The organism is Shinella zoogloeoides (genome assembly GCF_022682305.1).
GTDB lineage: Bacteria > Pseudomonadota > Alphaproteobacteria > Rhizobiales > Rhizobiaceae > Shinella > Shinella zoogloeoides_B.
In genome coordinates this window covers 113365-170733 of record NZ_CP093528.1, presented here as the reverse complement: position 1 = coordinate 170733, position 57369 = coordinate 113365, and the positions used below count along the sequence as shown (strand labels likewise).

Below are 57369 nucleotides of genomic sequence, written 5' to 3'. Positions count from 1 at the left end.
CCAAACGCGCCTGCCAGGGTTACTCCCTTGCGGGTGGAGTGTTCGGCAGAAGCCGATTCGCATCGACGGTAGCCTGCACCGATCCCGCCCGAACGGCCGAAAAGGCCAGGAAGGGACGATACGATGGACGATCGCAACGAACGAATCCGCAAACGGGCTCACGAAATCTGGGAAGAGGAAGGCCGTCCGGAAGGGCGCGAATATTCGCATTGGCTGCGCGCGAGGGCCGAAATCGACGCGGAGGACGATGAAAGGCCGAACCGGTCGGAAACGGGACCGCTCGATCTTCTCGGCCTCACGATCCTCCGCCGCGCACAGCCGGCCTGAATTGGCTCGGCAGCGAAGGGCCGGAGATCAGCTCCGGCCCGCCCCGGAAAACTGCCGGTCCGCCAGCGCCGGCAGGCGTAGCGCAAAGAATATCCCCCGAAACACCAGGAACAGATTCAGCGCGAGCCACAGCCCGTGATTGCCGAGGAGCGGCACGAAGAGGGCGAGCGCCGCGATATAGCCCACGAAGGCCGCCAGCATCATGTTGCGCATGGCCGAAGACCAGGTCGCGCCGATGAACACACCGTCCATCTGGAAGGCGAGTGCCCCGCTGATCGCCGTTAGCGCCGCCCAGGGCAGATATTTCGCCGCCTCGACCCGTACGCTCTCCGTCGTCGTCAGCAGGGCGATCACATCCGTTCCGAAAAGGAGCAGGAGCACCGTCGTTGCCGCGCCGAGGCCGAAGGACCAGATCACGGTCAGCTTCACCGCCCGGTCGAAGGCGGGGCGGAAACCGGCACCGAAGGCGCGGCCGACGAGCTGCTCGGCGGCATTGGCAAGACCGTCGAGATAGTAGCCGGCGACAAGGAAGAGGTTCATCAGCACCGCATTGGCAGCCAGAACGAGCGGCCCCATCGACGAGCCGATGCGCGTCATGATGGCGAAGGAGCCGATCAGCACGAAGGTGCGGATCATGATGTCCCGGTTCAGCGAAAAGAGCGCCCGCATGCGCTCGCGCGCAAAGATTTCCACGCGCGTCGGCCGATGGGCGCGATCGAAGCGCGACACGACGATGAGGAAGCCTGCCAGCAGGCCGACCGTCTCGCCGGCGAAGGTGCCCCAGGCGATGCCGGCGATCCCCCAGCCCAATCCAAGGCCGAGGCCGATCGACAGCACGATGTTGATGCCGTTGATGATGGCCTGCAGCAGCAGCCCCGTCATACCCTGCCCGCGCCCGAGCACGAAGCCGAGCAGCGTGTAGTTGGCGAGCGCCATCGGAGCGGACAGCACGCGGATCATGAAATAGGTCGAGGTCACCTCCGCAACTGCCGGCGACGGCGCCATCAGGAAAAGCCCGGCGGAGAGCAGCAATGGCGAGAGGAGCGCGATTATCAGTCCCGCGCAAAGCGCGATCGTGAGCGAGCGCCAGCAGACGGCCTGCTCCTCGCGCCGGTCGCCACGCCCATAGGCCTGTGCGACGAGGCCGGTGGTGGAGGCGCGCAGGAAATTGAAGCTGCCCAGCAGGAGATCGAAGATCACCGCGCCCACGGCAAGCCCCGCCAGCGCATCGGCCGAGCCGAGCCGCCCGGCCACCGCCGTATCGGTCAGGCCGAGCAGCGGCGTCGTCAGGAAGCCGAGCGTCATGGGAATGGCGATGGACAGCACGAGCCGGTGCGTCACTTCGAAAGGACCTGCCCCGTCGTTCCCTTCTATCGTCGCCGCGCTCATGGCCCCTCCCCCGGGTTCCCCTTCAGCCGTTCAGTTCGAAAGCACCATCGCCCAGTAGCGCCGGCCGCCCGAGGCCGGGTTCGAAACCGCCGCGACACCGAGGCCGCGATAATTGCCGAGCATGTTGGCGAGATGCTTCGGCGAGCGATACCACGCATCGAAGGCCTCGGTCGCGCTGTCCTGCCCCGCCGCAATGTTCTCGGCCGCCGGCAGGACGACCTCCATGCCCTTCATGCGTTTGCCGAAATTCGCGCCGAGGCCGATATTGTGCTCCATCTTGCCGGCCGCCGCCATGCGGCTCGCCTGGTCCATCGCCGCGCGCTGCGCCGCCTTGTCCATCGTCAGCGCCGGCAGTCCGCGCCCGGCCCTCAGCTTGTTGACGAGGCCGAGGGATGCGGCCGTCTGGTCGCTGCCCTTGCCGGCGGAAGGCGCCGGCGGGCGCGTGGTGGAGCAGCCGGCGGCAAGCGCGGCGAGGGCCGCCGCGGAGGCGGCGAGGAAGGCGCGACGGGAAGAGATCATCAGCGGCGGTAGCTCAGGAGACGGATGAGGACGAAGACCGGAATGACGATGACCGCACCCAGCAGCAGGTAGTCGCCAAGCTTGCCCAGCGTCTTGAAGCCCTTGTTCCAGAGGTCGATGACGAAATCGCGCGCGGCGAAGAGGATGTCGTCGGGATAGAGCCCGAAGATCGACATCAGGAAGCCCACGGCCACCGACAGGATCAGGAGCTTGATGATCACGCGCACCGGTGTGTCGCCGAGGAAGCCGTTCACGCCGTTCGACATGGGCTGATTCTCCAAAAGTTCATGCCCCTCCCAGATAAGCCGTCCCCGCCCTCGCGGCAAGAAGCGCGCGGGAAAGGCGGAAATGGGGCAAAGGGGAAAGATCGCGGAGGAACGACTTCTAATGAAAAACGCCCCGGCTCAGGCGGCGGGCCTGAACCGGGGCGTTGGGAGGGCGGCTCAGGCCGCCTTCTTGGCGTCCGGCGCGAAGCGGCCGTAGAAGGTCTCGCCCTTGGCGGCCATGTCCTTCAGGAGGGCCGTCGGCTGGAAGTGGCTTCCATACTTCGCAGCCAGCTTCTCGCAGAGCGCGACGAAGGTCTTAACGCCCATGCCGTCGATGTAGGAGAGCGTGCCGCCCGTGTAGGGGGCGAAGCCGAAGCCGAGGATGGAGCCGACATCGGCCTCGCGCGGATCGGTGACGATGCCCTCTTCCATGGTGCGGGCCGCTTCCAGAGCGATGGTGACGAGCAGGCGCTCCTTGATCACCTTGATATCGACATCGTCGGGCTTCTGCTGCGGATAGAGGTCCTTCAGGCCCGGCCACAGCTTCTTCTTCGCCGGCTTCGGCGGGTAGTCGTAGAAGCCCTTGCCGGCCTTGCGGCCGAGGCGGCCTTCGCCTTCCACCAGCTTCGTGACCAGCTCCATATGGCGCGGATCGACGGATTCGGCGCCGAGATCGGCGATGGAGGCCTTGAAGATCTTGTAGGACAGATCGACGGCGACCTCATCGTTGAGCGACAGCGGGCCGACCGGCATGCCAGCCATCTTGGCGGCATTCTCGATCATCGCCGCCGGCACGCCTTCGATCAGCATGTCATAGGCTTCGGCCATGTAGCGGAAGACGCAGCGGTTGACGTAGAAGCCGCGCGTGTCGTTGACGACGATCGGCGTCTTCTTGATCGCCGCGACGTAGTCGAGCGCGGTGGCCAGCGCCTTGTCGCCCGTCTCCTTGCCGAGGATCACTTCCACCAGCATCATCTTGTCGACCGGCGAGAAGAAGTGGATGCCGATGAACTGGTTCGGGCGCTTGGAATTCTTGGCAAGGCCGGTGATCGGCAGGGTCGAGGTGTTGGAGGCGAAGATCGCGTCCTCGCGCAGCACGGCCTCGATCTTTTCGGTAACTTCCTTCTTGACGTTGCGATCCTCGAAGACGGCCTCGATGACGAGGTCGGCGTCCGCAAGGCTCGCATAGTCAGGCGTCGGGGTGATGAGGGACAGCAGCTTCTCGCCGTCTTCCTTCGACATGCGGCCCTTGCCGATGGCGCCGGTGACGAGGCCTTCGGAATGCGCCTTGCCCTTGTCGGCGGCTTCCTGGTCGCGGTCGATCAGCACGACCGGGATGCCGGCGGCAGCGGTGACATAGGCGATGGAAGCGCCCATGAAGCCGGCACCGACGACGGCGACCTTCTTGAACTCCGCCTTCGGCACGCCGGCCGGGCGGCGCGCGCCCTTGCCGAGTTCCTGCATGGAGATGAACAGCGACCGGATCATCGAGAAGGCTTCGGTCGTCTGGAGGATATAGGTGAAGTAGCGCTGTTCGATCTTCAGGCCCGTTTCGAAGGGAACCTGCAGGCCTTCATAGACGCACTTCAGGATGGCGAGCGCGCCCGGATAATTGCCCGCGGTCTCGCGGCGCAGGATCGCGGGGGCGGCCGGCCAGAGCTGGGCGGAAGCCGGCGTCCAGATGCCGCCGCCGGGAGCCTTGAAGCCCTTCTCGTCCCAAGGCTGCACGGGCTTGAGGCCGTCCTTGATCATCTGCTTTGCGGCAGGGATGAGCTGGTCCGGCTCGACGACCTGATGCACGAGGTTCATCGCCTTGGCGCGCGCGCCCGTCAGCGAGGAGCCGGTCGTCATCATCTGCAGGGCGTCCTGCGCATTGGCAAGGCGCGGCACGCGCTGGGTGCCGCCGGCACCGGGGAAGATGCCGACCTTGACTTCAGGCAGCGCGATCTTGACCGACTTGGCATTGGAGGCGACGCGGCCGTGGCAGGCGAGCGACATTTCGAAGGCGCCGCCCATGCAGGTGCCGTTGATGGCGGAGACCCACGGCTTGCCCGAGGTCTCCAGCTTGCGGAACAGCCAGGTCATGCGGCCGGTGGCATCGAACAGCTTCTGCACGGCAGTTGCCGGATCGGTCGCCTCGGCGTCCTTCAGGAGATCGAAGCTCGCCTTGATCATCGAAAGATCGGCGCCGCCCGAGAAGGAGGACTTGCCCGACGTGATGACCGCGCCCTTGATGGCAGCATCGGCCACGACCTGGTCGATGATCCTGTCGAGTTCGTCCATCACCTCGACGGTGAAGACGTTCATCGACTTTTCAGGCATGTCCCAGGTGACCAGCGCAATGCCGTCAGCGTCGGTCTCGATGGTGAAGTTCTTGTATGCGCTCATGGTTTTCTCCCCCTCAGTAGAGAATGGGTTCGATCTGCAGCGAGGACTTGCCCCGGCCGCTATATCCCTGTTTCGTCGTGTTGGTGGCGATGAGGCGGCCGTGCCGTTCGAGACGGACGGTAAAGCCCGGATCGACCGCCCTGCGCAGCGCCGAACGCTTCACCCGCATCGAAAAGCGGATGGAATGCCGGTCGCCCTTGCTGACGACCGTCGTCTCGGCGATGCGCCGGGCCGGCGCATCCATGATGCCCTGCTCCTCCAGCCGGATCGTCAGCCGGCCGGGCGGAATCGCGCCCTTTGCTGCATAGGTGACAGTGCCCGACAGCACGAAGCTGTCGCCCGCCTCGGCCGAGGAGGCGATGAGACCGGCCCCGATGAGGGTCAGAAAGCTGCGCCGCGTCGGGCTCGTCATGGGCGGATCCTTTCGGTGATGAAATTGTCTGTCACGATGGATTCCTCTTTCCAGAAATTTCTTACCAGAGGTAGGCGATGGCCAGGCCTGCGAGACCGATGAACAGGAAGCAGAAGAGCAACTCGCCGCGGAGGCCGGCGCGCACTGTGCAGGCCTCCTCCTTGGTCTTGACCTTGGTAAAGGCCGCGTAGTCGTCTTTCATGTCCTTCTCGCGATGGAGGTGAGCGAATTCCTGCTGCACCTCGTTTCGCACCCGTTCATACAAGTCCCGGTCCGGCCGGCCGTCCCCCATCTCAGACCCGTTCGACGATCGTCGCCGTACCCATGCCCGCGCCAATGCAGAGCGTAACGAGGGCAACGTTGAGATCGCGGCGTTCCAGTTCGTCGAGCACGGTGCCGAGGATCATCGCGCCGGTCGCGCCGAGCGGGTGGCCCATGGCGATGGCGCCGCCGTTGACGTTCATCTTGTCGTGCGGGATGTCGAAGGCCTGCATGTGACGCAGGACCACGGCAGCGAAGGCTTCGTTCAGCTCGAAGAGGTCGATGTCGGAGAGCTTCATGCCGGTGCGGGCGAGCAGCTTTTCCGTGACGTCAACCGGGCCGGTCAGCATCAGCGCCGGGTCCGAGCCGATATTGGCGAAGGCCTTGATGCGCCCGCGCGGCTTCTTGCCGAGGATGTTGCCGCCTTCCTTCGAGCCGAGCAGCACGGCGGCCGCGCCGTCGACGATGCCCGAGGAATTGCCGGCATGGTGCACGTAGTTGATGCCTTCGATTTCCGGATGCGCCTGGATGGCGACGGCTTCGAAGCCGCCCATCTCGCCGGGCATCTGGAAGGAAGGCTGGAGCTGGGCGAGCGCCTGCATGTCCGTGCCCGGGCGCATGTGCTCGTCATGGGCGAGAATCGTCAGGCCGTTGATGTCCTTCACCGGCACGACGGAATTCTTGAAGTAGCCGTTCTGCCAGGCATGGGCGGCACGCTTCTGGCTCTCGACGGCATAGGCGTCGACGTCGTCGCGGGAGAAACCGTATTTGGTGGCGATCAGGTCGGCCGAAACGCCCTGAGGCATGAAATAGGCCGGGAAGTTGACCGAGGGGTCCATGAACCAGGCGCCACCCGACATGCCGAGGCCGACGCGGGACATGCTCTCCACACCGCCGGCGATGACGATGTCGTCGGCGCCCTGTGCGATCTTGGCCGCACCGAAGTTCACGGCATCGAGGCCGGAGGCGCAGAAGCGCGAGATCTGCATGCCCGGCGCGCGGTTCGAATAGCCGGCCTCGAAGGCGGCGGCCTTCGGGATGACGGCGCCGGCATCCATGACGGGATCGACGCAGCCCATGACGATGTCGTCGACCTTGTTGGTATCCAGCCCGTTGCGGTCGCGCACCGCTTCCAGCACCTTGGCGGCGAGGCGGACGGACGGCACTTCGTGCAGCGAACCGTCCTTCTTGCCGCGCCCGCGCGGGGTGCGCACGTGATCGTAGATGAAGACGTCGGTCATTGGTCTCTTCTCCCTGCGGCGCGTCGCGCCCTAGAATTCATGGCTCGCGGCTTGCGACTGTAGCCCCTCGCCCCGCATTCGGGGAGAGGGGTGGAAAGCGTCAGAACGCCTCGGCGGCAAGTTCCATCGTCGTGTCCGCGCCGGCCTCGATGCGGGTCTTGCGCAGGCCCGTTTCCGGCATCAGGCGTTCCATGAAGAACCTTGCCGTGATCAGCTTGTTCTTCAGGAAGTCTTCGCGCTCGCCCGCGCCGTTCGCAAGCCCCTCTTCCGCGGCCTTGGCGATCTTCGCCCACATGTAGCCGATGACGACGAGGCCGAAGAGGTGCATGTAGTCGGTCGAGCCGGCGCCGGCATTGTCGGGCTTGGCCATGGCATTCTGCATGAACCACATGGTTCCGGCCTGAAGGTCGTTCAAGCCCTTCTTGAGCGCCTTGGTGAAGGGGGCGAGCTTCTCGTCACCACGGTTCTCCTCGCAGAAATCACCGATTTCCTTGAACAGGGCCATGACGGCACGGCCGCCATTCATGCCGAGCTTGCGGCCGACGAGGTCGAGCGCCTGGATGCCGTTGGCGCCCTCGTAGATCATGGCGATGCGCGCGTCGCGCACATACTGGCTCATGCCGTGCTCTTCGATATAGCCGTGACCGCCGAAGACCTGCTGGGCCATGACGGCATGGTCGAAGCCCTTGTCGGTCAGCACGCCCTTGAGGATCGGCGTCATCAGGCCGAGGATGTCGTCGGCGGACTGGCGTTCCGTCTCGTCGGCGGAGCGGTGGGCGATGTCGGACTTCAGCGCCGTCCAGAGCGTGAAGGCGCGGCCGCCCTCCGTCCAGGCCTTGATGGTCATCAGCGCGCGGCGGATGTCGGGGTGTACGATCAGCGGATCGGCCTTGCCATCGGGGTTCTTGACGCCTGACAGCGAGCGGCCCTGCAGGCGCTCGCGGGCATAGTTGGCGGCGTTCTGGTAGGCGACTTCGGCAATCGAAAGCCCCTGCAGGCCGACGCCGAGGCGCGCTTCGTTCATCATCACGAACATGGCGTTGAGGCCCTTGTTCTCCGTGCCGATGAGGAAGCCCTTCGCCTCGTCATAGTTCATGACGCAGGTCGAATTGCCGTGGATGCCCATCTTGTGCTCGATGGCGCCGCAGGAGACCGTGTTGCGTGTTCCCGGCGTGCCGTCGTCCTTGAGGACGTATTTCGGCACGATGAAGAGCGAGATGCCCTTCACGCCTTCCGGCGCGCCCTCGATGCGGGCAAGGACGAGGTGCACGATGTTCTCCGACATGTCGTGCTCACCGGCGGAGATGAAGATCTTCTGGCCGGAAATCTTGTAGGAGCCGTCGGCCTGCGGCACGGCCTTGGAGCGCAGGAGACCGAGGTCGGTGCCGCAATGGGGCTCCGTCAGGTTCATCGTGCCGGTCCAGGTTCCCTCGACCATCTTCGGCAGGTAGGCGGCCTTCTGCTCGTCGGAACCGTGCACGAGGATCGCGGCGATCGCGCCCTGCGTCAGGCCCGGATACATGGTCAGCGCCATATTGGCCGAGGACATGTATTCGCCGACGGCGGTGTGCAGCACATAGGGAAGGCCCTGGCCGCCGAATTCCTCCGGCACGGCAAGGCCCATCCAGCCGCCCTGGCGGTAGAGGTCGAAGGCCTGCTTGTAGCCCTTCGGCGTTACCACCGTGGCGTCATCGTTGCGCCTGCAGCCTTCCTGGTCGCCCGAAAGATTGACCGGGAACAGCACTTCCTCGGCGAGCTTCGCCGCCTCGCCGGCAATCGCTTCCAGCATGTCGCCGGTCGCGTCGGAGAAACCGGGCAGGTTGTTGTAGCGCTCCAGCGACAGGACGTCGTTCAGGATGAAAAGCGTGTCATTCACGGGGGCCTTGTAGATCGGCATTTCTCGCGTTCCTCACCTATGCCACGGACAAGCGTCCGGTCCTTGGGGAGGGAGTGTATAAAACTTTGACGTTTGCGTAAACGTCAAAACGTACGGGGCGACGAATTTTTCGCCCGGAGGGTGCGGCCTCCCCCAAGGGAGCCGCCTCGGAATGGGCCCGCGTGTCCCGCGATCGCCCATCTTCCCCGCTTCGGCGCAGTCTATGAGCAAATCGTTAAAAAATTTACGGGTGAGTTAACCCCTTGTTTACCACGTTTCGGGAATTGTGGCGCTTGAGGGCGTGGGATCGGGAATCAATTCGGTGTCTCCCTGCAAAACCCGGACGGACGGTCCGGGCAAAGCCGGGACGACACGGATTTCCGCCACAACGCCGAAAGAGCGCCGCCGGGCGGGCAGCGCTTTCAAGGGTATCTCCCGGCAGGCCGACGGCCGCCAAAGCGAGGCGAAGATGAACGGATCGCGAAACCCGCAACGTCATGGCGAACGGTCTTCGCTCGACGCGCTCAATCGCACCATCGAGGGGCTGGAAGCGCGCATCGAGGGCCTGATGGCGAACGGCCGGGATGCCCGCGGACGCGGCGAGGAGCGCTTTGCCCCGCGCGCCGAGCAAGCCCGCTACGAGCAGCCGCCGCGCACCGTTCCTCGGCGCGAGGACCCCATGTCCGAGATCATGCAGCGCCAGCGCGCCATCGAGGGCGACCGGGAGCGTATCGGCCAGCGCCCCGAACGCCGTGCCCCTTCCCCCGATCATCACGCCGCCGCCCAGCAGGCGCACACCGCCTATGGCTTCGCGCCCGTCCGCGCGGAAGGCTCGGTCGAGGATATCGCCAAGGCGCTCGTCTCCCTGCGGCAGGATCTCAAGCGCGACATCGCCGACGGGCTGGAGCGCGAGATGCAGTCGCTGCGTTCCGAAATCCGCGGCATCCGCCAGATGGCCGAGGGCCGTGGCGCCAATGACGACGTGCGCGCAGAACTGGCGCGCCTTTCCACCGGCATCAACCAGCTCGGCCGCCAGTCGGGCCAGACGGAGGGCCTGCGCGTCGAGTTCGACGAACTGCGCTCGGTGCTCGACGGCCTTGCCCGCGAGGACTCCGTGCGCCGTATGGAAGACCGCTGGACCGGCGTCGAGCAGAAGCTTTCCATCTTCGACCAGTCGCGCGACGACGAGCTTGTCGCGCTCGCCTACCGGCTCGATGAGCTGAAGGCGCAGATCAGCACGATGAGCGCGACGCCCGCTATCCGCGCGCTGGAAGACAAGATCGAATCCGTCGCCCATGCCGTCGACATGCTCGGCCGGCAGAACGAGCCGGACAGCGGCCGCGTCGTCTCCGCCGTCGCCTCACAATTCGCCGGCCTCGACACGCGCCTCGACGAGATCAGCCGGGCGATCGCCGCCGCCGGCCGCATGCAGCAGTCGCCATCCGCCGACCATTCCATGATGCAGCGCCTCGAAGGCCGCATCGCCGACCTCGCGGACCAGCTTGACAGCATGGCGCAGCGCCCCGCACCGGAGGACCACGGCCTCGGCATGCGCATCGAGGCGCTGGCGAGCCGGATCGAGGACCTGTCGAACGAACGCGCGACGCTGCGCCTCGAAGAGCGCATCGAGCAGCTTTCGCAGATGCTGGAGCAGAGCCAGCAGGCCGCGCCCGCCGCTCTTCCCGTCGGCGACGAGCTTGCCTATTACCTCTCGGACATTTCCCGCAAGATCGACGCACTCGACCAGGGCAGCGTCAACAACGAGCTGGCCGACCGGCTGGACGCGCTTGCCCGCCGCATCGACAATCTCGACACGCCCGTCGGCAGCCCCTTCCAGGAAGACCGCTTCTCGCATCTCGAAGGCCGCCTTTCGGCGATTGCCGACCGGCTCGACGCCACCAGCACAGCACCGGCCGGCGACCATGAGGCGCTACGCGGCCTCGAGGCGCAGATCGCCCACCTGTCCACGCTGATCAGCACACCGGCACCGTCCTCCTTCGCCGCGATGCCGCCGGATGTCGAGAACCGCCTTGCGACCATCGAGGACTATATGGCGACCAATGACGATTATATCGTCGAGGCCGCCCGCCAGGCGGCGGAAGCCGTGATGGAAGCCTATCGCCATGCCGCCCCTGCCGCCGCCGCGAACACGGACATGGCCGCGATCGCCGGCCTTGCCGGCGACCTGCGCGCCCTGGAGGAGCTGACGCGCTCCAGCGAGGACCGCACGGCGCGTACATTCGATGCCCTGCACGACACGCTGGTGCAGATCGCCGGCCGCCTCGAACAGCTCGACACCCCGCGCGAAACCTTCGGCCGCCGCGAGGCCGCCATGCCGCGCGCCGAGATGCCGGCCATGGATTTCGGCCGTGACACTGCGACGGCTCAAAGCCTTGCCGGCAACGACTACCCGTTCGAGGACGACGGTTTCGGCGCGGCGCCGCACAGGCTGGAGACGGAGGAGCCGCAGGAGGAAAGCCGCTTCGCCGAGATCGAGGTAGAGCATATCGACATTCCGGCACGACCCGAACCGCTGGAAGAACCCGTCGCCTTTGCCGGCGAGGCGCAGGAACAGCCGAAGGGCGGCCTTCTCGCCGGCCTGAAGCGCCGCTTCAAGCCGGCCGGCAAGGCCGTGGCCGTCAAGGCCGAGCGCCAACAGATCGACCCGGCGCCGTCCATCGACGCCGCCGATGAGCTTGCGCCGGAAGAAGCCAACCAGCTTCTGGAGCCGGGTTCCGGCGTGCCGGACGTCCGCCGCATCCTGGAGCGCGTGCGCGCCGGCCAGGCCTCCGGCAACCGCGCCGGCAGCGAAGGCGAGAAGGCCGATTTCATCGCCGCCGCCCGCCGCGCCGCCAAGCTCGCCGCCGAGGAAGCCGACACGATCTCCCGCGTCGCCCCCGCGAAGAAATCCGAAAAGCCGGCCAAGGGCGAAAAGCCCGCCTCTGCGCTTTCGCGCCATCGCCGGCCGATCCTGCTCGCCGTCGGCGCGGTGCTGCTCGCCATCATGTCCTATCCGCTGGTCAACACGCTGATCCGCGGCGACGACGCGCCCGTCGTCGTCGAGCAGACGGCCGAGACCCGCACGGACGCCAGGCCCGCCAAAACGGCAACGGCGAAGACGGTCGAAACCCCGGCCATAGAGAAGAAGGCCGTCGCCAAGCCCGCCGAGACGGAACGCGGCCTTACCGGAACCGACAAGGGCGCGTCCATCGAGGCGACGCCCAGACAGACCTCCGCCGGCGGCGCGGATATGCTTGCGGCCCCCACGATCACGGACGGCAACGCCACCGCCGGCTTCGAGCCGGTGACGACGCCGGACGCCGGGCCACTGACCGGCAAGGATGCCAAGGCCTCCACCGAGACAGCCCCGGTCGATCAGGTCCAGACGGCGGCCATCGTGGTGCCGGATGCCATCGCTCCCGCCTCGCTCGCCAAGGCGGCCGGCGAGGGTGACCCGCTGGCGCTGTTCGAGATCGGCGCGCGCTACACCGAAGGCCGCGGCGTTGCCGCCGACCTCAAGGAAGCCGCCCGCTGGTACGAGCTTGCCGCCGCCCGTGGTTTCGCGCCCGCCGAATACCGCCTCGCCAACCTCTACGAAAAGGGCCAGGGCGTCGCGCCCGACATCGACCGCGCCCGCAAGCTCTACGAGACCGCCGCCGCCAAGGGCAATGCGAGCGCCATGCACAACCTCGCCGTCCTGCTGGCGACCGGCCTCGGCTCGGACGGCCCGGATTTCGACGCGGCGGCAAAGTGGTTCCAGAAGGCCTCGGAACTGGGCGTCCGCGACAGCCAGTTCAATCTCGCCATCCTCTATGCGCGTGGCAACGGCGTGAAGCCGGACATCGAGGAGTCCTACAAGTGGTTCGCCATCGCCGCCCGCGACGGCGACCAGGACGCCGCGCAGAAGCGCGACGAGGTGGCCAACGCCATGAAGCCGGAACAGCTCGCAAGCGCCAAGGCGAAGATGGAGCTGTGGAAGCCGCAGCCGCTCGACGAGAAGGCCAATTCGGCGGACCTGCCCGATGAATGGGTCGGCAACGCGACGAAGACCGCCAGCGTCGACATGAAGAAGGCCATCCGCAACATCCAGGCCATCCTCAACAACAACGGCTTCAACGCCGGCACGCCGGACGGCGAGATGGGCAAGAAGACCGTCACCGCCATCAAGGCCTTCCAGAAGTCGGTGGGCCAGAAGGAGACCGGCGAGATCGACGACGCGCTCGTCACCGAACTCCTGAAGCGCAACAAGCAGCCGGGCTGACCGGCGAATACCGGAGGGGCCGCCGAAGGGGCGTCTCCGGTTGACTTGTGCAGACCCCGAGGGCATGACGCCCACCACCGCGCCGCACGCCGATCACGATGTGCGACAAGCGCCGGGGCATTTTGATCCCTTGCATCGCCTCATCCTTAAATCGGCCCCGATTTGGGAAGTATGCAATAGAAAATTCATGTCCCTCCAAGATGATAACGCCGAAGACAAACGTCATCATCCGTGAGGGCGCCAGGGCGCGCGCCTGTGGCCGCGCCCCATGACCGATCCTTGCGGAAAGCAGGGCGCGACCAGCCGATGGAGGGGTATTCCTTCCGCGGCGGGACGCTTCCTTTATTTTCTGCCTGCCGAAGAGGAGCCGCGGCGGGCAAGAGGGATGAACGCGGCTGCCTAATTGCTGAAGTCTCCGCAACGGCGGAGGAATTGCCGATCGGGGTATCGTTGTGACTGTCTACCTGCCCATCGCAGAGCTTTCGGTGAATATCTTCATCATTCTCGGCATGGGCGCGGCCGTCGGCTTCCTTTCCGGCATGTTCGGCGTCGGCGGCGGCTTCCTCATCACGCCGCTGCTGATCTTCTACAACATCCCCCCGGTCGTCGCGGTCGCCACGGGCGCCAACCAGGTCGTCGCCTCTTCGGTTTCCGGCGCGCTTTCGCATTTCCGGCGCGGCACGCTGGACGTGAAGCTCGGCACGGTGCTGCTCTTCGGCGGCCTTGCCGGTGCGACGGTGGGTATCTGGATCTTCGCGATGCTGCGCAGCATCGGCCAGCTCGATCTCGTCATCTCGCTGCTCTATGTCGTGCTGCTCGGCACCGTCGGCACGCTGATGATGCTGGAAAGCATCCGCGCCATGCGCCGCTCGGCCAAGAACCAGCCGGTTTCCCTGCGCCGTCCCGGCCAGCATAGCTGGATACACCGCCTGCCGCTGAAGATGCGCTTCAAGAAGTCGAAGATCTATCTCTCGGTCATCCCGGTGGTCGGCCTCGGCTTCGGCATCGGCATCCTTACCTCCGTCATGGGCGTCGGCGGCGGCTTCATCATGGTGCCGGCCATGATCTACCTGCTGCGCATCCCGACCAACGTGGTCGTCGGCACCTCGCTGTTCCAGATCATCTTCGTCACCGCCTACACGACCATCGTGCAGGCCACGACCAACTATTCCGTCGATATCGTGCTCGCCTTCATCCTCATGGTGGCGGGCGTCATCGGCGCGCAATATGGCGTGCGTGTCGGCCAGAAGCTGCGCGGCGAGCAGTTGCGCGCGCTGCTGGCGCTTCTCGTGCTGGCCGTCGGCGCACGCCTTGCCGTCGACCTCGTCATCGCACCCGACGATATCTATTCCATCGTCAGCGAGGGGGTCTATCGATGAGAAGGATCGCCGCCGCCCTGCTGCTCGCCCTCGGACTCGCCCTTCCCGCCGGCGCGCAGGTGCTGGAAGACAAGCCCGTCGATTTTCCCGAACGGCTCGAAATCGGCATTTCCACCGACGAGATCGCCATCTCCTCGGATTTCCGCGGCGCGGACCTGACGATCTTCGGCGCGATCGAGGGATACGACCCCGATCTTCTCGCCCAGGGCAAGTACGATATCGTGGTGGCGCTGGAAGGGCCGAAGGACAACAATACGGTGCGCGTCAAGGAGCGCGTCTTCGGCATCTGGGTCAACCGCCGCTCGATGACCTTCGAGCTGGTGCCGGAATCCTATTCGCTGTCGAGCACGCGCGACCTGGAGACCATCGCCGAGCCGGCCATGCTCAACGGCGTCGGCGTCGGCATCCAGCATATCCGCCTCTCGCCCATCGGCTATGTCGGCGACGGCAGCACGATCGGCGAATTCCGCGAGGCGTTTCGCCGGCTGAAGGAAAGCGGCGGCTTCTACCAGCGCGATCCGGGCGGCGTGCAGTTCATCAGCGCGAGCCTGTTCAAGGCGACGGTCCGCCTGCCGGCGAACGTGCCGAACGGCACCCATGTGGTGCGCGCGCATCTTTTCCGCGACGGCGTCTTCATCGCCGAGAAGGCCCTGCCGCTGCGCGTGATGAAGACCGGCCTCGAGCAGATGATCTCGAGCGCCGCGCACAACAACGCGCTCGCCTATGGCGGGCTTTCAGTGCTCCTCGCACTCCTTACCGGATGGCTGGCGAGCGTTGTCTTCCGCAAGGACTGACCGTCAGGACCGGTAGACCAGCACCGGAACGGTCGCATGGCCGAGCACCTTGGTCGTGACGCTGCCCATCAAGAAGGCGCTGACGCCACGCCGGCCGTGCGAAGCCATGACGATGAGATCGCAGCCGCGTTCCTTCGCCGTATCGACGATCGCCTGCCAGGCATCGCCCGCCGCCACCTGCAGCGTTTCCACCGGCACGCCGGCCGCAGCCGCCCTGGCCTCCACCGCGCCAAGGATGCGCACGCCGCTCTCCTTCAGATGCGCTTCATATTCCGCGCGCAGGTTTATGGTCGCGCCGGGCGTGATGGGCAGGAAATGCAGCGGCTCGGCCACCGTGAGCGCCGTCACCTTCGCGCCCAGCACCTTCGCGAGCTGCAACGCGTGGTCGATAGCGGCGGAGGAAAGGTCCGATCCATCCGTGGGAACGAGGATATGCCTATACATGCTTCAGCCTCCTTTTTTATCAACCTAGACGCGGCTGCGCCTATCGCGTTGATGGAAATCAACCACCGCACCTTCGTCAAGCAATTGCTGCGGCCCGTTTCGCGACGGTTGCCTCGTAGGCCGCCTGCAACTCTCCGAAAACCGAGCGGACAGGCCGCGGCCCACCAAGATGAATGGCGCGCAGTTCCTCCATGAACGCCTCCCACATACCTGCTCCTCCCATCTCCAGAAGTTCGGCGCGGATGGAAAGCGTTTCCGTCACCGGCAGGAAGCGCCGGCCCCAGGCCCCCATCATGGCGAAGACCGGGACCAGCGCTATGCCCATTTCCGTGAGACTGTAGAGCGCCTTCTGCTTGTGGCTCGGGTCGTCCGCCTTGCTGATAAGCCCCTCCTCGACGAGCCGGCGCAGCCGGTCGGCCAGGATGTTCGAGGCGATGCCCTCCTCCGATTTCGTCAGCAGCTCGCGGAAGTGGCGGCGATTGCCGAACATCATGTCGCGCAGCACGATCAGGCTCCAGCGGTCTCCGAGGATTTCCAGCGTCAGGTTGATCGGGCAGCCGGAACGGCGGGCGTCTTTCATCGGGGCCTCCAAACTGCTTGCATCGTAAAAGCAGTTTCGCCGTTCATCAACCGGAGGGTCAGCCCCTGAGATTGGCGAAGCGCACCGAATAGATACGGTCACGGCCGAGCATGTGGGCGACGAGGCTCTGCCGGTCGAAAAGGCCGGCCATCGCTTTATGACGCAGGTCGAGGCCGCCGGTCATGATGCCGAAGGCAGGCATCAGCAGGCGCTTTCCATCGGTCGCGAAGCAGGGCCGGCGCACCGCCTTCTCGCGGCGGATGACGGTGGCGGCCGGATGCAGGTGCCCGGCGATCTCGCCGGCGGGCGCCAGAAGCGACGGCTCGTGGCGGAAGGCAAGGCCGGCATAATGCAATTCGTCGGCCGACTGGCCGGGAAGGTCCACGGTGCCGTCAGGATCGTGGTTGCCGTTGATCCAGATCCAGTCGCGCCCGCGCGCCAGCTCCGCGATCTTCGTGCGGAAAATGTCGGGTAGATGGACCGAGCCGACGCGGTCGTGGAAATTGTCGCCGAGGCTGACGACGATGGCCGGGTCGTGCCTGTTGATGACGGCCTCCAGCACTTTCAGCGTCGCCAGCGTATCGTAGGGCGGCAGCATCATTCCGCGGCGGGCGAAGGCCGCGCCTTTTTCCAGATGCAGGTCCGAGACGACGAGCAGGCGGGTTTCCGGCAGGTAGAGCGCGCCGAGCGGATCGCACACGGCCTCGACGCCGGCAACGACGGTGCGGGCCGAAACCGCGCCGAAATCCTGAATGTCCATCGATGCCAGAGCCAGTCTCTGCATGCCCGTTGCTTTTCCTAAATGCCGGCCTCGCCCATCGCCTCGGCGATCAGGTCCTCGGCGGCTTCCGCCAGAAGCGAATCCTGCGCCTCGCCCGCCACCGGCTCCTTGCCGATTTCCAGCATGATCGGCACGGCGAGCGGCGAGATGCGGTCGAGCCGCCGGTGGGTGATATGCCCTTTGATTCGGGTCAGCATATCGCCCAATCGCTGAATATCCAAAAGCCCTGCCGCCGCATCGTTGCGCGTCGCCTCCAGCAGGATATGGTCCGGCTCGTGGCTGCGCAGCACGTCGTAGATGAGGTCGGCGGAAACCGTGACCTGCCGCCCGGTCTTTTCCTTGCCCGGATGGCGCTGCTCGATAAGACCGGCAATCACGGCACAATTGCGGAAGGTGCGCTTCAGCATGAAGCTCTCGTCCAGCCATGCCTCCAGGTCGTCGCCCAGCATGTCCTCGTCGAAGAGGTTTTCGAGCGAGGGGCGCTCGACGGCGAAGCTGTAGCCGAGATCGTCCAGCGCCCAGACGGCGAGCGAATAGTCCGTCGCCACGAAACCGAGCGGCTGCCGCCCGGCGCGCTCCAGCCGGCGCGTCAGCAGCATGCCGAGCGTCTGGTGCGCCAGCCGCCCCTCGAAGGGATAGGCGACCATGTAGTGCCGGCTGCCGCGCGGAAAGGTCTCGATGAGCAGTTCGTCGCGCTTCGGCAGGCTGGAGACGTCGCGTTGCAGGGCGAGCCAGTCGCGTACCTGCTCGGGCAGTTCGCCCCAGCGATGCGGGTCATCGAGCATGCCGCGCACCTGGTCGGCGAGATAGGTGGAGAGCGGGAACTTGCCGCCTGCGTAAGCCGGCACTTTCGGATCGAGCGAAAAGGCCTGGGAAACGAGGCACTCGTTCTCGCGGATGCCCTCGAAGCGCAGCACCTTGCCGGAGAAGAGGAACGTATCGCCGGGCGAGAGCATTTCGAGGAAATATTCCTCCACCTTGCCGAGCGAGGCCCCGCCGCGCCCGACAGCGCCTTTCGCGCCGCGCTTGACCATGCGCACGTTCAGCATCGGCATCTCGACGATGGTGCCGAGGTTCAGGCGATATTGCTGCGCGACCTGCGGGTTGGAGACGCGCCAGAGGCCGTCGACGGTCTTGCGGATGCGGGCATAGCGCTCGTAGGTCTTCAGCGCATAACCGCCCGTCGCGACGAACTGCACGATGCGCCCGAATTTTTCGCGGGGAAGCCCGGTATAGGGCGAAGCGGAGGTGATTTCGGCAAAGAGCGCGTCCTCGTCGAAGGGCGCGGCGCAGGCCATGCCCAGCACATGCTGGGCCAGCACGTCCAGCGTGCCCTCCCCCACCGGCGGCGTATCCTGCGCGCCGAGATAATTGGCGTCGAGCGCCGCCTGGCACTCCATCACCTCGAAGCGGTTGGCCGGCACGAGGATGGCGCGGCTCGGCTCGTCCATGCGGTGATTGGCGCGGCCGATGCGCTGGGCGAGCCGCGAAGCCCCCTTCGGAGCGCCGACATGGATGACGAGATCGACATCGCCCCAGTCGATACCGAGGTCGAGCGTCGAGGTGGCGACGACCGCGCGCAGGCGGTTCTCCGCCATGGCCTGCTCCACCTTGCGCCGCTGGCCGACATCGAGCGAGCCGTGATGCAGCGCGATCGGCAGCGTGTCCTCGTTGATGTTCCAGAGTTCCTGGAAGAGGATTTCCGCCTGGCTGCGCGTGTTGACGAAGAGCAGTGACGTCCTGTGGTCGCGGATCGCCGCATAGACCTCCGGCATCGCATATTTCGCGGAATGCCCCGACCACGGCACCCGCTCCTCGCTTTTCAGGATGGTGATGATCGGCTTCGCCCCGCCCGGCGCGGTGACGAGCCCGGCATGGTTTTCCACCTCCGGCGCCTGCTCCACCAGCCAGCGGCGCAGGTCCATCGGCTCGGCGACCGTGGCCGAAAGGCCGATGGTGCGCAGCCCCGGCGCAAGCCGGCGAAGGCGCGCAAGGCCGAGCGACAGCAGGTGCCCGCGCTTGGAGGTGACGAGCGAATGCAGCTCGTCGAAGATCACATATTTCAGGTCCTTGAAGAAGCGCGGTGCTTCGCCATTGGCGATCAGCAGCGCCACCTGTTCCGGCGTCGTCAGCAGGATATCGGGCGGATTGAGGCGCTGGCGCTGGCGTTTTGCCTGCGGCGTGTCGCCGGTGCGCGTCTCGATGGTGATGGGCAGGCCCATTTCGGAGACGGGCTTCATCAGGTTGCGCTCGATATCGACGGCGAGCGCCTTCAAGGGCGAAATGTAGAGCGTATGGATGCCGGTAAAGGCGGAGCCGGGCGGGATTTTCCCGCGATGCGCAAGGTCCGTCAGCGCCGGCAGGAAACCGGCGAGCGTCTTGCCCGCTCCGGTGGGCGCGATCAGCAGCAGGCTCTCGCCACCCGCAGCGCGTGCCAGAAGCTCCATCTGGTGCGCGCGCGGCTGCCAGTCCTTGGCCGCGAACCAGTCGGCGAAGGATTTGGGTAGGAGGGAGAGGCCGGCGGCAGAATCGATGATGCTCACGCGCCTAAGCTAGTTACGGGCAACCGAATGTGAAGCGGCCGCGCGAAAAATAGGCTCACATCGCGATGTAGCGGTCGGCCCGGTGGTTGATGGTGAGGAAGAGATTGAGCACCACGGCGCCGACCACCGAGCAGAGCACGATGAAGGGCGCGGCGACGAAGAAGGCTGCCGCCAGCACGAAGAGGTCGAAGGCGAGCTGCACGAGGCCGGCGCGAATGCCGAAGCGCTCCTGCAGGTAGACCGCCAGCACCCCGACGCCGCCGAGGCTTGCGCGGTGGCGATAGAGGCCGAGCAGGCCGAAGCCGAGCAGGATGCCGGCCAGCACCGCCGTCCACATCGGGTCGATGCTCTCGATGCGCACGAAATGCGGCTGAAGCTCGGTGATGAGCGAGGTGAGCGAGACGGCGATGACCGTCTTGATCGTGAAGCCCCAGCCGAGCCGCTTGAGGGCGAGGATATAGAAGGGGATGTTCACGACGGTATAGTAGAGACCGAAGCTGATCCCCGTCAGGTAATGCAGGATGAAGGCGACGCCGGCCGTGCCGCTCGCCACCAGCCCCGCGCTGCTCATCAGCGCAAGGCCGAGCGCGGCGATCATGCTGCTGGCGAAGAGGCCCTGCGCATCTTCCAGCGGCGTATGGCGGGTGGGTGTGGGATTCCAGAAGCCGTAACGCCGCTTGTCGCCGTCCATGGCCGATCTCCAGTGGGTTTTCGTTGTTGTAGCGGGTGCAATGCGCCGCGCAAGCCTATCCCTGCCGGCGGGCGAGGAAGAGCAGGCCATGCACCGGCTGGCCGGCATCCTGGCGGATCACGCTCTCTTCCATCGCGACAAGGTCGAAGCCGTTTTCCGCCAGCCGGCGGTCGATGAAGGCGCGCGGATGGGCATAACGCAGCGACGGGCGCAGCAGCGGCACATCTCCCTGCCCGCCATCCTCGACGGAGAAGGCGAAGAGGCCGCCGGATTTGACCAGCCGCGCAGCGCTCGGGAAGACTTCGGCGAGATCGCCGAGATACATCAGCACATCCGCCGCGCTGACGAGATCGGCGCGCCCTTCCGGACCATCGGCAAAAAGGCCGCTCGTTTCGGCGGGCAGCGAGAGATCGGCCTGGGCGAGATGGTCGTAGACCGCCTTCTCCTCCGCCTTTGCCAGCATGCCGGCCGAAAGGTCGAAACCCTCCAGCCGCCCGGCATTGGCGCGGAACTCCACGCCGAAGAGGCCGGTGCCGCAGCCGATATCGGCAACGAGGCCGAAATGCGCATCCGCCCCCGCATGCCGGCGCACCAGCCGGGCGAGCGTTCCGGGAACGGTATAGTCCAGCTTCTCCACCAGCGCGGTGTCGAAGCGGTCGGCATAGTCGTCGAAAAGGCGCTCGACATAAGAGGTGGGCGGGGCGACGGGCGTTGCCACCGCGCCGAGAACGGCAAGCTGCAGGCCGGCGCCGAAGACGTCGGTCGGATCGAGCACCACGACCCTTTCGAGCGCCGCGGTCGCTGCCGCATTCTGGCCCGCCTTCTGCGCATATTCGGCAAGCCGGAACCAGCCGGCCGCCCATCCCGGCACCTGTTCCAGCGCCTGCTCCATGACTTCCGCGGCCTCCGCGAACGCGCCCGATTCCGCGAACATGCGGGCATAGTCGGCACGGCGATCGGCGATAAGATCGCCGGAGGAGAAATGCGGGCTCGTCATGGGCACCTTTGGGAGCGGAAAACTGGCGCAGCTACATGGCAGGGCCGCGGCAAAAGGCAAGCGATTTTTCCGAGGGCCGGCGGTTACGCCGTGCGCGGCGCGTCGGCCATGCGCACCGTCAGCTCGGCGCGCGTGCCCAGCACACGGGCCGCATAGTCAAGCCTCGTGCCGAGGCTGATGGCCATGGCACCGATGATCTTGGAGCCGAGGCCGGTGCCGCGCACCGGGCCCTCCCCGTTCCAGCCGATGCCGTCGTCCTCCACGAAGAGCACGGCGTTTTCCGGGTCGAGCCGGGTGAAGCCGACACGCACCTCGCCGCCCGCCTCGCCATAGGCATATTTGAACGCGTTGGTGACGAGTTCCGTTACGATCACGCCGAGCGAGACGGCACGGTCGGTCGGCACGTCGAGCGGCTCCAGGATGCGGCTGAGGCGGACGTTGCGCCCCTGCCCCTTCATCGAGGTGTCAAGCTCGGAAAGCAATGTTCCGAGATAGGCGCCCATATCGACATGGCGCACGTCCTCGGACGTATAGAGGCGACGATGGATGCCGGCGATGGCGGTAATGCGGGCCTGTGTCTCGGACAGAGCCTCCTTCACCGCCTCGTCGGCCGCGCTCGACATCTGCAGGCGAATGAGGGCGGCGGCGAGCGCCAGCGAATTGCCGACGCGGTGGTTCACCTCGGCCAGCAGGATTTCGGCGCGCTCCTTGGCAAGGCGGATTTCCATCTCGGCCCTCAGCTTGGCGCGCTTCAGCTCCGCATTTTCCAGCGCCTGGCCGATCGCATTGGCAAGCAGCGACATGAAGTCGTCGCCGACGGACTTGATGACATAGTCGGCGGCCCCCGCCTTCAGCGCCTCGACGGCGACCTGCGCGTCGTTGGAGCCGGTCACATAGACGACCGGCACCGCGCCGGGCGCATCGACCAGCTCCTTCAGCAGCGAAAGCCCGGTGCCCGATTGCAGGAAGTGATCGAGCACCACCGCATCGAAGCCGCCCTCGGCAAGGCGCTCGCGGCCGCGTTCCACATCCTCGGCATGCTGCACCGCATAGCCGAGCCGCCCGAGCACGCGCTCGGCGAGCCGGGCGAGGATCGGATCGTCGTCGATATAGAGGACGCGGACGGGGCCTTCGTTCATCTACTGCGTCTCGGGGATCTGGATCACGGAGAAGAACAGGCCGAGCTGGCGGATCGCATGGGCGAAGCTCTCGTATTCCACCGGCTTGGTGATGTAGACGTTCGCACCGAGATCGTAGCAGCGCTGGATCTCGCGCTCGTCATCCGTCGTGGTGAGGATGACGACCGGCAGGCGCTTGGTATGGACGTTGGTCTTGATCTTCTGCAGGATATCGATGCCCGACATGTCCGGCAGGTTGAGGTCGAGCAGGATCAGCAGGAAGCGGCCGGCGCTGGCGAGGCCCGAACGGTCCTTGCCGAGCACGAAATCGAGCGCATCCGTGCCGTTGGTGAAGGGCACGACCTCGTTGTGCACGCCGGCGCGGCGGATGTTCTTCTCGATGAGGCGCGCATGGCCCTCGTCGTCCTCGATCATGACGATGGTGACTTCCTTGCCCAGTCCGTTCATGCCTGCATACTCCTGACAACTTTGCTGAGGTCGGGCGGGAGGCGAAGCACGAAGGTCGTCCCCTGCCCGAGTTCGGATCGAACGACGATATCACCGCCGAGATTGCGCATGAGTGAACGCACATGTGCAAGGCCGATGCCCTCGCCGGGCTTGTCCTGCGCGCCGGAGCGGCGGAAGAGCTCGAAGACGCGCTCGTGGTCCTCCGGCGCGATGCCGCGGCCATTGTCGGTGAATTCGATGACGAAGCCGGCCCGCCCGCCACCGCGCGACGTGACGGAAATCCTGAGCGGGCGGCCCGGCGCGCGATACTTGATCGCATTGTCGAAAAGGTTGCCGAACACCTGCTCCAGCGAAAGGCGGTCGGAAACGACGGTCGGCAGGCTGTCGCCGATGGCGACCTCGCCGTCCGCCTCGCTGACCTGATGCCCCACGGCCGCCGCTCCCGTGGCAACGAGCGCCTTGATGTCCACCCGCTCGATCTTCAGCTCCCGACGCCCGTCGCGCGAGATCTTCAGGATGGCGTTGATGAGACCGTCCATCTTCTTGGTGGAGGAGCGGATGAAACCGATCGCCTCCGGCAGGTCCTCGGATGCCGCACGGCGGGCTTCCAGGATATCCGCCTCGCTCGGCGCCTTGCCGTCGGCCAGCACATAGGCCTGGATGGAGGAGAGCGAGGCCTGCAATTCGCTGGTGAAGCCCATGATATTGACGAGCGGAGCGCGCAGGTCATGCGTCACGATATAGGCGAAGCGCTGCACTTCCTGGTTGGCGCGGATCAGTTCCTCGGTGCGCTCGTCCACCCGCTTTTCCAGGGTGGTGTTCAGCGTCTCCACCTCGCGGCGGGCGGCGACGAGGTCGCGGGTATATTGCGCGATCACGACGACGGCGCCGCCGAGCACGCCGATGATGGCGATAGCGCCGATCATCGTCGTCCATTGCAGCGCGCCCGCAGACCAGAGCGTATCGGTAACGCCTTCCTCCAGTTCCCTGTCGGCATCCGCCATGATGCCACCGAGCCGCTGCCGAAGCTCGTCCATGAGGAACCGACCACGGTCGGTCTTGACCTGCTCGACCGCATCGGCGGACTTGCCCTGCTCGACGGCCTCGACCGTCTCGGCAAGCTCCACCAGCTTGCGCGCGACGAGATCGTTTATGCCCGCGATCCGCTCGCCATAACGATGGAACAGCGCCGCCTTCTCGCCCAGTGTCGCCTGGCGCTCCGCCACAGCCTTCAGCGCGTCGTCATAGGGGCGGCGGAACGCCGTCTCGCCGGTGATGACAAAGCCGCGCTGGCCGGTTTCCGCATCCTTCAGGGTCGACAAGAGGTCGGCGGCGGCGCTGCGCACCTCGCGCACTTCGATGAAGCCGGTGAAATAGTCCTGCACCTTGTGGACGAGCCAGAGCGATGTGCCGACAATGCCGAGCAGCGAGAGCATGCCCGCGATGAGCAGGATAACAGTCGAGCGCACGAAGGCGGCGTTCGATATCGGCATTCCGGCTCCCGGCTGACGTTACGTTTGGACCGCGACAATATCGTTCTGCCGCTCACTTGCAACCGATCTGCGCCCGCCGGAGCGGGAATTCTTTCGACTGTCCTACGATTTGGCGCGTCACGTTCGAAGGCGGAAACGGCCGCCGAGCCGCTCGCTGGCGATGATGATCATGCCCGCGGAAAAGATCAGCGCCGCACCGACGAAGACGCTCGGTCCCGGCACGTCGCTCCAGATGAGATAGCCGAGCGCGAAAGCCCAGACGAGCGAGGTATATTCGAAGGGTGCGAGCACGGAGACGGGGGCGCGGCGCATGCCCTCGAACATGGCGAACTGGCCGATGCCGGCGAAAACGCCGGTGCCCGCCATGAGCGCGAGGTCGAAGGCGGATATCGGCTGCCAGACGAAGGGCATGGCGAAGGCCGTGAACAGCAGAAAGAAGCCGCTGGATATGGCCATCTGCACCTGCGTGCGCTCGTGCAGCGCGGTCTTGCGCAGGAGCACCGTCGCAATGGCCCAGAAGACGGCGGCCTGCAGGGCGAGATAGACGGGTAGCGACAGCGTGAGGCCCTTTGCCGCGATGCCGCAGGCGACGACCACGCCCATGAAGCCGACGGCGACGGCCAGCCAGCGATAGCCCGGCACCTTCTCGCCGAGGATCGGCACGGAGAGGATCGTCATGACGATGGGCGAGGCGTAATAGAGCGTCGTCAGTTCCGCAAGGCCAAGGTCGCGCGCGGCGTTGTAATAGCAGAGCCAGGCGGCCAGCAGCAGGATGTTGCGCAGAAAGAGCGGCTTCAGCACCGGTGAGTGGCGTGCGGCGCGGACAAGCGGGCGCCCGCCAAAGGCAAGGCACAGCGCGAAGATCGTCACGGAGCGCACGAACAGGATCTGCCAGACCGGCAGGGCCACGACGAGCCATTTGACCGACGCATCCTGCAGCGAGAACAGGAAATAGGCGAAGGACGTCAGCAGGATGCCGGAAGAGACGGTCTTTTGCACGGAGGAACCTCGAAACGCGCGGGAAACCCGGCGCACCGCCCTTGATAGCGCGCCCTTCGCCCCGGCGAAAGTGGCTGGAAATCGCGGGGAGGAAAATTCTCCTCCCCGCCCACCATGGAATGGCGACCGCCGTCCCGCAGGGAACCGTGGAAGCCGGGCTCGCAAGCGGTGAAGGCCAAAACGCCGCAGGAATATAATCCTTTTTCCTTTACTCGGAAATCGTCCTTGGATATGCTTCCGCCAATCGGACCGGCACCGGCCAGTCCGTTGGCCTGGGCAGGGTTTTTCAGCATGTTCTCCCACGACCGGATATGGGCGGCGATCGACGCCCTCGCCGAGCGCCACCGGCTTTCCCCGTCCGGCCTTGCCCGCCGCGCCGGTCTCGATCCCACGTCCTTCAACAAATCCAAGCGGCAGGGCGTCGACGGCCGCCAGCGCTGGCCCTCGACGGAATCCATCGCCAAGGTGCTCGACGCAACCGGCGCGTCGATCGACGAGTTCTTCACCCTGTCGGATTCCACCCGCGACGCCGGCCTGCCGCAGGGCGCCTTTCCGCCGCAGGCGGGCACCATCCCCCTGCTCGGTTTCGCCCAGGCGGGCGCCGGCGGCTTCTTCGACGACGGCGGCTTTCCCGCCGGCCAGGGCTGGGACGTGGTGGAGTTTCCCGCCCCACCCGACCGCAGGGCCGGCGTCTACGCGCTCGAAGTGCAGGGCGACAGCATGCTGCCGCTCTACCGCGACGGCGACGTCCTGATCGTCGAGCCGGGCGCGCCGGTGCGCCGCGGCGACCGCGTCGTCGTCAAGACGCGGGAGGGCGAGGTCATGGCCAAGGTGCTGCACCGCCAGCGGCCGCGCGCGATCGAGCTTGTCTCGCTCAATCCTGAGCACCCCAACCGCAATTTCGATATCGACGAAATCGACTGGATCGCCCGCATAATCTGGGCAAGTCAGTAAGCATATACTTACCTATATCAGCCGCCGTAAAGATTGACCGGGAAGTAGCGCAGGTAAATCTCCTGGAGGCGACCGTTGCGCGAAAGCGCCAGGAGCGCATGGTCGATGGCCCCGGCCAGCACGGCATCCTCCTTGCGCAGCATGATCGTCATGCCTTCACCGAGGAACCGCTCCGAAAGGTAAGGACCGTCGAACAGGCGGCAGCAGCCGGCCGATTCGGATCCGCTGGTCCAGAAGGCGAGCTGCATGCCATCGCCGAAGATCGCCGCCACCTTGCCATCCTTCAGCGCGGCAAGCAGCGCCGCCCGGTCCGCGAAGGCCTCCGCCCGCACACGTGGGAAGAAGGCCTTCAGCATCGCCTCATGGGCGCTTGCCGCAACGACGCCCACCGTCTTGCCGTCGAGCGCCGCCGCCGTCTCGCCGGCAGGCGCGGCCTTCTTCGCCACCGCGAACCGGGCCGGCAGACGCATGAAGGGACGCGAGAAGGCAAAGCGCTGGCGCAGCTCCGTCGTAACCGCGACGCCGGCGGCGACCGCCTCGCCATTGCCGTCGGTGAGCGCCTTTTCCAGCTCCGGGAAGGTGACGGCCTGGATCTGGCATTTTTCCGTCAGCGCTAGCTCACGGCAGATCTCGCGCACGAGATCGACATGGAAGCCGGCGAGCTTGCCTGTCTGGTCGATGAAATTGAACGGCGGGAAATCCACCGTCGTCAGGAAGCGCAGGCGCACGATGCCGGCAAGGTCGGGCTTGGCGATACGCTCGCGCGTATCGAAGAGAATGGGCAGGTCAACCGCCTTGCGATCCTGCGCCACGGCGGCAGGAGCAGTAGCCCCGGCCATGAGCAGGAGGAGCGCGAGAAGCCCGCGGAATTTCAGGGGTGCAATTCTGCTATGCCGCATTATCATCAAATCGGGGCTTCCATGGGGGCGCCGCCGTTGAACCGGCGGCGGGATTGCGTGCGACTGGCAGAATATCCCGACGACATCGCTTTCGCCACTGCAATCGGCATTGCACAAGTGCCGCCGCCCTTGTCCGCGGAGGCGGATCGGGTCCCCGAAGGGCTGATGCGGGAAGCACAGCTCTTCCGCCGCCTCGGCCTTTCCAAGCCGCTCATTTCCGCCATGCTGGTGCGCGCCGGACGGAACGGCACATCGCTGGAAACGGAACTGCTCACCAGCGGCGCGCTCTCGCCCGACATCTATTACGAGGCGCTCGCGGAGCTGCTCGGCCTGCCCTTTGCCGCCGAACTCGATCCGGCGGAGCTGGAGGATCTTCCCGGGGTCGACACACAGCTCGCCGCGCCGACGGCCGTCCGGCTGCGTCCGCACGGCCGCGCGCCACTGGCGGCCATCGTACCGCGCGCGGATCGGCTCGACGAGATCGGTGAGCGACTGCGCCTCTCTCCCTCGCTCAGCACCACAATGGTCGTGACAACGCCCGCGGCCATGCGCGCCGCGCTGTGGCAGGCGGGCCACGACCGGCGGCTGCGCGAGGCGGTCGACCAGCTTTTCAGCACCGCACCCGAGGCCAGCGCCCGCATCACCCTCTGGGGACGGCAAGGCTTCTATCTCGGCACCGCTCTCACGCTCGTCTTCATGCTGCTCGTGACGGTGCCGTGGATCATCCTGCGCATCCTGCACGTCACCTTCGGCCTGTTTTTCTTCGCGACAGTGGCGGTGCGCATCTATGCGCTGCTGACAAAATGGCGGGAGAAGCGACGGCCTCGCCCGATGCTGCCGGTCGGACGGCGGCCGGTCTATTCGGTCTTCGTCGCGCTTTACCGCGAGGCCGCGGTGGTGCCGCAGCTTGTTGCCACGCTGGATCGGCTCGAATGGCCGGCGGCCTGCCTCGATATCAAGCTGATCTGCGAGGCGGACGACCAGGAAACCCTCGATGCGCTGGCAGCCGCCCCGCTCGGCCCGCAATATGAAGTGATCCGCGTTCCACCCGCCCAGCCGCGCACCAAGCCGAAGGCATTGACCTATGCGCTCGGCGCAGCCCGGGGCGAATACCTGGTGATCTACGATGCGGAGGACCGGATCGACCCCATGCAGCTTGAAGAGGCCTGGCGGACATTCGAATCCGGGCCGGCCGATCTCGCCTGCCTGCAAGCGCCGCTGATCGTCACCAATGCCCGGGAAGGCTGGCTGAGCGCCCTCTTCGCGGTCGAATATGCCGGCCTGTTCCGCGCCCTGCTACCCTTCCTTGCGGGCATTCGCATGCCGATGCCGCTCGGCGGCACGTCCAACCATTTTCGCACGCGGGTCCTGCAGGCCGTGGGCGGCTGGGATCCCTACAATGTCACCGAGGATGCCGATCTCGGCCTCCGGCTCTTCCGGCGCGGCTACCGCTGCGGCGTCCTCACCCGGCCGACCTACGAGGAGGCCCCGACGGAGATCGACGCATGGCTCGGCCAGCGCACCCGCTGGTTCAAGGGCTGGCTGCAGACCTGGCTGGTGCTGATGCGCGAACCTGCCCGGCTCGTCCGGGACATAGGCCTCGCGCCGAGCCTCGTCTTCCAGCTTCTGGTGGGCGGCCTCATCCTCTCCTCGCTGGCACACCCGCTTCTTCTTGCCTATATCGGCGTCATATCCTGGCGTCTCATCGTCCATGAGGCCGCCATCGGCACGTTCGACCTGGCGCTGTTCGCACTCGACTTCATAAGCATCGCCGGGAGCTATCTCGCCTTCATTCTGCTGGGACGCATCGGCATGACATTCCGCGAGCGGCTTGCGGTGGGGCCGCGCTGGCTGCTGACGCCCTTCTACTGGATGCTCATCTCGCTGGCGGCCTGGCGCGCGGTGCACGAGCTGCACAGCAAGCCGTTCTTCTGGAACAAGACCGCCCATCGTCCGGCGCGAAGTCGCGTGCAGCACGAAACGGCGACGGACGCCGCGTAGGCGTCCATCGTCACCAGCCGGATCAACGGCCGTCTTCCGTCCAGATCGCAACGTCCACCGGCGCAAGCTCCCTGCCGCCGACAAGGAAGGCGGCGGAGGCGGAAGCCGGTACGGTGGCGACGGCACTGCCGTAGTTGAAGGCGAAATGCAGCCGGCCGCGACGGGCAAGCCGCAGGTCGCCAAGATCGGGCAGACCCGCAACGCCGGCCCAGCCAAGCGCATCGCCTACCAGTCGCATCAGGAACTCGCCCTGCGGCAGCGTGCCGACATAGCGCGCACGCTCGTTGCCGATCACCGCCGGCGAGCCGGTGCGGTGCGTGCCTTCGAAGGTCGCAAGCACGCTCTCGCTGGTACGGATCAACTCCCGCCAGCCGGTGACCGGATGGCTGGCATTGCCGTAGAGTACCGGCTCTTCGTGATAGGCCGGCAGGGATTCCACCCGTGTCACGCGAAAATCGAGAAGATCGGCAAGCGGCCCGGGCGGCAGGTCGGCGGGAATGTGCATGTCCCGCGTCTTGCTGCCGCTGCGCGGGCCGAACAGCGCCTTGGCGCCCGAGGCCTTCAACCGTGCGACGAAATCCGCATCCGGGATGACGAGATCGGGCGCGAGCACCAGCTTGTAGCCGGAAAGGTCCGAATGCTGGCCGATGATATCGACGTCCACGCCGAGGCGGGAGACAGCCGAATACCAGTCAAGCGCGACGGCGGAAGCGGAATAACCCCGGCCTTGCGGCAGGGCGCGGGTGGCAAAGCGTGATTCATAGTCGAGCACGACGGCGACCGCGGCCTTCTCACGGGTCGCGCCTTCCGGCAGGCACGCCATTTCCTTCACGACCTCGGCAACTTCGCGGTAGCCCTGGTCCGCCTCGCTGTTCGGCAGCAGCAGGCCCGCATGGAACTGCTCCTGCGCGAAAGGCGCCTGCCGCCAGCGGAAATAGGCGACCATGTCGACCCCGTGCGCATAGGCAAGCCAGGTCCACAGGCGCACCATGCCGTCGGCGGGCGACTGGTTGTGAGCGGCCCAGTTCACCGGTCCCGGCTGCTGCTCCATGACCCAGACGCGACCGCGCCCGACGGCGCGGTAGAGATCGTGGTTGAAGGCAGTCTGGTCCGGATCGCCGACGCGCAGGTAGCGCGCCTTGTCGGCGTCGCTAAGGCGGCCGTTGATGAGGCCGCCCATCGGATAGACGTCCCAGGAGGCGATATCGATATCCTCTCCGACCTTGTAGTGGTCGAAGTCGGTATTCTGGTTCATGAAGTTATGCGTGACCGGGCGGCCGGGCGAATGCCGGCGGAGAATGTCCACCTGCGCCCTGTTGAAGCTCTTCACCTGATCCGAGGAGAAGCGGTAGTAGTCGACGAGATGGGTGGGGGTCGGCTCCTCGACCAGGTTGTTCGGCAGGTCCACCTCCTCGAAACCGTTGTAGTGCATGCTCCAGAACTGCGTGCCCCAGGCCGCGTTCATCGCCTCGACCGTGCCGTAGCGGGCGGCAAGCCATTCGCGGAAGGCACGCGTCGCCTCATCGGAATAGCTATGGATCGTGTCGTGGTCGCCGTATTCGTTGTCCGTCTGCCAGGCGTGCACGAAGGGGTTCTCTCCGTAGCGGCGCGCCATGGCCTCGGTGATGCGTGCGGCCTCCACCCGGTAGCGGCGGCTGGAGAAGCAGTAGTGACGGCGCGCACCGAACTTGCGCACGACGCCGCGCGCATCGACCGGCAGGATATCCGGGTAGCGGTCGACCAGCCACTTCGGCGGCGCGGCCGTGGGCGTACCGAGGATGACCTTGAGGCCGGCACGGCCGAGCACCTCGATCGCCTCGTCCATCCATTCCCACTGGAAGACGCCGGATTGTGGCTCGATATGCGACCAGGAGAATTCGCCGATGCGCACCCAGGCAAGGCCGAGCTCCACCATGCGGCGGGCGTCCTCTTCCCATTTTTCGCGCGGCCACTGTTCCGGATAATAGCAGACACCAAGCTCCAGCATGCCGGGAGCCTTGCTGCCGGCGTCGAAGCGGTTCCGGTGGGGGAGAGGATGATGCACGGTATTGTCCTTGTCATTCCCGGCGCCGGGCTGTCGGCGCCGTCATCGTTACGATCCGGCAGCCTCTACCAGGCGACCGTCCGGCCGTCGTAGGCCCGGAAGCTTCCAGTCTCGGCCAGCGTCGTCGCATCGATCAGGGCCTTGAGACCCGCCGCGCTTTCCGCCACGTCCACGGCGGCTTCCAAGCCGCCCATATCCGTGCGCACCCAGCCGGGATGCAGCGAGATCACGGCGATGCCGTCGCGGCGGAAATCCTGCGCCAGCTTGACCGTCGCCATGTTGAGCGCCGCCTTGGAGCAGCGATAGGCATAATCGCCATCCTCGTCGTCTATCGTGCCTTCGGCCAGCGAGCCGGCGCGGCTGCCGATATTGACGAGCACCCTGCGCCCGCCGGCGAGAAGATTGGGCCGGAGCGCGCGGGCAAGAAGCAGCGGGGCGAGCGCATTGACGCGCATGACCTCGAGGAAGTCGCCCGTCTCCAGCGTATCGAGACCGCCGGTATCGCCGCGGACCGCCGCATTGTTGACGACGATATCGATCGGCTGGCCCTTCAGCCGTTCTGCAAGCGCGGCGATCGACCCGGCATCAGCGACGTCGAGCGCCTCCGCCCCGGGCATCGCCTGCCGCATGCAGGCGATGACGCGACAGCCCGCAACCGCATAGAGTTCGGCGAGCGCCCGGCCGAGGCCGCGCGAGGCGCCGGTGACGAGGACCGTGCCCCGGTCAGCGGTGCTTGACGTCATATTTCTTCTCGACGAGGCTGATGAGGCTGGCGGCCGCGAGCGTCAGCAGGATGTAGAGGATCGCCGCCGAATTATAGGGTGCGAAAGGCAGGAAGCTCGCCGACTGGAACTCGCGCATGCGCTGCGTGATGTCGCGGATCGACAGGATGGAGAGCAGCGAGGTGTCCTTGAGGATGGCGATCAGTTCGTTGCCGAGCGGCGGGATGACGATGCGGAAAGCCTGCGGCAGGATGACGAGCCGCGCGGTCTGCCAGCGATTCAGCCCGAGGCTGCCCGCCGCCTCGATCTGGCCGGCGGGAATGGCGTTGATGCCGGAGCGGAAGATCTCCGCCAGATAGGCCGAATAGGCGAGCGCCATGGCGACGATGCCGCGCATCAGGTTCGGCGGATCGAAGACGCCGGTCGTCGCATCCTTCAGCGCGCCCGACAACGGCAGGCCGACATAGAGCACGATGACGAGCATGGGGATGCCGCGGATCGTGTCGACGACGAATTCCGAGCCGATGGACAGCGGATGGCGGCGGTGCAGGAAGCCACCGAAGGTGAGCAGGCCGAGGATGATGGCGATGACGGCGAGCGTGATGCCGGTGGCCCGGTCACGGTCGTTGAGCGCCTCCACCTGCCACAGGCGCGGCCAGTCGGCGGGCACGGTGGCGGCCGGAAGCAGCGCGCCGCTGACGTCTTCCTGTTTGCCGATGGCCTCGATGGCCTGCTGCGGCGTGACGAAGGTGCGCACCGCCGTCTCGGTCGTCGGGCCGCCCTCGTACTGGCCGAAGCGCACGGCGCTGATGAGGCCGGACGGCGTGTTGGTGACAATGCCGACCTTACCCTCCAGCGTGCCGGCCAGCACGTAGCCGTCCTTCGGCTGCAGCAGGAACCAGGCGGAGAGCATGGCGAAGACGGCCGTCAGCGCCGCGAAGACGACGAGGTTGCGGCGCGTGTAACGCAGCTTCAGGAGACCGACCCAGACAAGGCCGAGGATGGCCGCCAGGATATAGGCGGCGATGGCGGCGCGAATGGTCGTGGCAAGGCCGGAGGCGAAGGCGAGATAGGCAAAGAGCAGCACGAAGGCGAGGCCCGCGCCGTTGACGAGGCCGGTGATCCACGATCCGGCCCGATAGGCCGGGCTTTCCGCCGGCACGGCCGCGCGGCTGCCGGCAAAGAGAAGGCCGAGGCCGGCGGCAAGCAGCACCGCATAGGCCGGCCACAGCCAGCCCTCGACGCCGCGCACCATGAGGTCGGCAGCCTCCGTCAACTGGCGGGGCGTGACGCCCTTGACCACGAGATCGGACTTGAACGGATCGACGCCGTTCGCCACCACGGAAGCGATGAAGGGATGAACGAGGTCGCCGGCCAGAATGGCGGCCGTCGCGACGAAGGCGACGAGGCCCGCTGCGATCGTCAGGCGCGGCCGCGCGGCCTTCGCCCGCGAGAGAAAGAGCACGCCGAGACCGGCGGAAAAGGCGAGGGTCAGCAGCAGGAAGCCCGGCACATAGGCGCCCGAACCCGGCTCGATGCCGAGGATGGCGCGCAGCGCGCGCTGGTAGTCGCCCGAGGAGGCAAAGAGATAGACGATGAAGGGCAGTGCGGCGAGGATCACCAGGTTGCTGGGCCTCACGCTTCTGACGAACGACATTCCGGCCTCCGCGGCGCAATCTGGAAGGAAGCGGGAGCGCCGGGGCGCTCCCGCATGGGCCTTACTTGAGGCCCCAGTACTTGGCGACCAGCTTGTCGAGCGTGCCGTCGTCCTTGATGGCCTTAAGGCCCTCGTTGAAGGCGGCGACATTCTCGTCGCCCTTGCGGAAGACGAGGCCGAGCGGATCGGATTCCAGATCCTTGATGGAGGCGACCAGTTCGCCGGCAAATTCGCGCTCATAGGCGGCGGCGTTCGCGCCGTTGATCACGACACCGTCGACGTCCTTGTTCTTGAGCGCGATGATGGCGGCGCTGAAGCTGTCATAGGCGGCGACGTTTTCCTTGCCGACCACGCCTTCGGCGACCTGCGCATCCGTCGTGTTGGCCTGGGCGGAGAGCTTGCGGCCCTCGGCCTTGAACTTGTCGAGCGTGATGCCCTGGTCCTCGGCGCGCGTCAGCACGGCCTGGCTGTTGATGATATAGGGGTCGGAGAAGTCCATCGCCTTCTTGCGCTCGTCGGTGATCGACACGCCCGAGGCGACGAGATCGAAGCTGCCCTGGTCGAGCGCGGCGAAGATGCCGTCCCAGCCGGTCGTGACGAACTCGGCCTGGCAATTGATCTTGGCGCAGATGGCGTTGACCACATCGACGTCGAAACCGACGATCTGGCCGGTCGCCGGATCGACGCTCTCCATCGGCGGCGAGGTCGTGTCGGACCCGACCTTCAGGAGCTTGCCGCCGAGATCGGCCGCATGGGCACTACCGGCTACCAGTGCGGCAAGCGCGAGCGTTGCAACGAATTTCCTCATCTCTTCCTCCTCAACCGTCGGCCCCGCCTCTTGCGGCAGGCGCTCGACAAACCCCACGGACGGAGCATCCTCCCCCATCCTGAAATGATGGTAACAAGGAATATAAACGTTTTCAAGAAGGAATATAAACGTTTTTATTTTGCGCACTGCACAAAGAAAAGCGAAGTATCGGCCCAGACGGGCAGCAATTCCAGATGTGAGCGGAAAGAGAGGCGGCGGCTGGAGCGGGTAGCGGGAATCGAACCCGCGCGTTCAGCTTGGGAAGCTGACAGGCTACCATTACATCATACCCGCAGGGCAGCGCCGAGGCCGCATCCATTCAACAGTTCGCCGGGCGTGTCAAGCGAGACGGTCATGCGGGCGCTTGAACAGCCTGGGTATATGATGAGCGTCCGCAACGCGTCGGACGATTCTCCGTCCATGCGCCGCAGGATGGAACGACCGAGCGGTTCGCTCGGCTCGTGGATCGAGTATTAGGGCCTTCCTTGCCTGGCCGTGTTCAGAAACTCCAGGCCGCCTTGAACGAAACCGACTGTCGCAGATAGTCATCCCGCCAGCCGGCGTCATAACCAGGCACCATCCCTATAATAAATACAGGCCCGGCGTTTCAGCGAGGCCTGTATTACTCGTGCTGTTATGGGAACATGCGGTCGGCTGTAGCCTTCGCAAGCGTTTTGCCCTTTGCATCGAGTGCCTTGATGGTGAAGCGATACTTATGCTTACCGGACGGAGGGCACGGCCCCTTATATCGGAAGGCTCCATAGGGCAGAGAGTTCTCGCCGGTATAAGCAACCTTGCCTCCACCGTGCGGGTAGTCGACCGCATTCAGATCGACCATACGAATATCGAGCTTGATTGTACCCTTCGGAACACCGGAAAGCTTGATCGGCGGCGATTTGGAATCAAAGCATTTCTTTGTCGGCCCCCAATCAAACGAGGCCCTCATATTTTCTGCCGAAGCAGCAGAAATCATAGCAATCGAGATCAACCCGGTAATAAGCATTCTCATATTTTACTTTCCTCCACGATCAAATATTAGAATGGAACCGCACCCTCATTTACACGCTTTCCATACTTCTGTTGAATTTTTCTCCCTATCATAGCAATAACCTAGCGCCTCCAAGCGCTCGGACACTCCAGATCGTTGATCACACGCCTTCATTGTGTTTGGATCGTCGCCAAAACCACCACGGCAATTCTCATTTAGCTCTTCCCATTTCTCGATAAGGGCATTCACCGATACAGCAGGATCGGAGGCAGAAGGCCCATCAGCGAGGAACCCCTTTTTACAGAGATAACGGTCGTCACCATCAACCCGGATATGGTCTTTGGCTACAACGTCAAGGAACATCCGGTGCTGGTACACATCCTCAAACTCCCGGCAATCCAGTTCAATGTCATATCGATTTGCACGGACGGGTTTCACGCTAGCAACGAGACATCCAGCTTCTTCGAATGAAACTTCCCGGCCGGCCTTACCAATCGTGAATGACACCAAATCGAGTTCACCACGCTCGGCCAAATCGCAATCCTTCCTATCCAGATATGCTCCGTCATCAATAGGCACCCGATCAGACGCACTGGCGGCAACGGGCATCACGGCCATTAATACACTAAGGGTCCAGCGGTTCAGGTTGGCGGCTATATTGAACACCTCATATCCCTTTCTTGTTGTCACGGCCTTGGATGTTCCCGCTGGAAATCCGAGAGACCCCTACCGCATTTCATAGCTCAGCCTTCGGCACCACACGGTCTCGATATGCGAATGAATACCGGCGATGTACTCAAGTTCTTCCGCAGTCGGATGACGGTTCCCCTCTCCACGGCATTCATCAAGATACCAGCCAAGCCCCCCGAACTTGGTGAACTTCAGCAGCAACGGCTTCGATCCCGCTGTAACGAAATAGAATGCAATTCCGGCCTGAACATCGAGACAAGACGAGTAGAAAATATCGTGGTCACCCAGGCAGTTCCTTAAACGACGAGCCATTTGGGAAAGCTCCTCCGCCGATTGTACTGGGATCAATCCCTCCGCCTTCCACGGTGGACTAGGAAATCTGAGGTTGGCAATTGCCTTACGTATCGTGATTACCGGGTTTGTCGAACTGGATAGAAAATTCAGAATAGCCGCTGACCCTGACACTTCGACGGTTCGCGTTACCAACCATGACATTTCAGCAATTTCATCAGAGGAAACGCCTCGCCTCAGAGCATAGCTGGCCATCCGAACGCTGATCAAATCAGTTGGCAATTCAGCAATCGCAAAAACAACGTGAGGATCAATCGTTTTTAAATGCTGCAAAATCCTCGTCAGCATATCCCCACGACTAAGCGCCACATGTGCGGCACGATAGAATTCCCTCGTTTCCGCACGAGGTCCAAGCCTTGAAAGCAAACGAACCATGCCTGCTGGATAGTTCCCGTAAGCTCGTTTGAGGATCACCTTCAGCCTGTTTCGGGTCAACCATTTACTCGTCAGCAGAAAATCGTCGCCCGCAGCAATAGCCGCATGCCAAACGTGACGTTGAGTTGATGTTGCCATCACATACTCGCCAACATCAAACCTCCCCCAAATCGCCATGACAGCTGGAGCAAACTCTCCGGCAATATGCTCAATCAGATCGGGTAATGGGGAAAGTTTGACGCTCTCTTGCAATCCGTTTTGTAAAACCATGGACTACGGCATCAACGACGCAAGCGATCCATTCAACGGGTAATATCGACCCTCAATAGTAATACCGTTTGTTCCTGAACAGGTACATCAACAGGTATACCGGGAACCAAAGCCCGCCCGTCAAGATGGCAATGAGGATGTGAATCCAATGCGGAAAACTGCGCAACAGGCTCCCCTCACCGCCGGAAGACGATGCGGACGATGCCGCCGCCGCGGCACCCCCGGCATTCATAAACACGTTCGGGCTGTTCCGTTGCGATTTCAGAAGCTCAAGCTCAGAGCTGGCTCGGGAAATCTGAACAGCGGGGATAAGTGGAATTTCCGCCTGACTTCGGCTTAGATGCCGGGAACAGGAGAAACCATGACAAGACGACCGCGCCGGAACCATAGCCCGGCTTTCAAGGCGAAGGTGGCACTTGCCGCCATCCGAGGTGAGCAGACGCTGGTGGAATTGTCCCAGCAGTTCGATGTGCACGCCAACCAGATCAAACAGTGGAAAGACCAGCTCCTTGAGGGTGCGACGGGTGTGTTCGGCGATGAAACGAAGGCGGAGCCAACGGTTCCGACCGTCGATGTCAAAACGCTACACGCCAAGATCGGCGAACTGACACTGGAGAACGATTTTTTGTCCGGTGCGCTCGGCAAGGCGGGATTGCTGGGCGGAAAGAAATGATCGACCGCGAGCACAAACTCTCCGTCGTACGCCAGGCGAAGCTTCTCGGCTTCAGCCGTGGCAGCGTCTATTATCTGCCTCGTCCAGTGTCCGACGGCGATCTGACCTTGATGCGGCGGATCGACGAACTGCACCTCGACTACCCGTTTGCCGGAAGCCGGATGTTGCAAGGGCTCTTGAGAGGAGAAGGGTTGGAGACCGGGCGGCTGCACGTCGCCACGCTGATGAAGAAGATGGGCATCGAGGCGATCTACCGTCGCCCGAACACCTCCAAACCAGCGCCAGGGCACAAGATTTATCCCTACCTCCTGCGCAAGCTGGCGGTCAACCGACCCAACCAGGTCTGGGCAATGGACATCAGTTATATTCCGATGGCGCGGGGCTTCGTTTATCTCTGCGCCGTTGTTGTCGACTGGTTCAGCCGGAAGGTCCTGTCGTGGCGGCTGTCGATCACGATGGAAGCGGCCTTCTGCATCGAAGCGGTCGAGGAGGCGCTCGCCCGCTATGGCAAGCCGGAAATCTTCAACACGGATCAGGGCTCGCAGTTTACCTCGGTGGACTTCACGGCGGTGCTGAAGAAAGCTGAGATCGCCATCTCAATGGATGGCAAGGGTGCATGGCGCGACAACGTCTTCGTAGAGCGGCTCTGGCGGTCGATCAAATACGAGGAGGTCTACCTCCACGCCTACAAGACGGTGTCTGAGGCCCGCGTCGGCATTGGCCGATATCTGACCTTTTACAATACCCGACGCCCACATTCATCCCTTGACCGGCAGACGCCGGATAAGGCCTACTTCAACGCGCTGGCACCCATGATGGTGGCGGCATAATCGAGGCGGAAATCCACTTAGCAAAACGCCCGAAACTGTTCAGACAAACCGAGCCAGCTCTCTCCCGCATTTGAGGGTCGAGAATTTCACCGCAGTGACGGCACTTCTTCGACTTCGCATTGATCACTTCCGAGCAGTACGGGCATTCGATTGTCGCCACCGATGGGGTCTCTTGCATTGCGTTCTCCACGTTATAGCGAGCTGCAATCTCGCCTTTAATTTATGGTCCTATATTACGTGGTTTTATTCAAGCGCAAGTGATTGCTGTTGCACATGGAAGTGCAAGAGCTCGTTGGCTGGAATCTCAGGAGATTGCGTGTTGAGCGCAAAATTTCTCAGGACGATCTGGCTTTGATCGCCGAGGTCGAACGGGCATATGTGGGGTATCTGGAAAGAGGGAAACGCAACCCAACTGTTGCGATCCTCGCCCGATTGGCCAATGCACTCGAAGTGCACATTTCCCAGCTGTTCATTCAGCCAGCAGACAGTGAGAGCAAGCCATCACCGCTTCGACCGGGGCGGCGAAAATCAAAATAATTGATACCTTTACAATGTATATACTTTCCACCATCAAACAGGCGCTGGAAGTATATGAAATGTCACTCCTATATCGTCACCATCCCTAGTGAATGCATCAAATTTCATTGTATATGATATTATTTTATCTAATTCACCCGTATACCGCTTAACATCAACGTTCTCGATATCAATTGCACCGGTAGGTTTCTCTATCATATTCTTGACAACCTTATCGAAGCACCCCTTCATTGAAGGGTTCATAAGCCAGACAGAATGTATATGGATGTTATCCAATTCCCCCACTTCACTCCAGTAGCGTGACCCATTCGCATCAATACAAGAAATACTCAGAGGCTTTTCAGCGTTTGAAGCCTTATTATATTTTCTTCCTAATGCCTCTCGACAAACCAGATTATACAGATGACGGAATTGCTTTAATTCAATCTCACCAATTGCATACTCCTGATCTTCATCCTTATATTTTTGTAAGATTTTACTCTGATTAAAGACCAGTGTTACGAGGTAGAAATTGGATATTAGATAGCTCTCAAATGTTTGATATGCAGCTTTCTCGGCCTCATATCTTTCCGTGATTAAATCCCTCACCCACCTAACAAGTGCCTCACTATATTCAGGTTTTTTCATTTTATTCATTGTTCATTTTTCCATTTCAATGCTTATAAAGGTCCGCTTTGTCGGCCAATTACCTTATCTAACTTATACGGCCGCTCACTGATCAAAACCCATAGGCCCATTCTCTGCGCCCGATCGACATGATGCGCCAGGGCTGGCTTTCGAGCTTCCGCCAGGCATCGCAGCAATGATCGACGATGTCGTCGTATGATTTGAAGACGCGGTTTGATAACCAGTTGTCGCGCATGAAATGCCAGAGGTTTTCGACCGGGTTCAGCTCCGGCGATTTCGGCGGGAGTGGCAGAATGGTGATGTTTTCGGGCACGACGAGATTGTTGGACATGTGCCAGCCTGCCTGATCCATGATGAGGATAGCGTGCGCGTCGGCATCGACGTGTCGGGCGATTTCGGCCAGATGCTGGGTCATGGCGTAGGTGTCGCACCATGGCATGACCAGCGCCGCCGCCTTGCCGAGCTTCGGGCAGATTGCGCCGAAGATGTAGGCCGACCTTGTGCGCTGATCGTGCGGTGCTGAAGGCCGTGTTCCTCGCCTGGCCCATCGGCGGGTGATCTTGTTCTTTTGCCCGATACGGGCCTCATCCTGAAACCAAATCTCTATGCGTTTTCCTCGGGCCGCTCCAGCGGCAATCTCTGCCACTGCGGCAGGGAAGCTTTTTTAAAACCCTCAATGGCTTGAGGGTCTTGCGCGTGATGTTTGGGCCGAACAGCGAGCTTGCGATAGCCCATGGCCCGGACTTCGCGGCTGAGCGTCTGCTCGCTCACCGAAACGCGAAACTCCTCCCACAGCCATTGCGCCAGATCGCACAGACGCCAGCGAACGACGCCGTCGAGATAGGGTGTCGGCCCACGCTCGATGGCCTGCGCCAGGGCCGCACGCTGCTGATCGTTCAACCGCGATTGTGGGCCGGGAGCCTTGCCATTGATCAGACCTTGGGGACCGCGTTCGTTGAACCGCATGACCCAGTCACGGACAATCTGCAGCGTGACGTTACCGAGGCGGGCGGCATCGGAACGCGAGCCTCCATCGTAGATCGACGCCAGCGCCAGCAGTCGGCGCGCCTGAGCGGCATCCTTCGTCTGCCGCGCCAGCCGCCGCAGACCGTCTCCATCAAAATCCGTCCGTAGTGAAATCCCTGATCGCATCGCAGACCTCCGGTTTGCACCAGAGATTCAGATTCACCCCACTTTGGGAAGGCTAAAGAGTCGAAGTCAGCGAGGCGGCGTATTAACTGAATTTACATTCCGCTTCATTAAATATTGTTCATGTTTTGTTCTTTTTTAAAAAGGCCGCACTAATACGCGAAAAAACAGCCGCTGATTTTAACAATATAAACCAACAATATTAAATTATAATTGTATCTTATATAAACAAACAATGAGAGCGGCGGTGCAAAAGTCGGCCACGGTAGCGGCGGCATAATGCTGCTGCGGGCGGAGTAAAATCCGGCCACCTATCTTCCTTCTGCAATGATCGCAGGAGGGACAGGGGATCTACACCGTGGAACTATATCTGAAGGTTCGTCTGGCTGTTTCGGAAGGGATGACGCAGCGTCAGGCGGCGAAGCATTTCAACATATCGCGCGACAGCGTGGCGAAGATGGTGTCGTATTCGACGCCACCCGGTTACCAGCGGCGATCACCGATCCGGCGTCCGAAGCTGGATGCGTTTGTTTCGACGATCGAGCATTGGCTCGACGAGGACCTGAAGGTGCCGCGCAAGCAGCGGCATACGGCCAGGCGGGTATTTGACCGCCTGCGCGACGAGTGCGGGTTCACCGGCGGCTACACGATCATCAAGGACTACATGCGCGAGCGGGATCAGCGCCGGCAGGAAGTGTTCGTGCCACTTGCCCATCCGCCGGGCCACGCGCAGGCCGATTTCGGCGAGGCGATGGTGGTGATCGGCGGTGTGGAACAGAAGGCCCGCTTCTTCGTGCTGGATCTTCCGCATAGTGATGGCTGCTATGTTCGGGCCTATCCGGCGGCGGTGGCCGAGGCCTGGGTGGACGGTCACATCCATGGATTTGCCTTCTTCGGGGGCGTGCCGCAGTCGATCGTCTACGACAACGACCGTTGCCTGGTCGCAAAGATCCTGCCCGACGGTACACGCAAGCGGGCGGTGTTGTTCAGCGGCTTCCTGTCCCACTACCTGATCCGGGATCGCTATGGGCGGCCGGGAAAGGGCAATGACAAAGGGAATGTCGAGGGCCTTGTGGGCTACGCCCGGCGCAACTTCATGGTGCCGATCCCGCAGTTTGCGACATGGGATGCGTTCAACGCCTTTCTGGAGGAGCAGTGCCGCAAACGCCAGCGCGACAGGCTGCGCGGCGAGAGCGAGACGATCGGCGAGCGCCTGCAGCGGGATCTGGCGGCCATGCGTCCATTGCCGACATCACCCTTCGATGCCTGCGATCAGGCCAGCACCAGCGTAACGGCCCAGTCCCTGGTGCGATACAAGACCAACGACTATTCCGTGCCGGTCGCCTACGGTCATCAGGACGTCTGGGTGCGGGGCTATGTCGACGAGGTGGTGATCGGCTGCCGTGGCGAGATCATTGCTCGCCATCCGCGGTGCTGGGATCGGGAAGACGTCGTCTTCGACCCTATCCACTACCTGCCGCTGATCGAGCAGAAGATCAATTCCCTGGATCAGGCCGCCCCTCTGCAAGGCTGGGACCTGCCGGAAGAGTTCGCTACGCTGCGCCGGCTGATGGAAGGCCGCATGGCCAAGCATGGTCGGCGGGAATACGTTCAGGTTCTGCGCCTGCTGGAGAGCTTCGAGCTCGCCGACCTGCATGCGGCGGTGAAGCAGGCAATCCAGCTCGGCGCAATCGGATTCGATGCGGTCAAGCATCTGATCCTGTGCCGGGTCGAGCGACGGCCACCTCGACTGGACCTGGCGATCTATCCCTACCTGCCGAGGGCGACGGTCGAGAAGACCTCGGCGAAAGCCTACATGCGGCTTTTGTCGTCTGATGCGGGAGAAGCGGCATGAGCACCGAAGCACCCGAGATACTGCTTGCCCACTATCTCAAGACCCTGAAGCTGCCGACCTTCCAGCGCGAGTATCAGAAGCTGGCCCGGTTATGCGCCACCGAGGGCGTCGACCACATCGACTACCTGTTCCGGCTTGCCGAACGGGAGATGATCGAACGCGATCGCCGCAAGGTCGAACGCCGGATCAAGGCGGCCAAATTCCCTGTCGTCAAAAGCCTCGACAGCTTCGACTTCACAGCCATCCCCAAGCTGAACAAGATGCAAGTGCTGGAGCTGGCACGTTGCGAGTGGATCGACCGCCGCGAGAACGTGATCGCTCTCGGCCCCAGCGGCACGGGCAAGACGCATGTCGCACTCGGCCTCGGACTGGCGGCCTGCCAGAAGGGGCTGTCCGTCGGCTTCACCACGGCCGCCGCCCTGGTCAGTGAGATGATGGAGGCGCGTGACGAGCGGCGTCTGCTCCGTTTCCAAAAGCAGATGGCAGCCTACAAGCTGCTGATCATCGATGAGCTGGGCTTCGTGCCGCTGTCCAAGACCGGCGCGGAATTGTTGTTCGAGTTGATCTCCCAGCGTTACGAGCGCGGTGCGACCATGATCACCAGCAATCTGCCTTTCGACGAATGGACGGAAACCCTGGGGTCCGAGCGTCTGACCGGCGCCCTGCTCGATCGCATCACCCACCACGTCAACATCCTCGAGATGAACGGCGACAGCTACCGTCTCGCCCAAAGCCGCGCCCGAAAGGCCGGCTGACGCCTTCTCTGAAAATCGCCGCGGGCGCCCGAGACCCCCGCTCGGGCTACGCCCTCCCGGCGGTCTCAGGCGCGCGCCAAGGTGGCCGACTTTTGCTCCGCCCCGTGGCCGGTTTTTACTCCGCCGTTGACAATCGTTTCTACCCGATCTGTCATGTAGATCACGCTCTCGTTTTGAACCTTATACGGCCCCTCACTGATCAAAACCCATAGGCCCATTCTCTGCGCCCGATCGACATGATGCGCCAGGGCTGGCTTTCGAGCTTCCGCCAGGCATCGCAGCAATGATCGACGATGTCGTCGTATGATTTGAAGACGCGGTTTGATAACCAGTTGTCGCGCATGAAATGCCAGAGGTTTTCGACCGGGTTCAGCTCCGGCGATTTCGGTGGGAGTGGCAGAATGGTGATGTTTTCGGGCACGACGAGATTGTTGGACATGTGCCAGCCTGCCTGATCCATGATGAGGATAGCGTGCGCGTCGGCATCGACGTGTCGGGCGATTTCGGCCAGATGCTTGGTCATGGCGTAGGTGTCGCACCATGGCATGACCAGCGCGGCCGCCTTGCCGAGCTTCGGGCAGATTGCGCCGAAGATGTAGGCCGACCTTGTGCGCTGATCGTGCGGTGCTGAAGGCCGTGTTCCTCGCCTGGCCCATCGGCGGGTGATCTTGTTCTTTTGCCCGATACGGGCCTCATCCTGAAACCAAATCTCTATGCGTTTTCCTCGGGCCGCTCCAGCGGCAATCTCTGCCACTGCGGCAGGGAAGCTTTTTTAAAACCCTCAATGGCTTGAGGGTCTTGCGCGTGATGTTTGGGCCGGACAGCCAGCTTGCGATAGCCCATGGCCCGCACCTCCCGGCTCAGCGTTTGCTCGCTCACGGAAACGCGAAACTCTTCCCAAAGCCATTGCGCCAGATCGCACAGACGCCAACGAACAACGCCGTCGAGATAGGGTGTCGGCCCACGCTCGATTGCTTGCGCCAAGGCCGCACGCTGCTGATCGTTCAACCGCGACTGCGGACCGGGAGCCTTGCCATTGATCAGGCCTTGGGGACCGTGTTCGTTGAACCGCATGACCCAGTCCCGGACAATTTGGAGCGTGACGCTGCCGAGGCGGGCGGCATCGGAACGCGAGCCTCCATCGTAGATTGAGGCGAGTGCCAACAGACGGCGCGCTTGAGCGGCATCTTTCGTCTGCCGCGCCAGCCGCCGCAGACTGTCTCCATCAAAATCCACCCGTAATGAAATCCCTGATCGCATCGCAGACCTCCGGTTTGCACCAGAGATTCAGATTCACCGCACTTTGGGAAGGCCAAAGAGTCGAGGTCAGCGAGGTGGCGTATTAGAGCGCCACAGACGTATTTCACCACCGTTCAGATCGATGTCCTTCCACGCAATATTTGCGATTTCGCTATAGCGTGCGCCGGTATCGATAAGCATGATGACCAGATCATAGTTGTCCTGCATCCAGTTCTGGCGATCAGCACGACGAGCGGGTTCCGCAGATAGGCCGTTGGCGACACGCGCGGGGTCCAACTCGTGTAGCAGACGGCGCTCTTCATCGACGCTCAGATATCGCACTCGGGAATTCGCTGTTCTGATCAGGGGGGCATCGATTGACGGACATTGATAGCCGTCCTTTCGAGCAAGCCTGATCGCTCCCATCAAACAGTTCATTCCATGCTTGATCGTCTGCGATCCGCATCCTTGAGACAAACGCTTTTGCCGAAACTGTTCCAGTGTGTCGGAATTGACCTTCAGCAAAGGGATCGAGCAATCGATTGCCCTCAGAATGATCCTGATTTGACTTTCCAGATTGCGGTAGTTCGCAGTTCCAACCTTCGTATTGGCGAACCGACGAAGGGCGACCTCCAACGTGATCTGCTCCTTTTTGCCGAGCAGTAGTTCAGCGTGGACATCCGCCCGAATCTTCGCCGCGACTTGTTCGGCAACCCTGCGATCGGTCGTCTTTGTCGACCGGACTATCGATTGGTGATCGATTTGAAACTGCGCATACCAGAATTTCGAATTTCCGCGTTTTACGACTGACATAGGCCCCCTTTTCGTAACAGCGGGATTGTCCCGCCGACGCAGGCAGATGCTCAACAGTCACAAGGGGAAAGCCAAGGGCACCCAATACTCACCCCCTGTTTGGGCACTTGGCTTCTATGTCACATAATTACGGGTAGCCGGTCGCCTATTTCCAGCCACCAACTCCAGCTTTTGGGGGTCTCCAAATCAGATCGTGAGCCCAATTCGCCTATTGTTTTCTATGGGCCGAAGCGGTCGCGACCAACTCACCTGCCCATCCATATTACATTCTGGGCAAGACGGTTGGCCGCGGATAGCTTACTCTTTCGCTTTCCTGTCGGGTAAGCCGTCATACTGCGCATACGCATCTAACATCATTTTCGTATACTCACTTGTGCTCGACGTAATTTCGCCTAGGCCAGGCCACGCGAAAGGTATTGATGACCAAGTCGTTTCGAATTCGACCTCGACACCCAAAAGCTCTGCGACCGCCAAAACCTCCTTCGAGTCCTTATCGTACGGCCACAAATCTTCCTCCAGAGCTATCCAGACATCATTCTCATCATCGACACTGATCTCAGCCTGGAGAGCGCCAAGTCTCTCGCTGATATTAGCCGCATCTGAACCGCGCCGAGTTTACCGGAGACCGTTTGGTTTAAGTTATGCGGCCATGGCTGGCGCGTCCAGCATGGCATGGTATCGTTCTTCTGCCTCGGCTGGCGGTATGTTGCCGATGGGCTCCAGAAGGCGTCGGTTGTTGAACCAGTCCACCCATTCGAGTGTGGCGAACTCCACGGCTTCGAAGTTGCGCCATGGTCCCCGGCGATGGATGACCTCGGCTTTGTAAAGGCCGTTGATCGTTTCGGCGAGAGCGTTGTCATAGGAATCACCGACGCTCCCGACAGACGGCTCGATGCCCGCCTCCGCCAGCCGCTCAGAATAGCGAATCGACACGTATTGCGAGCCGCGGTCGGAATGATGAACCAGCCCGCCCCGTTTGACGGGCCGCCGATCATGAAGTGCCTGCTCCAGAGCATCGAGGACAAAGCCCGCATGGGCAGTCCGGCTTGCCCGCCAACCGACGATACGTCGGGCAAAGGCATCGATCACGAAGGCCACGTAAACGAAGCCCTGCCAGGTCGCGACATAGGTGAAATCGGATAACCACAGCATGTTCGGCGCGGGAGCCTTGAAGTGGCGATTGACGCGGTCGAGCGGACACGGGGCAGACTTGTCCGATACAGTGGTTTTGATCGGCTTGCCACGAATGATGCCTTGAAGACCCATCATTCTCATGAGCCTTGCGACGGTGCAGCGAGCGATATCGAAGCCTTCTCGCTGCAACTGTCGCCACACTTTCCGCACGCCATAGACCTGGAAGTTCTCGTTGAACACCCGGCGTATCTCGACTTTCATAGCCATATCGCGCCGGGCGCGGGCCGATAGGCGACCCACGTCCGTGCGCTTGGCGACGACTTCATAATAGGTGGACGGGGCAATCGGCAGCAGCCTGCAGATCGGCTCGACCCCGAGCACCGAGCGGTGTTCGTCGATGAAGGAAATCATCGCTTCATTGGGCGGTCGAGCTCCGCCATCGCAAAATACGCAGAGGCTTTGCGCAAAATCTCGTTGGCCTGACGAAGCTCGCGGTTCTCCCGCTCCAGAGCCTTCATCTTCTCGGCGACGTCACTCGGCAGGCCAGCTCGCTTGCCGCTGTCCACCTCAGCCTTCTTCACCCATTCATTGAGCGTATGCGCCGAGCAGCCGATCTTGGCAGCTATGGAAGACACGGCCGCCCACCGCGAAGGATGCTCTGCTTCATGCTCGACAACCATTCGAACGGCGCGGGCGCGCACTTCGGGAGAAAACTTGTTCGTCGTCTTGCTTGTCATAGACCCTACTTCTCACAAGTTGGGGTCTCCGGCAAACCCGGTGCGGTTCACATCATCAAGCAAAGCACTGCGCATAAGAAGGATGATTTTTTCCTCACTCAGATCGAGTTTGGGTCTGCCATCGACCCTCTGGAAATCGGGGCCATCTCTTTCTTCGCCGCCATCTGCCTTTACCAGAAGGAGTGACTTGCCTTCATCGTCGGTCCAGAATGCTGTGTCGAAGATATCAAGAGGCGATGTCCCGCAACCCGGGCAATGCCAAAGGTTTTGCGCGATCTGGGCGCCGGTAATCTTTCCATCGCAATGCAGGCAAAACCACAAGTTTGAATCGCCTCGTCCCAACGGGTGGCGAACTACGCCGTTCTGGTCAGGTTTTGTGGACCGCCGCGGCCAATCGGTAGAGATTTCTCCACGAACTTGAACAGCTCTATTTCTTGCCAGAGTAAGTGCTGCCTGCAAGAATTGCGGGTCATGCACAGGGCACTTCTCATCTCGGTCAGCAAATGTCTCGACCAGAGGGACTGCGCCGGGGTTCTCCGGTACCCTGATGCTCCATCCCTCGCCTGCCATGATAACGTCGTGAAGAACCACTTGAAGCCGGTAAGGATGATCGCAGATCATGCCATGTTCAGCCTGTTCCAAGTAGGCGAAGCGTCGCTTCATGACTTCGGAATTACCCTTCTGGAAGCTTGCCGTCGGAAGGGCACGCATGGCGAAAGCTTCAACATCCGTCATTTGTTGGGCGTTGACCCGCCAACCATTCTTGACGGCCGTGATGAGCTTGCTCCAATGAGGGAAATCGAGTTCCCCTGCAATCAAGTCAAGGGCGAGGTGTTGTGCAATCCTATTGGCCCGTGCGTATCGCTTGGCCAGGACTTTAAGGCTGTGAAGGTTATTTGTTTCGGTCATTGTCCATACCTTGGAATGATCCGACCATGTGCCCGCTAATGGCCAGACCCTGCCGTTTGGCACGGAATGACGCTTCAGAACTGTAACGCTGACATAGCTTTGCGTGGCGGGCACACCGGCCCGCGTGAGGGCCATGCTTTGTATGGCAAGCTGTATGACCGCAGTCAAGCCTCCCGTTATTTGCCACAGCAATTGAGAACTGGATCGCGGGACTACTCATCGAGGAACGTCGTACGCGGAATACTATGAAGTGAAGGAGTAACCGCCGTTTGGCTCTGCAACAGCACAACCTCTCAACGTGGTTTATTACGTCGCTCTTTCGCGAGACGCCGACGGCAATTATACCAGTAGGTCAAAGCCCCCTTCTCAGTCAGCGTAGCGCCTTCGATAAACGCCTTGACGATCACGTCCTGCTCCATCCCTTCCAGCTTTTCATAGATCGCCAGCGCGGTATCGATCTTGGACTTGCCCGCCTCGATCATTTTCCGGCCTTCAGCAATTGCTTGTGCAATGACCGTCTTGTCGGCGGGAACGGCTTCATTGTTTTTCGCCTTCGTCATATCGTCTCTCCTTGTTCGATGAGACGAAGATCCCCTCAGTTATCGACCCAGACAACGCCGCCCCTCAAGCCGACCCAAATCGAGCGTTAGGCGCCGTATCCTATGGAAGACCACCCTGGATTAAGGTGGCCGATTACTGGTACCGCTGCGGTGCGGCGCAGTTCGCGTAACAATAACTTCAATACAATGCGTAAATCACGACTTACAAAGAGGCTCATTCCCGTCAAAAACTGGCGCAACTTCTGGGATATTTACGAGCTAAACCTCCAAGGAAGACCACGCTTAGGAAGTCTGTTAAATCCCTGAATATATTTGTAAAAGTGTGATTTCAGTAAGATTTTTCAACCATAGCGGGTAGCCTTGGGAAGCTGACAGGCTACCATTACATCATACCCGCAGGGCAGCGCCGAGGCCGCATCCATTCAACAGTTCGCCGGGCGTGTCAAGCGAAGCTCACGGCCAGAAATGCCGTCATGCCCCCCATGCGGTTGAATTTCAATGACTGTTCGGTCAGATGCAGGCGAGGGCGGTGGGCCACAGCGCCATCGGTAAGGCCTGCCGCCTGCCAAAGTGCCCAGGAGCCGATTTTTATTTCCGCTTCAGTGCCGGCAAGGGCGCGGGATCGGCGGCCTCCCTGGCCATGCGCAGGGCACGAAGTTTTTCAGTCTTCTTCTCTCGCGCCGCCGCCTCCTGCTCGATGATCCCTCTTGCGATGGAGTTGGTCTGCGCGGATTTTGTGTCCGCGCTCACCTTCGTCGGTTTGAAGAACTGCTGTTTGGTTGCCGTCATCCGTCCACTCCTCTGTTCCCCAGCGTGCGCCGTCAGGCGTGACGAGCGCTCGCGGGTTTCTTCTTCGGAGCCGGCAGCAATCCCTCCCGCTGTGCCTGCTTGCGGGCGAGCTTGCGGGCACGCCTGACAGCCTCGGCCTTCTCGCGCGCCCTCTTCTCGGAAGGCTTCTCAAAGGCGCTGCGCGCCTTCATCTCGCGAAAGAGTCCTTCGCGCTGCATCTTCTTCTTCAGAACCCGAAGGGCCTGATCGACATTGTTGTCCCGTACGAGAACCTGCAAGACATGTCCTTTCCGAGCGGCCCGGCCGCTGCGTCACTCGATTACTTTCTGGTCCGAATGGTGGATGGCTTGAACCACGGTTCCTTGCCATCCGCCGATGGATGCGCTCCCGCCACGGAGCGCGGCGTCACCGCTTCCGCCGCCTCGATATCGCTCGCCAGGATGCGGCGCTCGCACGTCTCGTTGCCAAGCCGCACACGATACCGCACCTCTCCGTGATCGGACGGCAGAATTCCCGCGATCCGGCAAATTCCACTACCTTCCGTCCGGCGGAACAGATCGGGCTTGAGCCTGACAGTGTCGCCGACAGCGTAGATTACCCGGCTCATGGCCAGCCCTCCCGCATACCGCATGAAAACAAAAAGGTCGGGCATCGACCCGACCTCTTCCCGTCGTTCACCATCGACGCTGCCAGTACATCCGTGGTCAGCGAGGAGGAACGACAATTCCTTATGCGGCGCGCAGGTTGTCTGCGGAGTTCTTGCCGGACTTGCGGTCCTGCACGATGTCGAAGCTTACCTTCTGGCCCTCGGCAAGGGAACGCAGGCCGGCGCGTTCAACCGCCGAAATATGGACGAACACATCCGTCGCGCCGTCGTCGGGAGCGATGAAGCCGAAACCCTTGGTGCTGTTGAACCACTTTACAGTGCCTGAATTCATAACGATTTCCTTTCAATCGTTGGTGTGGCTGCCAGGTTGGCAGCCCATATAAATCGACGATGAGAGGAGATCCGACCGGGCCACAAGGGCGAAGACAAAGGTCACAAGCAAAGTTCGATGACTTCAAGATAGTGATACTTACGTATTTTTCAAGAAAAATAACCACCACCGTCGCGCGAACCAGTATGGAAATCCGTATTTTCCCTAGTGGAAACAGCAGCCTGGCGAGAAAAACCATTAGATATTAATTTCAGAAGACGGATAAATTTCTGATGAAATTTACAGAGGCGCCACGAGGCATCGGCATTCCGCCGTCGATTACTGCTCGTCCGGCAGCAGCCGGAACCTAAAGAAGCTTCCTGGCGCCAGGGGCATATTATCAAACCGAGAATACGATCACGCGAGACGATCATCCGAGCGCTCGATCAATCTTGGCATGATGAGCGCCTGCAGCGCCTCCGGCGGCTCGCCTTCCATGCGGCGCAGGATGTATTGGCCGAGCAGCTCGCTCGGCTCGTGGATCGGCAGGTAATAGGTGGTGATCGGCGGGGCGAAGTACTGGCTGACGTTGAGGTCGTCGGTCGCGTTGATCACGGCGTCGCGGCCGTGCACGAGGCCGCGCGCGTGGAAACCGGAGAAGGCGCCGAGGGCGGAGGCTTCGTTGGCGCAGATATAGGCGGTCGGCGGGTTCGGCAGGGTAGACATGGCAAGCACATTCTCGCGGCCGAAGGCGGGGGTCAGGTGACCGTGGGCGACGAGAGCGGGATCGAAGGTAAGTCCGGCAACATCGAGGGCGCGGCGATAGGCTTCCAGGCGGACGATGGCGTAGCTGAGTTCGGCCATCGGATTGACGAGCGCGATGCGGCGGTGGCCGCGCCCGGCAAGGCGGGCGACCGAGTGGCGGATCATCTGCTCGTTATCGGCATCGACGAAGGCGTGCGGGGCGTTGTGAAGCGTGATGCCATAGGTGACGAAGGGAAAATCCGCCTCCTGCATGATGCGCACGCGCGGATCGTCCGCCCGCGTGCCGGAGACGATGATGCCATCGGCCGTCTTCAGGGAAACGATCTGACGGATGGTGGCCAGACTCTCCTCGAAATTGCGCACGGCATAGAGCGAGACGCGGTAAGGACTGTCCTCCAGCGCCCAGGAAATGCCGCTGAGAAGCTGGGCGTACTCGACGCCCTCCCACTCGTTCTGCTTGGGGCCGGGCGCGGTCATGATGGCGGCGACCTGATAGGTCTTGCCGGTGCGAAGCTGCACGCCATGCATGTTGAGCTGGTAGCCGATGCGCTCGGCGGCGGCGACGACGATGGCGCGCGTTTCCGGCCGCACCTGCGGGCTTGCGTTCAGCGCCTTCGATACGGTGGCGATCGAGAGGCCCGTTTCCTGCGCGATGGTCTTGATCGTCGGTCTTGGCATCGCGTCTTGCTTGTCCGTCTTTCCCGCGCGATCCCGCGCGAAGGCCATCAAACGTCTATCACACGATAAAAACGTTTAACTTTATTGTAAAGAGCGAAATCCAACGTCAGCTTGCACGGAAGTGCTTGGAGAGCTTGAGGCCCTGCGCCTGATAGTTGGAGCCGAGGCCGGAGCCGTAGAGGCCTTCGGGCGCATCCAGCATATGTTCGTAGATCAGGCGGCCGACGATCTGGCCATGATCGAGGATGAAGGGGACCTCGTGACTGCGCACTTCCAGCACCGCGCGGCTGCCGGAGCCGCCGGCGGGAGCGTGGCCGAAGCCGGGATCGAAGAAGCCGGCATAGTGGACACGGAATTCGCCGACGAGCGGATCGAAGGGCGTCATCTCGGCCGCATAGAGCGGGGGGACGTGCACAGCCTCGCGCGAGACGAGGATGTAGAACTCGTCCGGGTCGAGGATCAGTTCGTTGCGGCCGCGGCTGAACAGCGGCTCCCAGAAATCGAAGATATCGTGCTGGTTCTTCTGATCCACGTCGACGACGGAGGTGTGGTGCTTGCCGCGATAGCCGATAAGGCCGTCCGGACCGGTGCCCTTGAGATCGATGGAGAGCGCGATGCCGCCGCCGGAAACGTTGGGCGTCTCGCTGGCGACGAGCATGTCGGTCTCGTGAAGCGCCAGCAACTCGCCGTCGCCGAGCAGGGCATTGCCCTTGCGGAAACGGATCTGCGACAGGCGCGAGCCGCGGCGCACGACGATAGGGAAGGTGCGCGGCGAGATTTCGAGATAGAGCGGGCCGCAATAGCCGGCGGGGATCTTGTCGAATTCCTGCGCGCGGTCGGTGATGACGCGGGTGAAGATGTCGAGGCGGCCGGTCGAGCTTTTCGGGTTGGCCGAGGCGGCGAGGTCGGCCGGCAGGTCGAGGCTTTCCATCAGCGGCACGATGTAGACGCAGCCGGTTTCCAGCACCGCGCCCTCGGAAAGGTCGATGACGTGCAATTGCAGCCGGTCGAGCTTGTCGGCGACGAGATGGGCGGGGCCGGGCAGGAAGCTGGCGCGCACGCGAAACGCCTTCGCGCCGAGGCGCAGGTCGAGGCTGGCGGGCTGGACCTGGTCCGCGTCGAGCGCGGCCTCGCTTCTCAGCCGCCCGCTTTCGAACAAGCCGCGAATGGCGCTGTCCGCCAGAATGCCCGTGCTGCGCGCCGCAGAAGCCATGACAATACCGCCCTATCAGAGGGCTGGCACAAAACCAAATGCCGGCAATTGACGCAAGCGCAGGCACGCAGTATTAGCAGATTATCCCGTGGTGATTTGGCCGGCCGGCTTGCAGCCACGTAAAACAAGTAGCTAAAAAGGCCGGGTGACAAACCGGCCTGCTTGCGCGGCCGGTTTTTTTGTTTGAAGGCGACGATCACATGAGCAAGTCCTGGCGCCCGGCCACCCAACTCGTTCACGGCGGGACCACCCGCTCCCAGCACGGCGAAACCGCCGAGGCGATCTTCCTGACGCAAGGCTTCGTCTACGACACGTCGGCGGCGGCCGAAGCCCGCTTCAAGGGCGAGACGGACGGCTTCATCTACGCCCGCTATGCCAGCCCCACCAACGACATGTTCGAAAAGCGCATGTGCCTGCTGGAAGGCGCGGAAGACGCCCGCGCCACCGCGTCGGGCATGGCCGCCGTTTCCGCCGCGATCCTTTGCCAGCTCAAGGCGGGCGACCATATCGTGGCCGCCCGCGCGCTCTTCGGTTCCTGCCGCTGGGTGGTCGAGACGCTGGCGCCGAAATACGGCATCGAATGCACGCTGGTCGACGGCCGCGACCTTGCCAACTGGGAAAAGGCGATCCAGAAGAACACCAAACTGTTCTTCCTCGAAAGCCCGACCAATCCGACGCTGGAAGTCATCGACATCGCGGGCGTGGCGAAGCTCGCCAACCAGATCGGCGCGAAAGTCGTGGTCGACAACGTCTTTGCGACCCCCCTCTTCCAGAAGCCGCTGGAGCTTGGCGCACATATCGTCGTCTACTCGGCCACCAAGCATATCGACGGCCAGGGCCGCTGCCTTGGCGGCGTCGTGCTCTCCGACAGGGAGTGGATCGCCGAGCACCTGCAGGACTATTTCCGCCACACCGGCCCGGCCATGTCGCCATTCAACGCCTGGACGCTGCTGAAGGGCATCGAGACGCTGCCGCTGCGCGTCAAGCAGCAGACGGAGAATGCGAGCCGCGTCGCCGACTTCCTCGCCGACCAGAAACAGGTCGCCCGCGTGATCTATCCGGGCCGTAAGGACCATCCGCAGGCCGATATCATCGCCAAGCAGATGTCGGGCGGCTCGACGCTCGTCTGCTTCGAACTGAAGGGCGGCAAGGACGCGGCCTTCGCGCTGCAGGACGCGCTCGACGTCGTGAAGATCTCCAACAATCTCGGCGACGCCAAGAGCCTCATCACGCATCCCGCGACGACGACGCACAAAAACCTGACGGACGAGGCCCGCGCAGAACTCGGCATCTCGGCCGGCACCGTGCGCTTCTCCGCCGGCATCGAGGACAGCGAGGACCTGCTGGAGGATTTCGCCCGGGCGCTTGCCAAGGTCGGGGCTTAAGCCGCTCCATCCAGGGAAATGCGGAAGGCACCGGCCGAAGCGGCCGGTGCCTTCTTTGCATGTTCTTGACGCAGCCACATTCCTGTAGAATAGCTGAATTAGCAAAGCCCAAGGCATTCCCATGTATCGTGCGCTGACCCGCGACATCGAAGTGACCGTAGAGCCATATTATCTGGCCGATCAGTCCGATCCTGACGACAGCCGCTATGTCTGGGGATACCGCGTCGTCATTTCCAACCATTCCGAAGTCGCCGTGCGCCTGATGACGCGCTACTGGCACATTACCGACCAGAACGGACAGGTGGACGAGGTCAACGGGCCGGGCGTCATCGGCGAGCAGCCGGTGCTACGGCCGGGCGATACCTACGAATATTCCTCCGGCTGCCCTCTGGAAACGCCGTCGGGCATCATGTTCGGACGGTATCGCATGGAAGCGGAAACGGGCGAGGCCTTCGACGTCGCCATCCCGGCGTTCTCGCTGGATACGCCGGGACAGGTGCGCACGCTCAATTGAGGGGCTAGCCCCGCACCTTACTGCGGCAGGACCTCCGCCGCCTCGAAGCGGTAGGTCGTCGAGCAGAACTCGCAGGTCACCGCGATCTCGCCCTTGTCATCCGCGGTATGGGCGATCTCCTCGGCGCTGAGGCCGGCCAGAACGCCCTTCAGCTTCTCGCGCGAGCAGGAGCAGCGGTCGAAGACCTGCTGCGGCTGGTAGACGCGCACGCCCCGCTCGTGGAAGAGGCGGTAAAGCAGCCGCTCGGTGCCGACATTTGGATCCGTCAGCTCGTCCGCGTCGATGGTCTCGACCATGGTCTTGGCTTCCGCCCAGTTGTCATCGTCGTCGATCTTGTGGCCGGCCTCGTCACCGTCGCCGCCGGGAAGATCGGCCTGACGCATGCGCTCAGGCGACTGCGGCAGGAACTGCGCAACCATGCCGCCCGCGCGCCAGCGATGGCGGGCCTTGCCGGTCTCGTCGCGGTCGTAGAGTTCGGCGACGCCAAGGCGCACCTTGGTCGGGATCTGCTCCGACTGGCGGAAATAGACGCCGGCGATCTCCTCCAGCGTGTGACCGTCGAGCGGGACGATGCCCTGGTAACGCTGCGTATGCGCACCCTGATCGATGGTGAATGCGAGGATGCCCTTGCCGAGAAGCTCGTGCGGCTCGGTGGCGCCTACCGCGACGGCGGCATCCAGCGCCTGCTGGTCGAAGCGGGCATAGGCGCGCACGTTCTCCGGAGCGGCGAAATCGGCGACGAGCAGGTCGACGGGACCGTCGCCCTTGGTCTGGACGATCAGCTTGCCCTCGAACTTCAGCGAGGTGCCGAGCAGCACGGTGAGCGTGATCGCTTCGGCAAGCAGCCGGGCGACGGGCGCGGGATAATCGTGCCGGCCGAGAATGCCGTCGAGCATCGGGCCGAGCTGCACGGCCCTGCCGCGCACATCGAGGCCTTCCACCTGGAACGGTAGGACATGGTCGTCGCCGGCAAAGCCGGGTTCACCGAGTTTCAGGGCGTTTTCAGCCATCATGTTCGCTCCTTGCACGCCGCCGCGCCGCGGGCCTTGCGCCCCGCCACGTCCGACAGCGTCTATCGTGATTTCGCGCTCCTGCCGCCCGATCATTCCATACCGGGCGGGCAAGCGCCAGAGACGACGCCTTCCGGCGTCGGGTGTCGGCCCCTAGATCGTGCCTGCGCCCGCATATTTCAAGGCCGCGTCAGACGACGCCGAAGCACCAGGCAAGGATCGACTTCTGCGCGTGCAGACGGTTCTCCGCCTCGTCGAAGACCACCGACTGCGGGCCGTCGATCACCTCGTCGGTCACCTCCTCGCCACGATGGGCGGGCAGGCAGTGCATGAAGAGCGCATCCTTGTCGGCGCGTGCCATGAGCTCCCTGTTGACCTGGTAGGGCTGGAAGATGTTGTGGCCGCGGGCGCGATGCTCCTGGTTCATTGAGACCCAGCAGTCGGTGACGATGAGATCGGAACCGTCGGCGATCGCCTCCGGATCGTGACCGAGCAGAATGTCGCCGCCGTTGTCGCGCGCCCAGTTGAGGATCTTGTCGTCCGGTTCGGAGCCCATCGGCACCGCCATCCTCATCGTGTAGCCGAAGCGGGCCGAACCCTCGACGAAGGAGTGCAGGACGTTGTTGCCGTCGCCCATCCAGGAGAAGGTCTTGCCCTTCGTAGAGCCGCGATGCTCCTCGAAGGTCATGATGTCGGCCATGATCTGGCAGGGATGGGTAAGGTCCGTCAGGGCGTTGATGACCGGCACGGTGGCGTGCTCGGCAAGCTCCAGCAGACGCGAATGGTCGGTCGTGCGGATCATGATGGCGTCGACATAGCGCGACAGGACCTTGGCCGTATCGCCGATGGTCTCGGCGCGGCCGAGCTGCATTTCCGTGCCCGACAGGAACAACGTCTCGCCGCCGAGCTGGCGCATGCCGACGTCGAAGGAGACGCGGGTGCGCGTGGAGGGCTTCTCGAAGATCATCGCCAGCATCTTGCCGGCGAGCGGCTTCGTCTCCGTGCCGGCCTTGTTGGCGGCCTTGCGGCTGTGCGCGTCGTCCATGATGACGCGGAGATCGCTTTCCGAAACGGCGGAAAGATCGAGAAAATGCTTGGCCATGATGTGTCCTGTCTGTCCCAGTCCCTTAAGCGGCCTTGACGGCCGCCGTCAGCTTTTCCGCCGCCCGCTCGATGCGGGCCAGCCCCTCGCGCGCCTCCTCCGCCGTGACGGTCAGCGGCGGCAGCAGGCGCAGCACGTTGTCGCCGGCGGGCACGCCGAGCAGCTTTTCCGCGCGCACGGCGGCCAGCAGTT

Annotated in this window: 54 protein-coding genes, 1 tRNA gene, 1 riboswitch and 1 other annotated feature (1 of these 57 only partly in view); of the genes, 12 read left to right on the top strand and 43 right to left on the bottom strand. The window is 63.1% G+C overall.

What is annotated here, in order from left to right; all coding sequences use genetic code 11:
- The first annotated feature begins 123 nt into the window (after positions 1–123).
- The gene (locus MOE34_RS00820) at positions 124–327 is read left to right on the top strand and encodes a DUF2934 domain-containing protein (protein ID WP_242219929.1); all 204 of its coding nucleotides are present in this window, start codon (positions 124–126) and stop codon (positions 325–327) included.
- Between the two features lie 27 nt (positions 328–354).
- On the opposite strand, the gene MOE34_RS00815 is transcribed toward MOE34_RS00820, so the two are convergent.
- The 8 genes from MOE34_RS00815 to MOE34_RS00780 form a co-directional block, all read right to left on the bottom strand.
- Positions 355–1716 (bottom strand): MATE family efflux transporter, encoded by a 1362-nt coding sequence (locus tag MOE34_RS00815; RefSeq protein ID WP_242219926.1) that lies wholly within the window; start codon positions 1714–1716, stop codon positions 355–357.
- 30 nt (positions 1717–1746) lie between these two features.
- On the bottom strand, positions 1747–2235 hold the full coding sequence (locus MOE34_RS00810) for a CAP domain-containing protein (protein ID WP_242219924.1): 489 nt from the start codon (positions 2233–2235) through the stop codon (positions 1747–1749).
- Complete coding sequence (locus MOE34_RS00805) at positions 2235–2501, bottom strand: DUF6460 domain-containing protein (RefSeq protein ID WP_242219922.1); 267 nt, start codon at positions 2499–2501, stop codon at positions 2235–2237. The genes MOE34_RS00810 and MOE34_RS00805 overlap by 1 nt, the downstream gene beginning before the upstream one ends.
- Before the next feature lie 177 nt (positions 2502–2678).
- Complete coding sequence (locus MOE34_RS00800) at positions 2679–4889, bottom strand: FAD-dependent oxidoreductase (RefSeq protein ID WP_242219920.1); 2211 nt, start codon at positions 4887–4889, stop codon at positions 2679–2681.
- 13 nt (positions 4890–4902) lie between these two features.
- Entirely contained in the window at positions 4903–5301 is a 399-nt protein-coding gene (locus MOE34_RS00795) for a YbaY family lipoprotein (protein WP_242219918.1), read from the bottom strand.
- Positions 5302–5362: 61 nt separating this feature from the next.
- Positions 5363–5503, bottom strand: a complete 141-nt coding sequence (locus tag MOE34_RS00790; protein ID WP_242219916.1) for a hypothetical protein — start codon at positions 5501–5503, stop codon at positions 5363–5365.
- Positions 5504–5594: 91 nt separating this feature from the next.
- A complete protein-coding gene (locus tag MOE34_RS00785; RefSeq protein WP_242219914.1) occupies positions 5595–6803 on the bottom strand; it encodes an acetyl-CoA C-acetyltransferase in 1209 nt (402 codons plus the stop codon).
- A 100-nt stretch (positions 6804–6903) separates the two neighbouring features.
- Positions 6904–8700 (bottom strand): acyl-CoA dehydrogenase C-terminal domain-containing protein, encoded by a 1797-nt coding sequence (locus MOE34_RS00780; protein ID WP_242219911.1) that lies wholly within the window; start codon positions 8698–8700, stop codon positions 6904–6906.
- Positions 8701–9148: 448 nt separating this feature from the next.
- On the opposite strand from MOE34_RS00780, the gene MOE34_RS00775 reads away from it, so the two are divergent.
- The 3 genes from MOE34_RS00775 (at position 9149) to MOE34_RS00765 (ending at position 15113) form a co-directional block, all read left to right on the top strand.
- Entirely contained in the window at positions 9149–12940 is a 3792-nt protein-coding gene (locus MOE34_RS00775; RefSeq protein ID WP_242219909.1) for a peptidoglycan-binding protein, read from the top strand.
- Positions 12941–13392: 452 nt separating this feature from the next.
- The gene (locus MOE34_RS00770; protein WP_242219907.1) at positions 13393–14319 is read left to right on the top strand and encodes a sulfite exporter TauE/SafE family protein; all 927 of its coding nucleotides are present in this window, start codon (positions 13393–13395) and stop codon (positions 14317–14319) included.
- A complete protein-coding gene (locus MOE34_RS00765) occupies positions 14316–15113 on the top strand; it encodes a TIGR02186 family protein (RefSeq protein WP_242219905.1) in 798 nt (265 codons plus the stop codon). The genes MOE34_RS00770 and MOE34_RS00765 overlap by 4 nt, the downstream gene beginning before the upstream one ends.
- Before the next feature lie 3 nt (positions 15114–15116).
- Here the strand turns inward: MOE34_RS00765 and MOE34_RS00760 are convergent, their stop codons facing one another.
- The 10 genes from MOE34_RS00760 to MOE34_RS00715 form a co-directional block, all read right to left on the bottom strand.
- Positions 15117–15557, bottom strand: coding sequence for a universal stress protein (locus MOE34_RS00760; RefSeq protein ID WP_242219904.1), 441 nt, complete (start codon positions 15555–15557; stop codon positions 15117–15119).
- A 76-nt stretch (positions 15558–15633) separates the two neighbouring features.
- Positions 15634–16137: a winged helix-turn-helix transcriptional regulator gene (locus MOE34_RS00755; protein ID WP_242219902.1), complete on the bottom strand. Its 504-nt coding sequence runs from the start codon at positions 16135–16137 to the stop codon at positions 15634–15636.
- A 58-nt stretch (positions 16138–16195) separates the two neighbouring features.
- Positions 16196–16921, bottom strand: a complete 726-nt coding sequence (gene pdeM, locus MOE34_RS00750; RefSeq protein WP_431522401.1) for a ligase-associated DNA damage response endonuclease PdeM — start codon at positions 16919–16921, stop codon at positions 16196–16198.
- 14 nt (positions 16922–16935) lie between these two features.
- The gene (locus MOE34_RS00745; protein ID WP_242219900.1) at positions 16936–19461 is read right to left on the bottom strand and encodes a ligase-associated DNA damage response DEXH box helicase; all 2526 of its coding nucleotides are present in this window, start codon (positions 19459–19461) and stop codon (positions 16936–16938) included.
- 55 nt (positions 19462–19516) lie between these two features.
- Positions 19517–20152, bottom strand: coding sequence for a YitT family protein (locus MOE34_RS00740; protein ID WP_242219898.1), 636 nt, complete (start codon positions 20150–20152; stop codon positions 19517–19519).
- A 55-nt stretch (positions 20153–20207) separates the two neighbouring features.
- On the bottom strand, positions 20208–21149 hold the full coding sequence (locus MOE34_RS00735) for a class I SAM-dependent DNA methyltransferase (RefSeq protein WP_242219896.1): 942 nt from the start codon (positions 21147–21149) through the stop codon (positions 20208–20210).
- A gap of 83 nt (positions 21150–21232) precedes the next feature.
- Positions 21233–22288: a sensor histidine kinase gene (locus tag MOE34_RS00730; RefSeq protein WP_242219894.1), complete on the bottom strand. Its 1056-nt coding sequence runs from the start codon at positions 22286–22288 to the stop codon at positions 21233–21235.
- Positions 22289–22735 (bottom strand): response regulator, encoded by a 447-nt coding sequence (locus tag MOE34_RS00725; protein ID WP_160787755.1) that lies wholly within the window; start codon positions 22733–22735, stop codon positions 22289–22291. It lies immediately after the preceding gene.
- Complete coding sequence (locus MOE34_RS00720) at positions 22732–24228, bottom strand: sensor histidine kinase (protein WP_242219893.1); 1497 nt, start codon at positions 24226–24228, stop codon at positions 22732–22734. Before MOE34_RS00720 ends, MOE34_RS00725 begins: the two co-directional genes overlap by 4 nt.
- A gap of 117 nt (positions 24229–24345) precedes the next feature.
- Positions 24346–25227: a DMT family transporter gene (locus MOE34_RS00715; protein WP_242219891.1), complete on the bottom strand. Its 882-nt coding sequence runs from the start codon at positions 25225–25227 to the stop codon at positions 24346–24348.
- Between the two features lie 291 nt (positions 25228–25518).
- Between MOE34_RS00715 and MOE34_RS00710 the strand changes: the two genes are divergently transcribed.
- Positions 25519–26181 carry a S24 family peptidase gene (locus MOE34_RS00710; protein WP_242219890.1) on the top strand — a complete coding sequence of 221 codons (663 nt, stop codon included), beginning with the start codon at positions 25519–25521 and terminating at the stop codon, positions 26179–26181.
- Positions 26182–26198: 17 nt separating this feature from the next.
- Here the strand turns inward: MOE34_RS00710 and MOE34_RS00705 are convergent, their stop codons facing one another.
- Positions 26199–27080: a transporter substrate-binding domain-containing protein gene (locus tag MOE34_RS00705; RefSeq protein WP_242219888.1), complete on the bottom strand. Its 882-nt coding sequence runs from the start codon at positions 27078–27080 to the stop codon at positions 26199–26201.
- A gap of 57 nt (positions 27081–27137) precedes the next feature.
- On the opposite strand from MOE34_RS00705, the gene MOE34_RS00700 reads away from it, so the two are divergent.
- The gene (locus MOE34_RS00700) at positions 27138–29081 is read left to right on the top strand and encodes a glycosyltransferase family 2 protein (RefSeq protein ID WP_242219886.1); all 1944 of its coding nucleotides are present in this window, start codon (positions 27138–27140) and stop codon (positions 29079–29081) included.
- Positions 29082–29103: 22 nt separating this feature from the next.
- Here the strand turns inward: MOE34_RS00700 and MOE34_RS00695 are convergent, their stop codons facing one another.
- The 8 genes from MOE34_RS00695 to MOE34_RS00660 form a co-directional block, all read right to left on the bottom strand.
- Positions 29104–31125, bottom strand: a complete 2022-nt coding sequence (locus MOE34_RS00695) for a beta-galactosidase (protein WP_242219884.1) — start codon at positions 31123–31125, stop codon at positions 29104–29106.
- A gap of 65 nt (positions 31126–31190) precedes the next feature.
- Positions 31191–31868 carry an SDR family oxidoreductase gene (locus MOE34_RS00690; RefSeq protein ID WP_242219882.1) on the bottom strand — a complete coding sequence of 226 codons (678 nt, stop codon included), beginning with the start codon at positions 31866–31868 and terminating at the stop codon, positions 31191–31193.
- Positions 31849–33504 (bottom strand): amino acid ABC transporter permease, encoded by a 1656-nt coding sequence (locus MOE34_RS00685; RefSeq protein WP_242219880.1) that lies wholly within the window; start codon positions 33502–33504, stop codon positions 31849–31851. The genes MOE34_RS00690 and MOE34_RS00685 overlap by 20 nt, the downstream gene beginning before the upstream one ends.
- A gap of 61 nt (positions 33505–33565) precedes the next feature.
- On the bottom strand, positions 33566–34312 hold the full coding sequence (locus tag MOE34_RS00680) for a transporter substrate-binding domain-containing protein (RefSeq protein ID WP_242219878.1): 747 nt from the start codon (positions 34310–34312) through the stop codon (positions 33566–33568).
- Positions 34313–34532: 220 nt separating this feature from the next.
- A tRNA-Gly gene (locus tag MOE34_RS00675) sits at positions 34533–34606 on the bottom strand.
- 340 nt (positions 34607–34946) lie between these two features.
- Positions 34947–35321 carry a phospholipid-binding protein gene (locus tag MOE34_RS00670; protein WP_242219876.1) on the bottom strand — a complete coding sequence of 125 codons (375 nt, stop codon included), beginning with the start codon at positions 35319–35321 and terminating at the stop codon, positions 34947–34949.
- A gap of 45 nt (positions 35322–35366) precedes the next feature.
- A complete protein-coding gene (locus MOE34_RS00665; RefSeq protein WP_242219873.1) occupies positions 35367–35990 on the bottom strand; it encodes a hypothetical protein in 624 nt (207 codons plus the stop codon).
- 36 nt (positions 35991–36026) lie between these two features.
- Positions 36027–36986: a hypothetical protein gene (locus MOE34_RS00660; RefSeq protein WP_242219870.1), complete on the bottom strand. Its 960-nt coding sequence runs from the start codon at positions 36984–36986 to the stop codon at positions 36027–36029.
- A 361-nt stretch (positions 36987–37347) separates the two neighbouring features.
- Here MOE34_RS00660 and MOE34_RS00655 point away from each other — a divergent pair.
- Positions 37348–38489 (top strand): IS3 family transposase gene (locus MOE34_RS00655; RefSeq protein ID WP_242219868.1). Its coding sequence is split into 2 segments (ribosomal slippage): positions 37348–37606 and positions 37606–38489, totalling 1143 coding nucleotides; the frame shifts between segments, so codons are not numbered across the junction.
- Positions 38490–38762: 273 nt separating this feature from the next.
- A complete protein-coding gene (locus tag MOE34_RS00650) occupies positions 38763–39026 on the top strand; it encodes a helix-turn-helix domain-containing protein (RefSeq protein WP_242219866.1) in 264 nt (87 codons plus the stop codon).
- Positions 39027–39059: 33 nt separating this feature from the next.
- Here the strand turns inward: MOE34_RS00650 and MOE34_RS00645 are convergent, their stop codons facing one another.
- On the bottom strand, positions 39060–39662 hold the full coding sequence (locus tag MOE34_RS00645; protein ID WP_242219864.1) for a hypothetical protein: 603 nt from the start codon (positions 39660–39662) through the stop codon (positions 39060–39062).
- 82 nt (positions 39663–39744) lie between these two features.
- A protein-coding gene (locus MOE34_RS00640) for an IS630 family transposase (RefSeq protein ID WP_242219862.1) occupies positions 39745–40805 on the bottom strand; the annotation gives its coding sequence in 2 pieces (ribosomal slippage) (positions 39745–40313 and positions 40313–40805; 1062 coding nt in all).
- 355 nt (positions 40806–41160) lie between these two features.
- Between MOE34_RS00640 and istA the strand changes: the two genes are divergently transcribed.
- Together istA and istB are read left to right on the top strand one after the other, a co-directional pair.
- Entirely contained in the window at positions 41161–42657 is a 1497-nt protein-coding gene (gene istA / locus MOE34_RS00635) for an IS21 family transposase (RefSeq protein ID WP_431522392.1), read from the top strand.
- Entirely contained in the window at positions 42654–43412 is a 759-nt protein-coding gene (istB, locus tag MOE34_RS00630; protein ID WP_242218626.1) for an IS21-like element helper ATPase IstB, read from the top strand. Before istA ends, istB begins: the two co-directional genes overlap by 4 nt.
- Before the next feature lie 199 nt (positions 43413–43611).
- On the opposite strand, the gene MOE34_RS00625 is transcribed toward istB, so the two are convergent.
- The 11 genes from MOE34_RS00625 to MOE34_RS00575 form a co-directional block, all read right to left on the bottom strand.
- Positions 43612–44672, bottom strand: a protein-coding gene (locus MOE34_RS00625; RefSeq protein ID WP_242219860.1) for an IS630 family transposase whose coding sequence is annotated in 2 segments (ribosomal slippage) — positions 43612–44180 and positions 44180–44672 — 1062 coding nt in all. Because the reading frame shifts where the segments join, the coding sequence is not laid out codon by codon here.
- A 66-nt stretch (positions 44673–44738) separates the two neighbouring features.
- Complete coding sequence (locus MOE34_RS00620) at positions 44739–45464, bottom strand: tyrosine-type recombinase/integrase (RefSeq protein ID WP_242219858.1); 726 nt, start codon at positions 45462–45464, stop codon at positions 44739–44741.
- 639 nt (positions 45465–46103) lie between these two features.
- A protein-coding gene (locus MOE34_RS00615; protein WP_129567183.1) for an IS3 family transposase occupies positions 46104–47335 on the bottom strand; the annotation gives its coding sequence in 2 pieces (ribosomal slippage) (positions 46104–47044 and positions 47044–47335; 1233 coding nt in all).
- Positions 46935–47051: a sequence feature (AL1L pseudoknot), on the bottom strand. Its footprint overlaps the gene before it by 117 nt.
- Positions 47336–47347: 12 nt before the next feature.
- Positions 47348–48244, bottom strand: a complete 897-nt coding sequence (locus MOE34_RS00610) for a hypothetical protein (protein WP_242219856.1) — start codon at positions 48242–48244, stop codon at positions 47348–47350.
- 293 nt (positions 48245–48537) lie between these two features.
- The gene (locus tag MOE34_RS00605; protein ID WP_242219854.1) at positions 48538–48804 is read right to left on the bottom strand and encodes a hypothetical protein; all 267 of its coding nucleotides are present in this window, start codon (positions 48802–48804) and stop codon (positions 48538–48540) included.
- A gap of 588 nt (positions 48805–49392) precedes the next feature.
- Entirely contained in the window at positions 49393–49593 is a 201-nt protein-coding gene (locus tag MOE34_RS00600) for a hypothetical protein (RefSeq protein WP_242219853.1), read from the bottom strand.
- Between the two features lie 32 nt (positions 49594–49625).
- The gene (rpsU, locus tag MOE34_RS00595; RefSeq protein ID WP_242219851.1) at positions 49626–49871 is read right to left on the bottom strand and encodes a 30S ribosomal protein S21; all 246 of its coding nucleotides are present in this window, start codon (positions 49869–49871) and stop codon (positions 49626–49628) included.
- A 41-nt stretch (positions 49872–49912) separates the two neighbouring features.
- Positions 49913–50200 carry a cold-shock protein gene (locus MOE34_RS00590; protein ID WP_242219849.1) on the bottom strand — a complete coding sequence of 96 codons (288 nt, stop codon included), beginning with the start codon at positions 50198–50200 and terminating at the stop codon, positions 49913–49915.
- Positions 50201–50321: 121 nt separating this feature from the next.
- On the bottom strand, positions 50322–50531 hold the full coding sequence (locus MOE34_RS00585; RefSeq protein ID WP_242219847.1) for a cold-shock protein: 210 nt from the start codon (positions 50529–50531) through the stop codon (positions 50322–50324).
- Between the two features lie 396 nt (positions 50532–50927).
- Entirely contained in the window at positions 50928–51953 is a 1026-nt protein-coding gene (locus MOE34_RS00580) for a LacI family DNA-binding transcriptional regulator (RefSeq protein ID WP_242219845.1), read from the bottom strand.
- Positions 51954–52059: 106 nt separating this feature from the next.
- Positions 52060–53166 carry a 2'-deoxycytidine 5'-triphosphate deaminase gene (locus tag MOE34_RS00575; RefSeq protein ID WP_242219843.1) on the bottom strand — a complete coding sequence of 369 codons (1107 nt, stop codon included), beginning with the start codon at positions 53164–53166 and terminating at the stop codon, positions 52060–52062.
- A 78-nt stretch (positions 53167–53244) separates the two neighbouring features.
- Positions 53245–53323, top strand: a riboswitch (SAM riboswitch).
- Between the two features lie 43 nt (positions 53324–53366).
- On the opposite strand from MOE34_RS00575, the gene MOE34_RS00570 reads away from it, so the two are divergent.
- Together MOE34_RS00570 and apaG are read left to right on the top strand one after the other, a co-directional pair.
- Positions 53367–54551 carry an O-succinylhomoserine sulfhydrylase gene (locus MOE34_RS00570; RefSeq protein ID WP_242219842.1) on the top strand — a complete coding sequence of 395 codons (1185 nt, stop codon included), beginning with the start codon at positions 53367–53369 and terminating at the stop codon, positions 54549–54551.
- 121 nt (positions 54552–54672) lie between these two features.
- On the top strand, positions 54673–55065 hold the full coding sequence (gene apaG, locus MOE34_RS00565) for a Co2+/Mg2+ efflux protein ApaG (protein WP_242219840.1): 393 nt from the start codon (positions 54673–54675) through the stop codon (positions 55063–55065).
- A 17-nt stretch (positions 55066–55082) separates the two neighbouring features.
- On the opposite strand, the gene MOE34_RS00560 is transcribed toward apaG, so the two are convergent.
- The 3 genes from MOE34_RS00560 to MOE34_RS00550 all read right to left on the bottom strand — a co-directional run.
- Positions 55083–56075 carry an Hsp33 family molecular chaperone gene (locus tag MOE34_RS00560; RefSeq protein WP_242224190.1) on the bottom strand — a complete coding sequence of 331 codons (993 nt, stop codon included), beginning with the start codon at positions 56073–56075 and terminating at the stop codon, positions 55083–55085.
- A gap of 190 nt (positions 56076–56265) precedes the next feature.
- Positions 56266–57177, bottom strand: a complete 912-nt coding sequence (gene argF, locus MOE34_RS00555; RefSeq protein WP_242219838.1) for an ornithine carbamoyltransferase — start codon at positions 57175–57177, stop codon at positions 56266–56268.
- Positions 57178–57202: 25 nt separating this feature from the next.
- On the bottom strand, positions 57203–57369 hold the end of the coding sequence (locus MOE34_RS00550) for an aspartate aminotransferase family protein (protein ID WP_242219836.1). Its footprint extends 1027 nt past the window's final position; 167 of the gene's 1194 nt are visible here — the last part of the coding sequence; its start codon lies beyond the right edge, outside the window — the gene reads right to left on this strand; it ends in the stop codon at positions 57203–57205.

Coding starts and splice junctions, on each gene's coding strand:
- MOE34_RS00820 (WP_242219929.1), top strand. CDS start 124: ATGGACGATCGCAACGAACGAATCCGCAAACGGGCTCACGAAATCTGG.
- MOE34_RS00815 (WP_242219926.1), bottom strand. CDS start 1,716: ATGAGCGCGGCGACGATAGAAGGGAACGACGGGGCAGGTCCTTTCGAA.
- MOE34_RS00810 (WP_242219924.1), bottom strand. CDS start 2,235: ATGATCTCTTCCCGTCGCGCCTTCCTCGCCGCCTCCGCGGCGGCCCTC.
- MOE34_RS00805 (WP_242219922.1), bottom strand. CDS start 2,501: ATGTCGAACGGCGTGAACGGCTTCCTCGGCGACACACCGGTGCGCGTG.
- MOE34_RS00800 (WP_242219920.1), bottom strand. CDS start 4,889: ATGAGCGCATACAAGAACTTCACCATCGAGACCGACGCTGACGGCATT.
- MOE34_RS00795 (WP_242219918.1), bottom strand. CDS start 5,301: ATGACGAGCCCGACGCGGCGCAGCTTTCTGACCCTCATCGGGGCCGGT.
- MOE34_RS00790 (WP_242219916.1), bottom strand. CDS start 5,503: ATGAAAGACGACTACGCGGCCTTTACCAAGGTCAAGACCAAGGAGGAG.
- MOE34_RS00785 (WP_242219914.1), bottom strand. CDS start 6,803: ATGACCGACGTCTTCATCTACGATCACGTGCGCACCCCGCGCGGGCGC.
- MOE34_RS00780 (WP_242219911.1), bottom strand. CDS start 8,700: ATGCCGATCTACAAGGCCCCCGTGAATGACACGCTTTTCATCCTGAAC.
- MOE34_RS00775 (WP_242219909.1), top strand. CDS start 9,149: ATGAACGGATCGCGAAACCCGCAACGTCATGGCGAACGGTCTTCGCTC.
- MOE34_RS00765 (WP_242219905.1), top strand. CDS start 14,316: ATGAGAAGGATCGCCGCCGCCCTGCTGCTCGCCCTCGGACTCGCCCTT.
- MOE34_RS00760 (WP_242219904.1), bottom strand. CDS start 15,557: ATGTATAGGCATATCCTCGTTCCCACGGATGGATCGGACCTTTCCTCC.
- MOE34_RS00755 (WP_242219902.1), bottom strand. CDS start 16,137: ATGAAAGACGCCCGCCGTTCCGGCTGCCCGATCAACCTGACGCTGGAA.
- pdeM (WP_431522401.1), bottom strand. CDS start 16,921: ATGCAGAGACTGGCTCTGGCATCGATGGACATTCAGGATTTCGGCGCG.
- MOE34_RS00740 (WP_242219898.1), bottom strand. CDS start 20,152: ATGGACGGCGACAAGCGGCGTTACGGCTTCTGGAATCCCACACCCACC.
- MOE34_RS00735 (WP_242219896.1), bottom strand. CDS start 21,149: ATGACGAGCCCGCATTTCTCCTCCGGCGATCTTATCGCCGATCGCCGT.
- MOE34_RS00730 (WP_242219894.1), bottom strand. CDS start 22,288: ATGAACGAAGGCCCCGTCCGCGTCCTCTATATCGACGACGATCCGATC.
- MOE34_RS00725 (WP_160787755.1), bottom strand. CDS start 22,735: ATGAACGGACTGGGCAAGGAAGTCACCATCGTCATGATCGAGGACGAC.
- MOE34_RS00720 (WP_242219893.1), bottom strand. CDS start 24,228: ATGCCGATATCGAACGCCGCCTTCGTGCGCTCGACTGTTATCCTGCTC.
- MOE34_RS00710 (WP_242219890.1), top strand. CDS start 25,519: ATGTTCTCCCACGACCGGATATGGGCGGCGATCGACGCCCTCGCCGAG.
- MOE34_RS00705 (WP_242219888.1), bottom strand. CDS start 27,080: ATGCGGCATAGCAGAATTGCACCCCTGAAATTCCGCGGGCTTCTCGCG.
- MOE34_RS00690 (WP_242219882.1), bottom strand. CDS start 31,868: ATGACGTCAAGCACCGCTGACCGGGGCACGGTCCTCGTCACCGGCGCC.
- MOE34_RS00685 (WP_242219880.1), bottom strand. CDS start 33,504: ATGTCGTTCGTCAGAAGCGTGAGGCCCAGCAACCTGGTGATCCTCGCC.
- MOE34_RS00680 (WP_242219878.1), bottom strand. CDS start 34,312: ATGAGGAAATTCGTTGCAACGCTCGCGCTTGCCGCACTGGTAGCCGGT.
- MOE34_RS00670 (WP_242219876.1), bottom strand. CDS start 35,321: ATGAGAATGCTTATTACCGGGTTGATCTCGATTGCTATGATTTCTGCT.
- MOE34_RS00660 (WP_242219870.1), bottom strand. CDS start 36,986: ATGGTTTTACAAAACGGATTGCAAGAGAGCGTCAAACTTTCCCCATTA.
- MOE34_RS00650 (WP_242219866.1), top strand. CDS start 38,763: ATGGAAGTGCAAGAGCTCGTTGGCTGGAATCTCAGGAGATTGCGTGTT.
- MOE34_RS00645 (WP_242219864.1), bottom strand. CDS start 39,662: ATGAATAAAATGAAAAAACCTGAATATAGTGAGGCACTTGTTAGGTGG.
- istB (WP_242218626.1), top strand. CDS start 42,654: ATGAGCACCGAAGCACCCGAGATACTGCTTGCCCACTATCTCAAGACC.
- MOE34_RS00620 (WP_242219858.1), bottom strand. CDS start 45,464: ATGTCAGTCGTAAAACGCGGAAATTCGAAATTCTGGTATGCGCAGTTT.
- MOE34_RS00610 (WP_242219856.1), bottom strand. CDS start 48,244: ATGACCGAAACAAATAACCTTCACAGCCTTAAAGTCCTGGCCAAGCGA.
- MOE34_RS00605 (WP_242219854.1), bottom strand. CDS start 48,804: ATGACGAAGGCGAAAAACAATGAAGCCGTTCCCGCCGACAAGACGGTC.
- MOE34_RS00600 (WP_242219853.1), bottom strand. CDS start 49,593: ATGACGGCAACCAAACAGCAGTTCTTCAAACCGACGAAGGTGAGCGCG.
- MOE34_RS00590 (WP_242219849.1), bottom strand. CDS start 50,200: ATGAGCCGGGTAATCTACGCTGTCGGCGACACTGTCAGGCTCAAGCCC.
- MOE34_RS00585 (WP_242219847.1), bottom strand. CDS start 50,531: ATGAATTCAGGCACTGTAAAGTGGTTCAACAGCACCAAGGGTTTCGGC.
- MOE34_RS00580 (WP_242219845.1), bottom strand. CDS start 51,953: ATGCCAAGACCGACGATCAAGACCATCGCGCAGGAAACGGGCCTCTCG.
- MOE34_RS00575 (WP_242219843.1), bottom strand. CDS start 53,166: ATGGCTTCTGCGGCGCGCAGCACGGGCATTCTGGCGGACAGCGCCATT.
- MOE34_RS00570 (WP_242219842.1), top strand. CDS start 53,367: ATGAGCAAGTCCTGGCGCCCGGCCACCCAACTCGTTCACGGCGGGACC.
- apaG (WP_242219840.1), top strand. CDS start 54,673: ATGTATCGTGCGCTGACCCGCGACATCGAAGTGACCGTAGAGCCATAT.
- MOE34_RS00560 (WP_242224190.1), bottom strand. CDS start 56,075: ATGGCTGAAAACGCCCTGAAACTCGGTGAACCCGGCTTTGCCGGCGAC.
- argF (WP_242219838.1), bottom strand. CDS start 57,177: ATGGCCAAGCATTTTCTCGATCTTTCCGCCGTTTCGGAAAGCGATCTC.